Genomic DNA, 56,650 nt, shown 5'->3' on the forward strand with positions numbered 1-56,650 from the left:
ACATCGGGGTGAAGCGATGAGCTTCAATGCGATCCAGGGCGTGCGCCAAGGAGTAGATCGCATTGTCTTTGCGCGGCTTGGACGAATGCCCGCCACGGTTTCGGACTGTCAGCGTGTAACCCGCAAAGGTCTTTTCCGCCGTTTGCATGGAGAAGCTCGTAGCTCCCTTGCCGGCCTTCCGCTCGCCCCCACCGCCATCGGCGTTCAAGCCAAATTCTGGGTGGCCGAGGCGGCCAAGCCACTCGCCGGAACCTTTGTCCGCACCGACCCCGTTCGTTTCCTCGTCCCCCGTGAAGAACACCACGATGTCACGCTTCGGCGTCCAACCAGCCGCCTTCAGCTCGAACAGCGCCTGGGTGATGCCGGCGATGCCGTTCTTCATGTCGATTGTGCCGCGACCATATAGATATCCGTCCCGCTCTGTGAGGGCGAAAGGATCCGTAGTGCTGTCCTCACGCTTAGCCTCGACCACGTCCATGTGGCCAAGCAGCAGAATAGGCTTTTTCGTCGCTTTGCCCGGTGCACGCCAGCGGACGAGCAAGGCTGCCGTCGTGTCATTGCCCGTAGTCGCACTGCCGGTGTCGTAAGGGATCACCTGCACGTCGGCCGCTTGGAATCCTTTGGCGATGTACTGGTCCGCAAGATATCGGGCCATGGCGGGCACCTGGCCCCGCCCGATCACGGTCGGCGTGTTCACCAAGCGTTCGAACATCGCCCGTGTTTCCGCCTGTCTGGTGGCACTCATAGTCGGTGCGGGCGCAGCGGTGCTGACAGACGATGCACAGGCAAGTGAAGCGGCAACGATCAGGCGACGCATAAGGGGAACTCCGCTCGTGGCCCAACAAACGCTAGGGCAAGCTCATAAGCAGTCAATCGGCACGAACTTGCGGACCGCTAGGGTGCTGCCGAATGACGCCATGTGGGTGCTGGCGAATGGCTCTGGAACGTCCGGGATGGGCGCTGAGCCGACGCCATCCTCAGCATGAACGAGCGTCCGCTTCGCGTAATTGCTCGCCCGAAAACTGCCGGTCCGCTTTCCACCAAGAACGAACATTCATGACACAAGTCACGGGATGTTATGGCTCTGGTGCCCAGCTAGCGAGCCGCTGGGGCGACGCTATCCCAAGTGAGTCATAAGCGAGAACTCAAGCACCACGAACCCAGCTGGCTTAAGCGGCGCAAAGCCGATGTGGACTTGACGACGCCACGGTTGATGTCAGCGGTAGTCGTAGTGGAGGCATCACACATCACGATATAAGCGTGCAAGCGGAACCGCTAGTTCGAAGCAGGCAGGCGGAGCTCTGGACCGGCTGCTGCCGTGTCGTCAGGCGATGGTCACCGTAACTCTCTTTCTTTTACGTGTGGAGCTAACTTCCGATTAGTGCTTCAGGGTTATGCAACCCTCTCGAGAGGTCCAGTTCATGGCGTTTGGAAAGAAGATCGGGGGCGGCCGTCGCGCCGGCTCTAGAGCAACAATCCTCCTAGCCGCTTCCATCGTCGGCAAGGGTTTTGGGCGCCGGGTGGCAGTTATGGACCTAAGTGCCACTGGCGCGAAGCTTCGAGACGCACAGCCTCCGCCAGCCGGCACGGAGCTATGGTTGCGCATAGCCGGCATTGAACGGCTCTCAACCGTTCAATGGTCGAGAGGCGGGTTTCTAGGCGTCCTGTTCGACAAGCCGCTCATTCCACGAGAATTGCACGAGCTGCACCGCCAGAACTCCATCTCGATCGCGACGAAGCTCAAGCCTGAAGAGCGCCTTGCCGTTAATGACTGGAACATCGGGCTGGCACGTTAGCTGGTGAAAAGCCGTGCGAGCTGAAGGCGTCCCCTGGCTTCGTATCGTTCGCCGAAGCACATAAAAGCGGTAACGGTTTGTTACGGGTCCGTCGTTAGCTCGCAGTGAGTACCAGCTTGTTGGGTGATCCGAGTTTATGCTTCTGGCGACATCAACTCCTTCGTCGCTAATCGAGCCGAACCGACGCAAATTGAAGCGCCTGGATCTGCAGTGCCGAGCCAGGATCGTGATCGGGACCCGGCACCATGCCGGATATCTCAGTGACATATCGCCGGGCGGTGCAAAGCTTAGAACCATCACACCCATCGCGAGGCCGGGAACCGTCCTGCTGCGTCTACCGGACCTTCCAGTTCTTCGCTGCTCATTGCGCTGGCATGATGGATACAACGCCGGCGTGGCCTTCGAGCGGTCGCTTGAGGAGGGTGAGTTCCACGCTTGGCTAAGAACCCGCAGCGGCTTTGAATCACACGGCGGCCAGATGCCTCTGTGTGAAATCGTCAGGGCTGAGCCAGGCCGAGCGTGGCAGAAATTAGCATGAGTTCTGAGGATCTAGAGCAACGGTCGGCGCGCGTGGAGTTGCATTTCCTCGCAGCGATCATGGATGAGCTGATGCAAGCGCTGCTGGTTGGCGGCATCATGAGCCGCGCTCAGGTGCAATCTGTGGAGAATGCCGTGAGTGCGCGCATCGGCACCGAGCCGAGGGTCTGGTGAGAGACTGACCTCGGAGCGGCTGTAGCCGAAAGTTACGCTCCTTACGTGATCGATCAAAAGGCTAGTCCAGCTGTATCGTGAGGCCTGTTATCCCGAAGCACCGCCTGATCTGCCTCAAACCGAAAACTAGGCTTGATGATCCAGTGTTTCACTTCGAGGCCCCAAGTGACAACTCTGCGATCCAGATTGCTGCGCGCCAGGTCGAGGGTTGCGCTGCTGAGCTGTGGAGAGGCTATCAAGTGGTGGGAAGCTGGCGGGTAGCTTCTACTCCGCTAGGAAGTGCCTCAGACACCTGAATGAGACAACCCTGCTCGTCTCAGGCGAGCCGGTCGCCCCCCTTGATTACAGAACCACTGCCAGGCGAGTTCGACTCCGAGTTCACAACGTTCGGCGGAGATGGACTGCTCACTGCGCCTTTGGCTGAGTTGGAAGTTGCGGCCGATCTGGCACGGCATTCATCCAACAGCTTCTTGCAACTTTCGAGGTGCGCTTCGAAGGCTCTGGTTCCTAGCTCCGTAACCTAGCCAAGCTTGCGAAGCTCTTCAACTTGCCGCAGGCGAGCCATGGCTCAACGGGGTTGGGCAAGCATGCTTGTGGGGAGGTTAGGCACGATCCCTTACCCGCTGTTTACCCCGGTCAACGACTGCTCAAACGGGGGCGAGCAGGAGTATTTGCGATGCCGAGTTTTGGTAAGAGAGTGGACGTGCCCGGCGGCCGGCGCAGCAGCCGGCGCGATCACGTGGTACTCGCAGCCGCGGCCATGTCCTTGGACAAGTCTAGGTCGGTGGTGGTTGAGGACGTCTCCTCAACCGGGGCCAGGCTTCTGGGGCGAGACTTGCCGGGTGCCGGGAAAGACCTGCTGTTGAAGGTGGCCGCTGAGGCATTCATGGCTTGGGTGGTTTGGTCCACCGGGGAAGAGTGCGGAATTGAGTTCGAGGACCCACTCGATTCAGCCGCGGTTAGCCGCTTGAAGGCTGATGCTTCCATCGAGCACTTTCTGGTGCTCGTGGAATAAGCGGCGCAGGACCGGGAACCTCAGCAAAGGGCAGGCCGATCACAGCAACGCGCCCGCTGGCCGTCCAGATCTCCACCCGGAGGTGCCGAGGCTTACCAGAGGCTTTCTCGATGGCTTCCAGGCCACCTCGGACGCGCACCTCATCCGTATGCTCGAGAACACCCTGGTCGACATACAGAACGCGGAAGGTTTGCATCGCGCAATCAACGCACCGCTATTGTCCCCTCAGCTCAATCACTGATCGCTGCTCCGCTTTCGCGCGAGGTCTTCAAATGCTGCAGCGACATTGATGAGCAGGCGCTGTTCCGGACGACCAGAATATCGACGCGCCAAGGTCCGGCACTTGCGCGCCTCACTGGCAAAGGTGTCCTCCCGCATCTTGCCTCCCGCCAATCGAATCGAACCAAGTCGCGCGCGACGAGCGCTGACTGATTGATCGTTGGCTCGTCATGACGAAACGAAGCGCGACAATCTTTCCCGTGAATCTGAAAAACTGTGAGAACGACCGATTGGACGAGATGAGTGTCGCTCTGGGTCAGTCGGTCCGGTGCTCGGCTTGCCCCAAGCCAACGGCAGCCTCCCCCTGCGCCTCGGTTGAAGGCGCAAGCCTCTTCAGCACTTTCGCACGCACCTCTTGCGGCGTAACCGCCAAGTCGATGGCGCCGGCGGCAGTCACCATCCGCCTTTGCGCCTCTTGTCCCGCACGATCCTTCGGCCGCATCGTGTAGATGATGACGGGGACCATCATCCGTCTATCTTGCATCGCTTCGATCATCCTCAATCCGGCGAGGCGATCATCGCCGCGCCCAAGGTCGCTGATCAGGAGCGCGTAGCGGTTCATGGCGACTAGTTTGAGTGCGTCTTCTGTCGACCCCGCAAGATGCACCGCAATCCGGTGCTGCTTGAAGGCCGCGATCTCCAGTCGATTGTTGGAAGGGTGATCGTCGACCCACAAGATCGTCGCGACAGCATTAGGCGCATCATGCGTGAGCGGCGGCGCTGTGCGAATTGGCACAGCCCGCTGTGCGGGAGCGAAAGCCCCGGTGATGCCCACAGCGGACAGGATCACAAGCAGGGCCGCGACGACAACAGCGCTCGTAGAACACCGTGATCGGATCGACTTCGCAACTGATCTAGCAGGTCCGACTGGCTCCTCGTTTTCGAGGGCAGGCGCCTGGTCGCGAGCGGCCTCACGAAGGATATAGCCGACGCCGTAGGCGGCGACGATCTCGAGCCCGGATCCGCTTATGGTCCTGCGTAGCTTGCTGATCGCCTTAGCGAGTGAGTTTTCGTGGACCAGCTGATGCGGCCAGGCGGCACGCAGCAATTCCTCCTTGCTGACGCATTCGCCGAGACGCTTCGCGAGAGCCGCGAAGACGCTCCACGATCGACGATCGAGCACCGTTCTCTGCCCACTCACACTCATTGAGCGGACATGCGGATCGAATTCGAGATCCAGAAGTCGCAGCGAGGTGCCTTCCATATCGCCGATCATCTCTTTCGATCTTCACCCAGCGCAAGAACAAGGCAACTGATGCACGGTATAGGTGGCTGCTCCAAGGTGCCTGCAATATCTGACCGCGCCGTAGGCCAGCAGAGAAACATAATCGCAGTGGCACGCAAACAGTCATCTGGGCCCGATCAGCTGGTTGTGTCCGAACGTCTGCTCGTGGTGGCAAGCGGACGGGCAGCTTCAGGTGAGCAAATCCGATAAGCTGCAGTTCGTTCAGGCGGGCCAAGACGTCGGCTTAGCGCCCTTCTTGGACGCTCAAGGCGGCCTAGCGATCGCCCGTTAGCAGACGTCGTTCACCTTCCGAGCTAAATGTGTCCGGTTCCGACCCATATCGGACATTAGTGTTGCAGCAGCTCAGTGCCCTCGTTGCCCCTGCGGCTCTGCGGCGAACTGGGTATTGGTAAAGTGATGGTTAGGTGCGATGCTCTGAACTCCAAGTTTGCGAGTCGTCTCAAGAGGGAGGAGAGCAGCTGTGAGCATCCAAACTTACGGCACGATCATGCTCGTGCTCGTTGCAGCGGCGGGCGTCGCCAGCGCACAAACGGCGAGGGACATCCGCGGCGTGTCACCCTACGAAAACTCCTTGACGGATCAGCCACCACCTCGGCTTGTCGTCGATCCGCCCTTCCAAGAAGGACTGAAGGTCGGCGTTTTCCAAGCGCAGTACCGTGTCGAGAACCTTCGCATTGTCCCGGTATTTGGGCCCGACGGTTTGAAGGTTAGTCCCAGGATCGGTCACCTTCATGTGATCGTGGACGACGGACCGCAGTGGTGGGCCGACGCGAGCGACAGCAATACCGTTGATGTAGCCAATCTCGCGCCTGGCCCACACCGCGTCACTATCCAGCTGGTCAACGCAAACCACGTCGTCTTTCCCGGGCAGGTGGTAACCCTCAACTTCACGGTTCCCGCCACAGCCAAGGTAGCCCCAGTGATCCGTTAGTCCGCGTCGTCAGCCCACCAAAGGGAGATGTCGATATGCGTACGTTCCTCGTGACTCTTGGCATTCTCACGATCGGCGTGAATCCTACTCAAGCGCAGAGACCCGCCGACACAGGGATTCGCGCGTTCAGAGTGCACGTGCCGGAACGCGACATCGCAGACCTCAAGCGACGCCTTCAGCAAACCCGCTGGCCGGACAAGGAAACGGTCAACGATGCGTCGCAAGGAGCGCAGCTCGCAAACATGCGAGAGCTCGTTGGTTACTGGGGCGGCTCGTACGACTGGCGCAAGGCCGAAGCGAAGCTCAATTCGCTGCCGCAATATACGACGGACATCGACGGCGTCCGCATCCACTTCATTCAAGTACGGTCCCGCGAAAAGAACGCACTTCCATTGCTTGTCATGCACGGCTGGCCAGGTTCCGTGTTCGAGCAACTCAAGCTAGTGGGACCCCTGACGGACCCAGTGGCCCATGGTGGCAGGGCTGAAGACGCGTTTGATGTCGTAATCCCGTCCATGCCCGGGTTCGGCTTCTCCTCACGGCCAACCACTACGGGGTGGGATCCCGACCGGATTGCTCGGAGCTATGCCGAATTGATGAAGCGGCTCGGCTACAGCCGCTGGGTGGCGCAAGGCGGAGACCTGGGAGCACTGGTCGCCAACTCGCTTGGACGCCAAGCACCGCAAGGCCTGCTTGCGATCCACAGCAGCCTGCCAGCAACTCTTCCGCCCGAACTCGGACCGGCCCTCGCGAGCGGCATGGCGCCGGCCGGCCTGTCCGACAAGGAACGCGTTGCGTTTCAGGCAGTGGACGCGTTCAACAAGAACGCTCGGGCATATGCGTTCATGATGACGACCAGGCCACAGGCAGTCGGGTATGGCCTGACCGATTCTCCGGCGGGGCTTGCCGGCTGGATGCTGGTTCATACCGGCTTCGACAAATGGCAATACGGCCGGGATCCAAGGCAATCGCCGACCCGGGACGACGTGCTGGACAACTTCTCCCTTTATTGGCTGACAAACACCGCAGTGTCGGCCGCACGCGAGTATTGGGAGAACGGGTCGCGCAGCGTGCTTTCCGCCGCCGCCCAGAAAACGGCGGACATCAAGGTGCCGGTTGCGATCACGGCCTTTCCCGATGAAATTTACGTAGCTCCGGAGAGTTGGGCGCGGCGCGCCTATCCGACCCTCCTCTACTTCCACGAGGCGGCGAAAGGCGGGCACTTTGCAGCTTGGGAACAGCCACAGGTGTTCAGCGCGGAGCTGCGCGCGGCCTTCGCACCCATTCGTTCGAGACCGTGAACGCAACTATCGCGGCAATTTGCCTCGCACCGGTAGGAGCCAAGCGGCCCGTGGAGGCAAGTGCAAAGCGCAGAACGTCCATACCGCCGGAGCTTAGGCCCACGAATCGGCGTCAAGAGTCCTTTTCAGACGCGGTCTTTGCAATCGTTGTCACCATCATGATCTTGGAAATTCGCATTCCGGATGCGCTCGCTTTTGATAGCGATGGTCAAGCGCTGATGGGGCTCGCAGCCGTCGTTGCGACCTATGCGCTCAGCTTTGTCGTGATCGCGATTTTCTGGAGTAATCATCACTATCTCGTCTTCACACTTCTACGCGCTGACCGCGCAACAATCTGGCTCAACAACAATGCGTTGTTCTGGATAACCTTGATCCCGATCGTCGCACATTTCTTTGGACTTCACCCGACGGCGCCGAGGGCGGTCGCCGCCTACGCGTTCGTCGTCATGACATGTACGCTGTCGTTCGGTCTGCTGCGCGGAGCGAAGATCAGCCGAAACCAATTACACCGTTCGCTGCACCGCCGGGTTTTCAGGAGAATTTGGCCGGCCGTTATCGCTTACGGTGCCGCGATACCCTTGGCCTTCGCCGACGTACATATCGCTTGGGCATGCCTGCTTGTTCTGCCTGGGCTCTTCTTCCTGCCCGTCACGCAAAGCGCGCCGGTCGAAAACAGTGGACGATGAGGACACCTACTTCTCGGGCAAGCGTGAGCTCGCCCGTGCGGCGGCCGCCTCGAACGCTGGGGATCAGCTGGGTGTGACAGCAAGCAGACGCCCGGCCCGCAGCTAAGCTTAGGTCCGCTTTCCACCCATTCCGCAAGTAAGCTCGCCGGCTGCTTTGCGCCCATCTCGGCTGCTCAGGCCGGAAACGGCGGAACTCGTTAGCGGACCTTCGTTCGCCTCGGCTGACGTCTGCTCATGGTGGGAAGCGGAATGGCAGCTTTCGGGTCCGCACCCACAGAATGCAGAGGTGTGCCCGCGAAGGGCCTAGATGACGGCTTAGCGCCAATCGCCATCCTGGCAGCATCTTGAATGACAGGTATTCATCTGCTCGACCGCCTGCATGATCAGCCTGCTGTTTGTATTGGGTGCCCAAGCTTCCTCCCCTGCTGCTCCAGAGCTCTCTCCCGACGCGCTGAAGGCAGAGATCGCGGCTGTCGACGCGGAGTATTTTCGCCTCCTTTGGAAAGATTGTGAGGCGCCCGAAAAATTGAGGGCACTAATCTCGCCCGATCAGGAGTTCTACCATGACCAGCATGGCCTAACGATCGGGCCGGCTGCCGACTTAAGCTTCGTTGCTCGCCGGTGCGACAACCTTGCTAGAACCGGCGCCAGCACACGGAGAGTAATCGTTCCTGGCACCTTCCGCGTTGATCCCGTGCCAGGCTTCGGAGCCGTCGCTACGGGTAGGCACCGTTTCTACCGCACCGACCCGGGCAAGCCCGAACGCTTTCTGGGCTCAGCGACTTTCTCGGTCGTATGGAAGCGAACTGGTGCCAGTTGGCAAAGCTATCGAGTGCTCAGTTTGGATCATCGGAAAGCTAGCAAGCCGTGAGCGGATCGGCTGCGCGGAGCTGCTTCGAGCTCAGTGCTCTTCCCCGGGGCCGGATTCGGCGATCGTCAGAAAGCAGGCTCTGTCGCACAATTAGAGCCTCCACCCGGTCACTTCTGTGCGGGCGATCCAGCTAACATGTTTTCGTGTTCTAGGATGATGCGAAGGTTATTGTTCTCTACCCTTAGCACTGCCGTATAGGCCATTTGAGCCGTCCGGCTGCCAGCGGTCCAGCTGAAGCCACCAACGACAAGGCAAGTGTCCGGGCTGATCTGTTCATAGCTGAGATCCTGCCACGCGAACTTGTCGGGCTTTTGCCACTCTGGACTCGCGTAACGCTTACCAATTGCATCGAAGCTATCGCGACTTTTCGGTGTGAAGCCCAGTGAATAGGCTCCCAGCGCGCTGTAGCGTGCGGCGACGGCGCCTCGATCGCCTCGGGAAAGATCCGACGCATAGGCCCTCATGAACTCCGTCGCATCGCTGCCGCAGTCCACAAGCTTTGACGTAGCTTGGTTTGCGGCAAGGCCTGCTGCAATCAAAACAATGAGCATGAGGGTTATCTCTCGAGGTTTCGCGGAAGAAAGTGCCAGTAAGACCAGCTTTGGGCAACGGGTGAGCGCTTTGTTCCGCCTTCTTTCGGCCACTTGCCGACGCTCAAGCTGGCTTCAAACCGATGTCTGCGGGTGGTGGGAAGCAGAACGGCGGCTTTCGAGTTGGAAATGCTTGAAAGCAGGCGATGCCGGGGGCAAGGCTCGAGCGACTTGCCGCACCAGCACTCAAGGGGGCTGCAAGCCTGAAACCCGAAGCTGACGGTCTTTCCGACCGCCTTTCCTCGGGGTTCCGCACGATGATGTCGACAACCTTGTGGCACTTGAGCGTCTGCCCTCGATGATCCAAGCTCGGATCACCGCTCGCCCGTCGCAGCAACAGAGGGGCGTTCCTGACAGCGTGCAACCCACGCGCGGATCGCGGGAGTGGTGGCCATCTGATCGCCGAACCAGGCGAAGGGTCCTGCGCAGAGCAGATCGGCGGCACTGTAGCTATCGCCGAGCAGATAGGGCTGCTTGCTCAGAACCGCGTCAAGGTGGTCCCGCGCCGTATCGTAATCGCGCAGTGAAGCTGTAACGGCGGGATGGCTCAGCCCTGCCCAGGACAAGATCGCCACGGGCTCGAGAACGCCCTGATACCAGATCAGCCACGAGATGTAGCGGCCTCGCTGCTCGTGACCGACCGGTCGCCCGAGGCCGGCCTCGGGAAAGCGATCGGTCAGGTAGAGAACGATCGCAGCTCGCTCTCGCACACTGTCCTCTCCGTCTATGAGATAGGGCACCTTTTTTTCAGGATGCGCATTTCGAGGGTCAGGACCTCCCGAGCCGTCCTGACGAGGGATCGTGACTTCGATCGTGTCGATCTGATCCGTGATGCCCAGCTCGATTGCCAACTGCTTGATGCTCGTGGAGCGGCTGTTCGGTGCATGGTAGAAGCGCAACATGGTGGTTCTCCTGACGTGGTCGGACTTGGAATAAGCCAGTCATCCTGACAGAAGTGGTCAGCATGGCACGGGCTGACCGACTGATGCGTCTAATGGACCTGATCCGGCGATTGCCGGCGCCGGTCACGGCTGGGCGCCTCGCGGACGAAATGGAGATCTCGCCCCGCCAGTTGTACCGCGATGTTGCGACGCTGCGCGCCGGCGGCGCCATCATCGAAGGCGAGCCCGGCTTCGGCTATACGCTTACTGAGGACATTGCCTTGCCTCCGCAGAGCTTCTCTCGACTTGAGATCGAAGCATTGCTGCTCGCAGCTCAGGCGCTCCAGCGCTTAGGCGATGAAGAACTGGTGCTCGCCGCGCGCTCGGCAGTGCAACGTATCGTAGCCACTCTTCCGGAACGGCAGGCCAAGCAGGCACTGCACGCGATCATGCGCAGTTCTGCGGCGTCGCCGACGCGTCGTGCACCCCAGATCGAACTGGCCCTCGTGCGAGAGGCATGCTGGAACGAAGAGGCATTAATGATCGGATATCTCGATCAAGATGGCATCGCGACCGAACGAGCCATCTGGCCGCTTGCCCTATTCTACGGGGAGGATGCGCTGATGCTCCTCGCTCAGTGCCAGCTGCGTCAGGACTTCCGCATCTTCCATGTCAACCGTATCAGTGCGATCCGACTTACAGGCAACAGCTTCCGGCCTCGACGGGTCGCCCTACTGCGCGAATTTACCATGCTACGCGGGAGACCAGCTGCTCATTAACTACCCGCAGCAGTATGCTGACATGACCAGTGCTGAGGAATCAGACACCTGGCGACGTGACGAGGTTGCAGGTGGCGAACCGCAAGTGGTGCTTGGCTCCCCAGGCAGGCAGAGAGTCGGGAACTCGACACTGATTCCTCGAGTTTTGGGGATGATGGACAAGGAAGACCTGCTGAGCAAAGTTCGCGGCCGAGTTGGGCAGTGCCGACGCTTAGCGCGCCACGTTGCCGACGAGCACACTAAGCGCGTGCTCCTGCAAATGGCGAACGAGGCCGAAGAGGATCTTCGGCGCCGCGAGGCGAAAGAATGCGAGCAGCAGGACCAACGCTGCGAGGGCTAGAGCCGACCGAACAAAACGGTGAGTTGCGCATTCACAAAGGTCTACCGGTTGCCCGGCCAGCAAGCAGCTTCTTGAGAGTCTCCACACATGAAATGATCGCGCTCATGAGTCTGCACACTCGGGACTATGTGGACATCTCGGACAACGATGTAGGTTTCACCTGCCCGTAGGTGGTGGATAGCGGGCCGGCTGCTTGAGGGCGAGACGAGGGAGAAAGCAGCCGTTCGTTCAGCAATCCGCGATGTCCGCTTTCGAGCTACTGCGGAGTTCAGAGCTGGCGCTGCGATCAGAGGCGCACGGCCTAGCTCAATCGAGGCTACGCTGCAGCGCGTTGAAGCAGTCCGAGTCCACTGCCGTTCCGACCGCATCGCGCATAATGGCGAGCGCCCCGTCGATCGGGAGTGCGGCTCGGTAGGGCCGGTCGGACACTAGAGCGTCGAAGAAGTCGCAGGCGGTGATGATGCGGGTCTCGCGGCCGATCGCCTCGGCGCCGATCGCCAGGGGATAGCCGGTTCCGTCCAGCCGCTCATGGTGCGCAGCTGCCACGTCTGCGAGGTCGGCGAGCGCACCGATGTGGCTGAGGATGGTGCGGGTATGTGCCGCATGGCTGCGCATCTCGACCCACTCGCGCTCGCTCAGCGAGGCCGGCTTTTCCAGAATTGCGCTCGATACACCGAGCTTGCCGACGTCGTGGAGGACAGCCGCTCGCCGCAGCCAGCGCCGCTCATCCACGCTGAGCCCGATTTCCATCCCCATCCGCTCGCTCAGTCGGCCGACCCGCTGCGAGTGACCTGCCGTAAATGGGCTTTTCGCATCGATCACTTGGCCGAAGGCGTCCGCCACAGCATCGAGGTAGTCTTCGTCGAGCTGCTGCGCCCGCTCTGCGGGCGCCAGGCTCACCACTCTGCGCTCCAGGGCCGGCGAGGACAACGTGCTCCAAAAAATCGGCCCGGTGCTGGCATGCTCGAGGGCCCGCACCAGCGACGGATCAAACCAGACGCCGCTTCGCCGCTTCGCCTCGTCCAGGGCCGCCGCCGGTCCGGCGTGGCTGTTGAACACCTCCACGACCTGTGCGAGCAGGGTGATGCGCGATAGAATTGGAATGGCCTCGCCGCGCAGTCGGCCGGGACGGCCCGACCCATCCCAGTGCTCGTCAAGATGGTAGATGCCGTGGCAAACTGCATCTGGAAAGCGAAGCGTCCGGGCAATGTCCGATCCGCGCGTGCAACGGGCAACAATCATCTCCTGCGCGATCGCGTCGCCATTACGTAGGATGTTACCGATCGCGGCGGCACGCTGGCGCCATGGACGGCCCTGCGCCGTGTTTCGGAAGACGAAGTGGAGGGTCGATGCGAGGCTGGTGCCCACCGTCTTGTAGCCCTGCTTGAAGGCGCGGTCGTCGGCCTCATAAAGCTCGCAGATGCGGGCCGCATTGCTACTGCAGCCGAGATCCTTGAGCAGCAGCGTGTAGTAGAGGTCGCCCAACTCAGCCCGGGAGAGGCCGAGCGCCTGCCCGACCTGCATCCCTATCCAGCAGGCCCGCACGCAATGACCCGCGGGCTGTCCTTCGGTCAGGTCAAGCGCATAGCTGAACGCCGCGAGTACTTCCGCGCGATTGGTAGTCCTGGCGGCCAACGGTTCATGGAACATGCCCGGCGCTTACGGCAAACGCGTTAGCGCGACCTTTCGCGATCGGGTTAACGGGCGACGCCTGTCCAGTGGAGGCAAAGCGTTGAAGTCTGTTCGTATGCCGAAGAGGGTTGGCTGAACGCCCGCCCTCACGCTAGCGAAGAGGAAGCATTTGCTCCGCTCCAAGGGGCGGCAGGTGGTGGGAAGTGGAACAGCGGCTTTCGGGGACGCATTTGCAGAAAGCAGACGTTCGCCCGCGCGAAGCCCGGGGCGAGGGCTCAGCGCCCGTTCCTAACATTAGAGCCGACGGTTCGGCATCGACCGACGTGCGTGTCGGGGGAGCGGCAGTTCATGCGGAGCCGACGTCGGGCTCGCGCAATCGCCCCGACCAACTACTTGCAGATAGCAAGGCCTGTTATATCGCGAAGCCACGTAGAGGTGAGGCGGAGACGAAGTCTGCCCAACCTCTAGATATAAGGGAGGGAATGCGACGGAGCCGTTACCACAAACGTTACCCCAGTCGGCTGAAGCACAGGATTAGAACGGTCGTATCATGACAGTGGACGGCACCATCGGCTCTAGGTCGCTTCGCTTGAACTCCTGCCGCCATTGACCCCCAGACCCATAGTCCTGCCATTCCTCAATCTGCTCGACCTTCCACTCACTGCTGCGCTTCACGAAGCTCAGACGGTACTTGGTGCCGTCTCGTCTGCGCTCTGTGTCATAGCTGTCTGGGACCATTCCTGCCCTCAGCGGGGTAGTGTTGCGAGCTATCACCTGAATGCTTGTCCGCTCGCTGCCAACCGGCGCTACTCCGACCACCTCATAGGCAATCGTATTGCGCTCTCGCATGCACCGGTTGAAGTCGAAGCCGTCGTATCTGTGCACGATGCGCCTGGGCAAGTCATCGAAGAATGCGTCCCGGCCTGCATCTGTCGCGGCATCCAGAGCGCGCCGGACAGGAGCCTGAATTCTCTCCTGAACGAGACTTTCAAGACAGGTCATCTCCTCCCGATCGTTCAAATACTGAAAGTAGGATCGCACCGCTCTGACGGGAGTCGACCGATCGTCAGACTGAGAGTGAAGCTCCGCCAGTCGTCGCTGCACCTGCTCTGTCGTTGGCTCCGCCAGCTGGGCGGCGGCCCCGCTCGCCGCTACTAGGGACGCGACAGCTACCAGGGTGTTCAATGTCAAAAAAAGGATCTCCGTTTGGCCTTGCGATTTGCACCAGCGGTGGACAATGGCGGTTCCAGTCTCGTGTGCCAATAGCGCCATTAGCGCCATTAACTTTCAAGCCTGACGAGCCGCAGCCGGTTGCCTGGAACGACGCAGTTCAGATAGTTCGCTTAGCTATAATGTCAGACGGTCCACCAAAGCTAAGGCTCGCCACGAACAAGACTGAGGCAGAGCTTGCCAAGGAACGGGCATTAGGAGAGCTGCGCTGGCCCACCCGCGAGATGGCGGCAAACCTTTTCAGAGTTACGCGAGGGGCCGGGGGACCTCACGAGCTACCTCGGCAAATCATCGATCTCTCATCGGCGATCCTTGATGCGGCCAAGCACTCCAACGCTTGGGACATCTGGTCAGTGATGGAGGAGGTGCTCGGCGAGGCGCTGACCGACCCAAACCAGTCCGACATCGAGAGCAGCTTTCATACGATCGTCAGAGGCTCACTTCAAACCGCTGCGTCAAATCTCCTGAAGCAAAACAACGCGCAAGAAGCGGCTGGAACCTGCGAGATCCTAGAAGGCATCGACGAACGCGAGCGGGCAGCGGAACGGTTTCGAGAAGAGCGGCGTAAGGAGTTTGCAGAAGAGCAAGCCCGCATCGCCGTTGAGCGGGCCGCAAGTAGAGCCGAGAAACGAGCAGCTGCCAAAACCGCACATGATGCCAAGAGGTAACTCGCGGCTGCGGCGCATGGCTCGCTGCTTGCGTGAGTTCTTTATTTAGGTGCTTCTGAGATGACGCCTGCGATGCAGCTAGTAATCGATGAAGAGCAAGCGAACGCCAACACCCGCATGACGGCGATCCGAGCCGCCGTCCTGATGACCCGTTCAATGGAGCTTTGGCGACGTGAGCGATTAGATCCACAAAGTGTGCTCATCATCCTGTCGGTGATATCGATCACTTCCGAGAAGTTGATACGGGCCAAGCTGGAGCCGAAGTACCACGCGCTGGACGTCTACCTTCCGCTTGAGGAGCTTCAAGGCTGCAACATAGCGTCCATTGCCGCAGCTTCGGGCCTGAACCGCGAAACTGTTCGGCGGCGTGTGCAGGGCCTGATTGATGGTGGCTCGCTGATCCGAACCGAGGCCGGCGAGATCGCGCTGCCGCCCGACAGGGTTCAGGAGCCCTCTGCGATTGAACTCATTCAGAGGCAGCTCGGAGCCATCGTGCGCTTTGCGAATGATGCTCTTCGGGATGGAATTCTCGTTGCTAAAGACTGAGCGGCAGACGAGCTTCAAGGCATAGAGCCGAGGCGCATGCTCTACGCACATTCTGTGCGCATGCGAGGAACGCCACTGTCACATCGCTGCTAGCCTCGCTTCAGGCTAGCGCCCCTCCCAGCTGGGCGAAGCTCAGACGGCTCGTAAGAGATCTCCGCCGGGTGCGGCTGCTTCAGACCCACTCGGGGCGGCCGCACCTTACAGGTCCAGTCGCGGGGGCGCTCACTATGTTTCAGCCTTTTTCACCTAACCGGTCTTCAGCAGGACTTGGCTCGTGACCAAGAAGAGCCTTCCACCTTGTTCGGTTGCTGGATGCCACATCGCCGCAAGCTTGATCATCAGAGGTTCACTGCTCTGCGCGGAGCACGCTTCCGTGATAATCGCCAAGCGCCGGGCTGCTGAAGCAGAACAATCGAAGCCGCTTTCTGGCAATCCGGATACCCCAATGCCACCGTCTTAGACCGCGCGGTGCAACACACATGCGACAGAACGCCGGGAGAGCCGTAACTCCTGCCGGTCGTAGCGGAATCATGATCCGCGTGTCGGGGGTTCAAGTCCCTCCTCCGCTACCATCCTATTTCCCGAGTCCTCAAGCACTTAGCTCCGACCGTTGCTAGTTGAAGACTGCGGATCTCGATAGCAACCTGCTTGCGGTTCCGCAGTTTTCCGACGCTTTCGTTTGGCTCCCGGCGGCTCCATGCAACACAGATGCAACAAGCCGGTTTAGGCGCGTGGCCAAATTGAGCCGGTATGGGACAGGCCGGGTTGGGCCGAAGCCTGCTGCCTGCATGAGCGTTTCTGTGGTCTCGTCCACCTTAGGGCGAGAGCGACGTGGGAGACTGGCGATGGATGTCACGTTCCCGGAGTATCAGTAAGTGTTGCGTGAGCCCGGTCGAGGATATTCGGCCGGGCCTCTTACCGGCAGTCGCAAGCTACTCCCCTGGAACAAGATCGATCGTTTCTCTCTGTTGAGTGCTAGATTCTTCCAGACCACTGGGTCCTCGCCAGACTGCCCACAGGAGTACGATTCCAAGCACGACGGCTGGAGCGATCCATGTAGCGAGAGCGATAAGGAGCCAGAACACAGTTGCACTGCTAGCCAGCCAATCTTTATACGCGATTGAATTTCTACAGAATGCAGGCTTGCCTCTGCGACCTTGCTCGCCGGCGAAACCATCGCTTGCGTTCATCAAAGTGCAGCAAAATGACGGTATGCCTGCTTGGAGATCAAGCGGAATGCCCGATGGCCTACCAGTGTCACTTCGATAACGTGGATGTGCGCACCGATCCGCAAGCTTACCAGGCGGCGGTTGCTAGCCACGCGGCCAACGGATGGCGGCTAGTGCAGGTGCATGTGGAGATGCCGGCAGCAATCCCTGCCTCAGTCGTGCTGATCCTTGAACACAAGCAACTCTGATGAAAACGGCCTCGATGATTGAGCGTCGCGTGCTGTGGGAAGGTGTAATCTTCCTAGCTCTTAACGTCGCGCTGGCTCTCCTGCTGGCGATTGTTCGGTAGCTCTGAACGGGCCGCCATCTTGGGATTCGGGTGCGCTGGTCTGAGTTCGCTCACGCTCGGCCACTAGCCGCAACAGGTCCGCTTCCCCTTCCTCTGCCATTTGCAATAGCGCGCGGGTGGTACGTTCATCGTTCACATACGTGGCGAGCCTGCGGCAGCGCTCAATCCGTTCACGCATATGATCTAGTGGATCATCATTCACCAACGCAGGCTCCGAGTGCGAAACGTCGTGTTGCCGACGCCCCGTGAAGCGAGCCTTGCCCGGTGTCAAATGCCCTGCCGTGTTCACGTGCGCGAACCGGCGGGTCCCTTTTGCTACATGGCCCAAAGCAGGTATGAAGCCAGCCTTAGCTGCGTACGAGGCCTGTTATCCCAAAGTATCGCCTGATCTGCGTAAACCCTGGAACGCGCGTAAACGACCCAGTTGAGCACTTCGAGGCCATTAACGAGACGGTGGCCGCGAGCATCGCGGAGAGGCGGCGACAGGGCCGTCAGGCGGAGCTATGGCGCGGGTACACAGTTTTGCAGCGCTGGCCGGCCTCGCCTCATGCCGCCAACGCGATAACTGCTGCCAGCACCTAAGCGCGCTATAGGGTGGCCGATAGGCTCAGGGAGTGGCGGGCAGGCTATGCCGATGGAGAGCGGCTAAGCTGAGAGGCTTGCCACTGGCGCTCGATCTGCTCGGCGTCTGCTTCCAACTTAGCGGCCGTTTGCAAGAGCGTGGCTTGAGCGTCAATAGCTGGGCTCTGCACACAGAGTCGAAGGTCGGAAGCGAGCTGACGAAGAGCGATCGGAACGGCTGGCATGGCTAAGCTCTACAACACGACGGGCGTCGTGCTCCGCTCTACGGCTAAGTGCTTAACACATGCTCAAGGCAGCCAAAGTCGAGCGCCTACGCTGATCTTTGCGCCGCTTGCGTCACCGCCCAGAATGATAGGCAAGCGGACCTAAAATGACATTCAAAACCGTAAGACGGAATATGCGTGCGTTCCGTACCGCCGCTCTGTTCCTCTCGAACCCAGGGGGTGATGGGAACGAACCTAGAAAGGAGTGAAGGTGGCAGAACCTGAGAGTGCCCATGAAGGCTGGCCTTTGACGTCGAGGCAGATGGAATGCCTTGAGCGCTTCTGGCAGCGTAAGAACGCAAAGGAGATCGCCCTCGAACTCGGCATTTCACACGAGACAGTAGAGATTCACCTCAAGAGGTGTCGGCAACGCCTTAACACTGCGACCTCCATTGATGCCGCCCGCATGGTGTTCGGCGACCACGAGCAGGTGACGGTAAGGCCTTACTATGATCCTACCGGGGTTTCGGCCTATGATGATCCGCTTCAGTTGGGCCCCGACCCAACAGCGCCAAAATCGTTCTGGAGGGCGGCTAGCGAGCAGGACCCAATCAATCGGTTCGGTGCAGTGGCGACTTTGGCGATAGTCCTGACAGTGGCTTTCGCTTCAATCGGCGCTGTGGCGTTGCTGATTACAGCAAGCCAGGGGATCGTTCAGCTTGGGAGAGCGATGGGTTTCTAGCGTCCGTGAAAGCGTGCATGTGCACAAGGCACTCCAGATGGTCGCAGCCGCAGGTTATTGCTACCTACTTGATCGCCTCCAGAATGGACCTTCCAGTTACCCTGTCACAAGGAACGGCGCCCTAAGCAGGTGGAGCGCTGGGAAACCCCAAGACCAACAGCGCGAACGTGACAGAGGGGCTCGTCGAGTGCGTAACTGCTCGGCGGGCCTCATTGTTACTTGCGCGGTCGGCTTAGCGCTCCCAGCTTATTCCTGCTCGGCCCCTCCGCCGAGTAGGAGGGCGCCGATCCACGTGAAAGGCAGGAGCGCGTGGTGCTCGACGATGTGGTCCTGTATTGCTTCGCCACCCGCGCGGATTAGCGCGCTCATCGGCTCCTTGAACATGCGGGCCATTTCGTCGTTGCAGCGCTTGCAGCATGGGATGGTGTAGTTGCCATAGATCGTGCGCTGGCCGTTCGGCAGCGTCACGGTCTTCTGGTGCAGCCCAAAGGCTCGAAGCGCCCAATTCGGGACGATGTGCTCGTCGTTGAACGCCACCTCGCGGCGCGAGCGGCCGCAGATGAAGCATGACGTCCCCTCGCAGATCGTGGCTACGAAGTCCGGCCAAGAGAAAAGGAGGACCTCGCCCGCGCCATTGCGGATCCTCTGGTTCGTCAGCACGTAATCGAAGGGAACGTCAGCCATCGTCCAGCCTTAGGTCCGGACGCCGCGACGCGAAATACTGGCTTCGACAAGGCGCTGTACGGAGTCTTGGCCAGCACCGACCTAGATGAACGAACGTCCGCTCGCGGGCAGTCTGATTTCGAACCTGAATGTCTGAGAGTGGGTCTTTCCAGACGCGACAGTTGCCTGAACGAACGTCTTCTTCGCTGCCCTAACCACCCGAAGGCAGCCGGTCGGCTCACGGCCACCTGCCGACGTTCAGGCTGACATGACGCCGGCCGTCTTCTTCTGGTGGAAAGCGGAACGGCCGCTTTCAGGTGAGCAACGCCAAATAGCTGCCGCCGGATCAGCCATGGTGTGAGGCTTCTTCAATCGCCAGGAGGCGGAACTCGCCGATCGATTTCCTCCGTTCTGTAGCCAAGCGACGGCGCGACACGCCGGATCACGGGCTCCCAGCCGCTGCGTAGTGCCACGTAGGCTCGTGGGTCGCCCAAGACCTCCGCGCCTTCTTGGCGCAGCCTCTCGGTTGCAAGAGTAAAGCTTTCCTCTGCCCTGTCCGCCACCGTCTTTGGACCCTCGTTCGCAGTGGGGAAGTTCCGGTCGAGAGTCTCGATCAGCATCTGGGCGCATTCGCGAACGGCGACGACCGCTGCCGAGCGCTGAAGGCTGCGATATCGCTCCGAACCGAGAGCTGTGTCGATGAGGGTCGTGAGGTCGAGCAGGACGAAGCTGAACCGGGACACCGAATAGCGCGGATCCACGAACCGGAAGTAGAAAAGCAGGGGATAGAAATGATGCGCTTCCTTCACCTGCGAAAGGGAGCGCACCAGGTTGTCCAGCGAACTCGTGGCGTCATTGAAGTCACCGTCCGGACCGAGCCGGGCCAGCATCTCGGCCGCGTTCCCGGTGCGGGCAGTCATTACGTCGATGGCGAGGGCCAGCGCGTTGCGCTCGCGAAGGGCCGAATAGACCTGAACGAGGTAGCTCAGCACCAGCGAGAGCACCGACGCGCCGACCAGCGAGTTGAACAGGTAGAGGAGGCGCGTGCCCGTGGTCTGGGGCGAGTAGTCGCCCCCGCCGACGATCGACAGGCTGTTGCCGGCGACCAGCATGGCGGTGACGAAGTCCGTTGGGGTGTCGCCGCTAGACGGTTTGATGCTGGTGCCGAGTTCGGGCTGGATCAACAGGGCAGCGCCGATCGTCAGGCCGAGCGACCAGAAGGCGATCAGCGACACGACGATCAGGGGCCCACCGAAGCTCAGAACCTTGCTCTGCCTCCGCCCGAACGGTCGCGCGACGGCCCGGACGAGCGCCCAGACTGCACGGTTCCAATAGGGAGCCAGCAGACCGGTGCCAGCCCGGGCATAAAGTACGGTCAGGAAGATATCGGCGAGGAAGAGTAGGAGGAGCCCTGCCCCGGCGAACTGCTGAAGGGTCATGACTGTACCTGTCCCGGACTGGCGGCGCGCTTGGCGACGGGCGGCTTAGCCCGCCACCTCCAGGATCAGGTCGGCGGAAGCCGGTGACGTTTCACCGGTGGTGGGAGAAGCCGACGCCGCGGCGGGAGTGGCACGGAAATCCTGCGGTGTCCGTCCGGCTGCCTTGCCACGTGAATAGCCGACACCCTTCGGAAAGCCGCTGCGGTCGCTGTAGTCGCGCACCGGCTCGCCCTTGCGGTCGTGAAGCGAGCGGATCGACTTACCGGCCAGCGCGTCGAGGATCGTAATGCCCGCCACGAGGGCAAGTGCGGTCCCGACGTTTCCCTTCTTGGGATTATCGTCACGGTAAGCGCCGGCCAGAGATGCAAGATCGAGCAGGTCGCCGCCGACCCGGCTATACGCTCCATAATCATTGTTGACCGACAGGCACAGGATTCCCGACGCAATCTCGCGGGCACCGTAGGAGCGGACGAGACCTTCCTTGCCCTGCACCCCGAGCCAACGGGTCAAGACCTGCGGCGCGAGGAGCTCGGTGAGGCCGAGGCCCAGGCTGAACCAGCCGAGACCCCGGCCCAAGCTGTCGACCGGTTTAAGCGAGCTTGGTCCGGTCTCGATGACCTTGGGATCGCCCGGCGAACGCGTGACGTCGGCCAGATGGGAAAGCATGAAAGACATAATGACACCTCGCAAAAGAGGATTGAGGGAAAGGAGATTGGCGCGCTAGGCACCGGGCTGCAGCATGACCTTGATGCAGCTGTCCTGCTTGTCGCGGAACGTCCGATACATCTCGGGGCCGGCCGACAGCGGCTCCTTGTGCGTGATGACGAAGGACGGATCGATCTGCCCGTCTTCGATCCGGCGGAGAAGGTCGTCGGTCCAGCGGTTGACGTGCGCCTGGGCCATGCGGAAGGTCAGGCCCTTGTTCATGGCGATGCCTATCGGGAACTTGTCGACCATCCCGCTGTAGACGCCGATGATCGAGATCACGCCCGCGGGTCGGCAATTGTAGATCATCTCGCGCAGCACGTGGCCGCGATCCTGCTCCAGCAAGCTCATCTGCTTGAACCGGTCTAGGATCGTGTCGGGCTGCCCCGTGCAGATGTGGTTCTCAAAGCCGACCGCATCGATGCACTTGTGCGGACCCTCGCCGCCGGTCAGCTCGGTCAGCCGTTCGGTGACGCTTTCCTGCTCAAAGTTGATGATGGTGGCGCCGGCCGCTTCCGCCATCGACAGCCGCTCGGGCAGGAAATCGATAGCAATGACCTGCTCAGCGCCGAGCAGCATGGCGCTGCGGATCGTCATCTGCCCGACCGGGCCACAACCCCAGATTGCCACTGTGTCGCCGGGCTGAATGTCAGCCTGCATCGCGGCATGCCAACCGGTGGGAAGGATGTCGCTGAGGAACAGCAACTTCTCGTCGGGAATGCCCGTGGGCACCTTGATGTGGGTCGCGTCGGCGAACGGCACGCGCAGATATTCGGCCTGGCCACCAGGATAGCCGCCGGTCAGGTGCGTGTAGCCGAACAGGCCGGCCGTGGAGTGGCCGAACACCTTTTCGGACAGGCCCTTCTTGCGGTTGCTGCGCTGGCAGACGGAAAAGTTGCCACGTTTGCACTGATCGCACTCGCCGCAGATGATCGTGAAGGGAATAACTACTCGGTCAGCGACCTTCAGCTTGCCCCGGGACTTCGCCTCGGGACCTAGATCGACAACCTCGCCCATGGTCTCGTGGCCCATGATGTCGCCGGGCAGCATCGCCGGGATGAAGTTGTGATAAAGGTGAAGGTCGCTGCCGCAGATGGCGCAGCTCGTCACCTTGATGATCGCATCGCGGCTGTCTTCGATCTCGGGATCGGTGACCGTGTCGTAGCGTATGTCTTCCTTGCCGTGCCAGACCAGCGCCTTCATGGAAACTCTCCTCGGTGATGGGCTGCTGCTAACGCGCCACGAGCCGCACCCGGCATGCGGGCCATCCCTAGGGAACATTCCGAGGTTCGCAGACATTGCCGCTACGTCGGCAGCCAGACTCGGGGAAGGTCGGTGCGATGTCGAAGAACCATCACTCCTCCGGCGGGCCCAAGGGCCCGGCGCAGCAAGGCCTGCATGAACTTCGACTGGTAACCGAACGGTTCGAGGTCACGCAGGCGGAGCTTGCCAGTCAGACCCGCTTTCTAGAGGCGACGCTCTCGTCCATCCCGGACTTCGTCTACGCCTTCGATCCCCAGCATCGTTTCATATATGCCAATCGGGCTATGTTGGGATTGTTCGGCCTCTCCGCCGAGGAGATGCGCGGCCGGACATTCGCCGACCTCGATTATCCCACCGATCTGGCTGAGCTACTCAACAGCCATATCGCGCGTGTGCTTGCCGAAGGTGCCACGGTCACCGGCGAGGTCTTCTATGAAAGCCCGACCGGCTACTCCGCTTACTTCGACTATGTCTGGGGACCGGTGTTCGCGGCCGACGGATCCGTCGAGCTTGTCGTCGGTGTGTCACGCGACACCAGCGAGCGGCACGCCTTCGAAGAAGCCCTGAGCACGAACGAGGCACGACTGCGGGCGGCGACCGAGCTGGTTGGCCTTGGCATCTACTCCTGGGATCCAGTCACCGGTGCACTCGACTGGGACGATCAGCTGCGGGCCATGTGGGGCCTGCCGCCCGACGCCGGCGTCGACATGGCCGTTTACGAAGCGGGGATCCACCCCGACGATCTTGCCAGAGTTCGCGATGCCATCGAAGCCTGCGTCAGTCCGGCCGGCGATGGGCGCTACAATGTCGAGTATCGCGTGATCGGTCGCGACGATGGGATCACCCGGTACATCGCCACTGCAGGGCGGACGACCTTTCAGGATGGCAAGCCTGCAAGCTTCATCGGTGCCGCCATCGACGTTACCGCCCAGCGCCGTGCGGAAGCAGCTGTACGCGCCAGCGAGGCGCAGTTCCGCGGGTTTGCCGAGAATAGCAGCAACCTAATTTGGATTGCGGACAAGGTCGCGCGAAAGATCGTCTATCGCAGCGCTGCTTTTGAACAGATCGTCGGCGCTCCCGCAGACAGCGCTCCGACCGGCCTCGCCGACTGGCTGGAACTCGTCCACCCGGACGATCGCGACCAAGTGGAGCGGGCACTGACCAGCGTCGGAAAAGGCGAAGTCGCCCAATATGAGTATCGCATCAGCCGTTTAAGCGACGGCGCGGTGCGCTCGCTGCGGGATACCAGTTTCCCCATCCGTGACGACAAGGGCGAAGTCACGCAGATCGCCGGCATCGCCGAGGATCTGACGCGGGAAGATGCGAACCAGATCTACATCTTGAGCACACATGAAACGGTCTTCGGCAACCTCAAGATCGTGCTGCTGATCGGGGCCGTGCTGTTAGCTTTGGCGCACCAGACCCGCTTCTCAAGGGCGCTGTTCGCTAATCGGCCGGCGCGGCTGGTTGGCCTTTGGAGCTTTTCTATCTACCTGCTGCACGAACCCGTGATGCAGGGGATCGGCCTTGCCTTGGCTGGCTTGCGCCTGCCGCCGTTCGTCGTGGGCCTGGCTGGGGTGACGGGCACGTTGCTGGCCAGCGCCGTCAGCTTCTCCCTGATCGAGCGGCCAGGCCAGCAGGTGATCCGGCGGTTGGCGCCGAGCGGACGGCGACTGCGCGGCAGCGGTGCCATCGAACCGGTGACGGTCAGCGTGCCGGATGGGATGTTCGGCAGGCAGTCGCAGCAGGTGGCCGAGGAGCCGAGCGTGGCCCGGGGCTGAGCCTTACCCGACTTCCGCTGCCCCGGAGTGCTCGCCCTGGGCTGGCTCAGGACGGATGAATACTCGGAACAGCTCGGGATGCTCTGCGGAGATGCGTTGGGCAAGGCTGGCGATGAGCTGTTCGACGTCGGGCACGCGCAGGCTGTCCTCAATGTCGATCGCGATATTGGCGATCACCTGGTCGGGGGCGAGCTGCGACGTGGTCACGTCGGTCACCTGCGTCACTCGTGGCTCGGCATTTGCGATCTGGCGGATGGAACTGGTCAGCTCGGGTGCGGCACCTTCACCGATCAGGAGCGCCTTGCTTTCTCGCGCAAGCAGTACGGCGACGACCGCTAGCAATATGCCGATCAGGATGGAGCCGAAGCCATCGATCCACGGCCGCTGCAGCAGGATGGAGAGGCCGGTCGCGGCGGCCGCAATGACGATGCCAAGTAGCGCGGCGCTATCCTCGAACAGGACCAGGAAGGTGGCCGGGTCCTTGCTGGACTTGAACGCCAACCAGAAGCGCTTGCCGCGGCGAGCCTGGTTGAAGCTTTTCCAGCCGAACCACCAGCTGATCCCTTCGAACACGAACGACAGGCCGAGTACCACGAAGCTGACCCAGGCCTTTGTGATCGGCTCCGGGTTCATGATGTGGATGACGCCCTCGTAAGCGGACACGCCCGCCCCAAGCGCGAAGATCAGCAAGGCGACCACGAACGACCAGAAGTAGAGCTCGCGGCCGTGGCCGAACGGGTGGCGAGGGTCGGGCGGCAGGGTGGAGCGGTGCTGGCCGTAGAGCAGCAGCACCTCGTTGCCGGTGTCGACCACCGAATGGATCGCCTCGCTAAGCATGGCCGAACTGCCGCTGACCGCCGCGGCGACGCCCTTCGTGGCAGCGATGCACAAGTTGCCGATCAGCGCGGCGATGATCGCCGTACGGGAACTGTGTTCGGCCATGCCTAGCTGAACGCCTTGTCCGCTTCGGGCCGGAGCTCAGAGGCGGCTTCGACCACGATCTCCAAGTCGACTGGCTGGTCGTAGGGATCATCGTCGAGCCCGGTCGCGTGCTCCAGTTTATCCTGCCAGCGGTGGAGCTCGGCGACGTATGGCGCGAAAGGCTTGCGAAGCAGGGCGCCGGACTCGAGCGGCTCGACGTCCGCGATGCCCATGTGCAGCCATTCGCCCTTGTGCCAGTCGGTCATGTCGACGGCCGGGAACAGGCAGATGCCGTGCAGGTCGACGCCGCGATTGATGGCGGCCAGGCACTCGGAGACCATGTCGTTGAGCCAGTCGGGCCGGCCGCCGTGCAGGCCGGAAGTCTCGGCGACGATGCAGGGCCGCTTGTACTTGGCCCAGGCCTCCTCGAGCAGGTCGGCGACGGGACGGATCCGTGGATCGCCGGGTTTTAGCGGCTGGTTGGGCTTGCCGCCGCCGCCGAACTCCATCTGCCCGAAGCTGTAATTGTTGAAGCCCAGAATATCGATCAGCTCCAGGCTGCCGCCATATTCGGGATGCTTGAGGCCGGAGATGATGTCCCAGGCGATGTAGGCGTCCTCATAGGCTTCCTGGCGGGCGGCCTCCGCGAGGTCGGGACGGTCCTTGGGCGGGACCACCCAGATTAGCGGGTCGATGTGGACGAAGCGCGCCTGGGGAAACTCGGCGCGAATGGCCTTGCAGGCGGCGATGTCGGCCCGGGCCAGCATCGTGGTGAAGCGGCGGCGTTCGTCCGCGCTCTTGCCGAACGGCGCGCACCAGCCCCATTCGCCACCCATGTAGCCCCAATAGGTCGGCTCGTTGACCGGGGTGAAGCAGAGCGGTTCGTGATGGGCACGCGCCGCGACGTAGCGTGCGGCGGCGCGGGCATAGTCGCGGAAGCGGGTGACGAACCCCTCGGAATAAGGATCGAGGCCGTCAGGATAGCCGTAGTGGCACAAATCCCATATCGGCAGGATCCCGTGCCGGCGCTGGGCCCGGAGGAACCCGTCGATGCACGAGAAATCGTATTCGCCATTCCCCTTGTCGACGAGCGGCCAGGGGATGCCTTCGCGCACAGTTGCAATGCCGAGCGGCTTCAGCATCGCATAATCCTCGTCGGCATGGGCGTAATGGCCCAGCTCCCGGTTCATGTCGCGGCGGCCGACGTCCTTCCAGTCGAAGGTGGAGCACTCGAACCCCGACAGGAAGAAGGTCGGGAAGATACCTTGGCGGCGCTGATCGGGCATGGCTTTCGTAACGGACGGGTAGGGGCGAAGGTCCGTCACCCGAGTTGAGCGGGCCGGGCGCGCGTGCTTCAAGGCTTACGTGACGTGCGTGTGGTCCTTTGCCATCGATCGGGGTGGCACCTTCACCGACATCGTGGCCCGCGGCTCGGACGGGCGGGTGCGAGTACTCAAGCTGCTGTCCGAGAACCCGCGCCAATACCCGGACGCAGCGCTGGCCGGCATCGGGCAGGTGATCGCCGACGAGGGTGGACAGGTCGGTGCGGTGCGGATGGGGACGACGGTCGCGACCAACGCTCTGCTGGAGCGCAAGGGCGAGCGGACGGCCTTGGTGACGACCCGCGGCTTCGCCGATGCGTTGCGGATCGGATATCAGGCGCGACCGGAGATCTTCGCTCGGCATATCGTGCTGCCATCCATGCTGTACGAGGCGGTGGCCGAGGTGGACGAGCGGGTCGGAACGGACGGCGCCGTGCTGGTGACGCTGGATGAAGCGGGCGCACGCGAGCGGCTGGCGGAGCTTAGGGCGGCGGGGTTCGATAGCGTTGCGGTGCTACTGATGCATGGCTGGGCGTACCCCGCGCATGAGCAGGAATTGGCGAGGATCGCACGGGAACTTGGCTTTACGCAGGTGTCGGCGAGCCATGAGGTCGCGCCTCTGATCAAGCTCGTCAGCCGCGGGGACACCACTGTCGCGGATGCTTACCTGTCGCCGGTGCTGCGGCGCTATGTCGAACGGGTCGGGGTCGGGCTGGAGCCGGGCACCGAACTGCACTTCATGCAGTCGAACGGCGGGCTGGCGGAGGCGCGCGCGTTCCGGGGCAAGGACGCGATCCTGTCGGGGCCCGCCGGGGGCGTGATCGGGATGGTGGCGGCCAGCGCGGCGCACGGGGCCGAGCGGCTGATCGGGTTCGACATGGGTGGGACCTCGACCGACGTGTCGCACTATGCCGGGCAGCTGGAGTTGGCGGAAGAGAGCCTGGTCGCCGGAGTGCGAATTCGCGCGCCCATGATGCAGATCCACACGGTGGCAGCCGGCGGCGGGTCGGTGTGCCGGTTCGACGGCATGCGGTTCCGGGTCGGGCCAGAGAGCGCCGGGGCGCAGCCGGGACCTGCCTGCTACCGTAACGGCGGGCCGCTGACGGTGACCGACTGCAACCTGCTGCTGGGGCGTATCGTGCCCGAGCTGTTTCCGGCGGTGTTCGGACCGGGTGGGGACGAGCCGCTGGACGTAGCGGCGGCGCGGATGAGGGCGGAGGAGGTCGCAGCCGGGAGCGGGTTGACGGCGGAACAGGTAGCCGAGGGGTTCCTGGCGATCGCAGTGGACAACATGGCCGCTGCTATCCGCAAGATCTCGACCGGGCGAGGCTATGACGTCAGCCGCTACACGCTGGCCTGCTTCGGCGGGGCGGGCGGGCAGCATGCCTGTGCGGTGGCCGACCGGCTGGGCATGGAGCGTATCCTGATCCACCCGCTAGCCGGCGTGCTGTCGGCCTATGGCATCGGCCTGGCCGAGGTGAAGGCCATCCGCGAGGCGAGCTGGCGGAGACCGCTGGAGGAGGAGTTCGGGGCCGGGCTGGCGGCGCTGGAGGCGGACGTCGCAGCGGTGCTGGCGGCGCAGGGCGTTGAGCCGGCGCGATTGCGGCTCGCACGGCGGGCGCGGTTGCGGTTGCCGGGCAGTGACACGTCGCTGGAGCTGGAGGTCGCTCCGCGCGGCGAGATGGCGGAACACTTCCACGAGCTGCACCGCCAGCGATTCGGCTATGCCGACGAGGGCGCCGGTATCGTAGTCGAGGCGCTGATCGTGGAGGGTGCCGGCGGGGCGGAGCCGCAGGAGCCGTTCGCCGCGCAGCCCGGGTCCGGGGGGCGCGCCGCCGCGCACGGTGGGTGGGACTGCTACCTGCGCGATGAGCTCGGGGCCGGCCAGCAGGTGAAAGGGCCGGCGCTGATCCTGGACGCGTCATCCACCACGGTGGTGGAGGCGGGCTGGCGCGCCGACCGATCCGAGGACGGAACCTTGGTGCTTACCCGCTCGGTGCCGCTGGAGCGCCGCGCGGCGGCCGGCACGGCGGTCGATCCGGTTCGACTTGAGATCTTCAATAACCTGTTCCGCGCCATCGCCGAGGAGATGGGCGTGGCGTTGCAGGCGACCGCCACCTCCATCAACATCAAGGAACGGCTGGATTTTTCGTGCGCGCTGTTCGACGCTGGTGGGCAGCTGATCGCGAACGCGCCGCACATCCCGGTGCACTTGGGTTCGATGGGAGAGAGCATCCGGACAGTGATCGACACGCGTGGGCACGGCCGCGACGGGCGAGGTATCCGGCGCGGCGACGCGTATGTGCTCAACGATCCCTATCGCGGCGGCACGCACCTGCCAGACATCACGGTGATCGTGCCGGTGTTCCTTGGCCTGGGCGATGAGCCGGCCGCATTCGTGGCCGCACGAGGTCACCATGCCGACGTGGGCGGGATCGCGCCGGGGTCCATGCCGCCCGAAAGCCGCAGCATCCACGACGAAGGCGTGCTGATCGACAACCGGCTGCTGGTCGACGAGGGTCGGTTCCTGGAAGCGGAGATGCGGGCGCTGCTTGAGGCCGGCGAGTGGCCGGCACGGCGGCCGGACCGCAACATCGCCGACCTGAAGGCGCAGTTGGCGGCGTGCAGCCGGGGCGGGCGGCTGCTGGAGGCGGCCGCGGCGGAGCATGGGGTAGACGTGCTGGCGGCCTACATGGGGCATGTGCTGGCCAATGCGGAGGAGTCGGTGCGGCGGCTGCTCGACCGGCTGGAGGACGGTGCCTTCGACTATGAGATGGACAGCGGGGCGCGGGTGCGGGTGGCGATCCGGATCGACCGGGCGCGGCGAGCGGCGACGTTCGACTTCACCGGCACCAGCCCGCAGCAGCCCGACAACTTCAACGCGCCGCGGGCGATCACCCGGGCGGCGGCGCTGTACGTCGTACGAACCCTGATGGACGACGACATCCCGATGAACGACGGCTGCCTGCGGCCGATCGAGCTGGTCGTGCCGGCGGGCTCGATGCTCAGCCCGGCCTACCCGGCCGCGGTGGTGGCGGGGAATGTCGAGACCAGCCAGGTCGTGACCGACGCGCTGTTCGCCGCCACCGGGCGGTTGGCGCCGAGCCAGGGGACCATGAACAACTTCACATTCGGCAACGACCGGCACCAATATTACGAGACGGTCGCCGGCGGGTCGGGGGCGGGAGCGGACGGTGACGGCACGGCGGCGGTGCAGACGCACATGACCAACAGCCGGCTGACCGATCCCGAGATCCTGGAAGCGCGGCTGCCGGTGCGGCTGGAGCGGTTCGCCATCCGGCGCGGGTCGGGTGGCGCAGGGCTGCACGGAGGTGGGGACGGCGTGGAGCGCGCGATCCGCTTCCTTGAGCCGATGCGTGCCAACATTCTCGCCAACCGCCGACGGGTGCCGCCGCGCGGGCTGGCCGGCGGCGGCGATGCGCAGCCGGGGCGCAACTGGGTCGAGCGGGCGGATGGAACAGTGGAGGCGCTGGGCGCGACCGGCTCGGCCGAGATGCGGCCGGGCGACCTGTTCGTGGTTCAGACTCCGGGCGGCGGCGGATGGGGATTGAAGGAATGAGTTACTGGCCGCTGCTTGGAATCTTGGGGGTGGTCGCCGGGTTCGCCCTGCGGTTGAACCCGATGCTGGTGGTCACGGCCGCGGCGCTCGCGACGGGCCTGCTGGCGGGCATGGACCTGCACCTGGTGATCGCGACGTTCGGCAAGGCGTTCAACGACAACCGGATCATCGCGGTGGTGTGGATCGTGCTCCCGGTAATCGGCTGCCTGGAACGGTTCGGGCTGCAGCAGCGCGCGGCGGCGGTGATCCGCGGCCTGCGCAGCGCGACCGTAGGCCGGCTGCTGCTCCTTTACCTGCTCTACCGCCAGCTGACCGCCGCCATTGGTCTGCACTCAACCGCCGGGCACCCCCAGACCGTGCGGCCGCTCGTTGCGCCGATGGCGCTCGCGGCCGCGGAGAAGCAGGTCGGCGAGCTGGACGAGGTAACGACGGAGCGGGTCAAGGCCTATGCCGCGGCAACCGACAACGTCGGTGTCTTCTTCGGCGAGGACATCTTCTTCGCCATCGGCTCCATCGTGCTGATCCAGCAGACGTTGCTGACCTACGGCTACAATCTGGCGCCGCTGCAGCTGGCGCTGTGGGCGATGCCGAGCGCGGTGCTGGCCTTCCTGGTGCACGGGTCGCGGCTGCTGCTGCTCGACCGGCGGCTGGGGAGGGCGCGGGCATGATCACGCTGCCGTGGTTGTACGTGCTCGCCGGGCTGATGTTCGCCGGCTTTGCGTTGCTGAGCCTGGGCGACCGGTCCAACGGCAAGCGCTTCGGCAACGCGGCGTTCTGGGGATTGATGGCGCTGAGCCTCTTGGCGGGCAACCAGATCGGCGACTTCGGCAACGGCTTGCTGGTGCTCGCCCTCGCGGGACTGGCCGGCTTCGGGCTGCTCGGCCGCGGGCAGCCGCCGACGACCAGCGACGACGAGCGGGAGGGCTGGTCGATCCGGCTCGGCAACCAGCTGTTCCTGCCGGCGCTGATCATCCCGGCAACAGCGCTCATGGGCACGCTGCTCTACAACTACACGCCGTTGGGCCAGCTCGGGCTATTCGAGGCCAAGCGCGAGACGTACGTGCTGCTGGGTCTGGGGGTGCTGCTGGCGCTGCTGGTCATCTTCGCTTGGCTGCGGCCGCCCGCGCTGGCGCCGCTGCAGGAAGGGCGGCGGTTGATCGACGCGATGGGCTGGGCGGCGGTGCTGCCGCAGATGCTGGCGGCGCTCGGCGTGCTGTTCGCGGCGGCGGGCGTAGGCGACATCATAGGCGGAGTAACCCGGTCGGTGATCCCGGATGGGAGCCTGTTCCTGACCGTGGTCGTGTTCGGGCTCGGAATGGCGCTGTTCACCATGATCATGGGTAACGCCTTCGCGGCCTTTCCCGTGATGGCGGCGGCGATCGGCGTGCCCTTGCTGATCGGGCGCTACGGCGGCGACCCGGCGGTGGTCGGGGCCGTGGGCATGCTGGCCGGCTTCTGCGGGACGCTGCTGACCCCCATGGCGGCCAACTTCAACCTGGTGCCGGCGGCGCTGCTGGAGCTCAAGGACCAACATGGGGTGATCAAGGCGCAGGTCGCGACGGCGCTGCCACTGCTGGCGCTCAATATCCTGCTGATCTACCTGCTGGCCTTCCGATGAGCAGCCTCGACTCCGCTACCGCCGCACGCTTCGCCCGCATCGCGCTGGGGCACGTGCGCCAGGAATACCCGCACAAGCTCGACCATGTCTTGCTGAATGACTCGGACGCGCGCCCTCCGCGCTCGCTGCACCCCATCTTCTTCGGCAGCTTCGACTGGCACAGCTGCGTGCACGGCTGGTGGACGCTGCTGACGGTGCGACGGCTTTTTCCGGAGCTCGCGAAGGCGGCGGGAATCACTGCGTTGGCGGACGACAGCTTCACCGCGGGCAAGGTTGCGGCTGAACTCGCCTATCTCGACCGGCCACTATCCGGCGGGTTCGAGCGGCCATATGGCTGGGCCTGGCTGCTCGCATTGCACCAAGAGGCGAGCCGGCACGAGGATCGGCCGTGGGCAGAAGCGCTTGAGCCTCTGGCCCGCGCCTTTGCCGAACGGCTGCGCTTGTATCTCACGGTGCTCACCTACCCGATCCGTACCGGCACGCACTTCAACACCGCCTTCGCGCTGGTGCTGGCGCAGGACTGGGCGGAGCGGTTCGACCCGTCGCTGGCCGGCGCCATCACAGAGCGGGCCTGGACCTGGTTCGGCGGGGACCGCGACTGCCAGGCGTGGGAGCCGAGCGGGGACGATTTCCTGTCCGCCGCCCTGTGCGAGGCCTTGTGCATCTTGCGCACCAACCCGGACCGGTTCGGCGATTGGTTCGCCGCGTTCCTGCCGCGACTGGCCGGGGGCGAGCCGCGCACCCTGTTCGAGCCCGCGCACGTCAGCGATCGCTCCGACGGCAAGATCGCGCATCTCGATGGGCTCAACCTCAGTCGGGCCTGGTGCTGGCGTCACCTCGGGGCCGCGGTGGGAGGCGAGGCCGGGACACGGTTGCTGCAAACCGCCGATGCTCACCAGCTTGCCGCCATGCCGCACATCAACGGTGATTATGCGGGCGAACACTGGCTCGCGACCTTCGCGCTATTGGCCAGTCTGGCGACCATATAGAACGACCGGGCACTTGCCGCGTTCTTCGGTAATGCCACGATTTTACCTCCACCTGGAAAACCGCGTCGGGCTCACTCGCGATCACGACGGGCAGGAGTTTCCGGACCTTGCAGCGGCGCGAACTGCTGCGGCAGCCAACATCCGCGATATATTGGCCGAAGAGGTCAAGCACGGCCGCCTCGACATGCGTGGCCTAATCCGCATCGCCGATGCACAAGATCCGCAGCTGTCAGTCGTTCCCTTCGCGGAAGCGTTGGCCGTAACGCTTGAAGGAGAGTCCGGGTGATCGACAAGCACCTGCTCAAGCTGCGCGCCCGCGACGTGATCAGCGCGGAGGAAGAGGCCTTCATCCGCGGCGGCGTCAGTGGCTCGGCCAAGGTCCCGCGCGACACGGTAGTCGTGCGCGCGTTCGATCCCATTCATACCTCCAATATCCTGGTCTCGGGGATCGCCTGCCGCCTCAAGGATTTGGGCAACGGACGGCGCCAGATTACCGAACTTCACGTGCCCGGCGATTTCACCGATGTGCACGGATTCTCGCTCAAGTATCTGGACCACGACATTCTGGCGCTAACGGATTGCCAGTTTGCTCTCGTCCCGCACGCGCACCTGCAGGAGATGACCGAGCGTCATGCTCACCTCACGCGAGTCTATTGGTTCGGCACCAATCTCGATGCCGCCATCCACCGCGAGTGGGCGCTGTCGCTTGGCCGGCGCGACGCGACCGCCCGCATGGCGCACCTGTTCTGCGAATTATACGTGAGGCTGGAGCTCGTCGGACTGGTCCGCCAGGGCGCTTACGACCTGCCCCTCACCCAGGTCGAGCTGTCCGACTGCCTGGGAATCACGCCGGTTCATACCAATCGCACCCTGCAGCAGCTGCGGTCCGAGGGGGTTGTGGAGTTCCGCAGCGGGCAGGTCATCGTCCATGATCTCGCGGCCCTCGAGGCCGTTGCCGGTTTCGACCCGCGTTATCTGTACCTGCAGCGGATGCAGCGTTAACGCCGCGATCCGGGTTCCGATTCGATCACCGTGGCTGCACCGCCGGTTGTCTGGGCATCGACGCCAGCGCGGGTGACGAGCACGGTGGTGCCCGGCGCCATGACCGACTTCATCGCGGCCGCGAACGGCGCCGGAAGGCCCATGCGCTCCACCCCCTGCGTGCTGGTGATTTCGCCCGAACGGGTGCTGATCACTTCCCCGCCGTCCTGTCGGACGGCGGATACGCCGACCTGCAGCCACTCGGTTCGGCCGGGACTGCGGACCATGGTGAGCACCTGCGGGGTGAGCGCCTGGTCGCGGATGATGGCGCGGGCACGGCCAATCTCTACCCCATTCCGAAGCACGACCACCTGCTGGTCGCCGGTAGAAACGATGATCGAGACCGGGCCGGTGGGGCTGAGCGCCGGGTTCCAGCTGTAGTCCTGCGCGGAGCCGAGCGGCAGGCGGCGCGCGGCAGGGCCGCCGATGTCGCCAGGGGCAAGCACGCCGGCCGCGCGACGGCGGACCGGGTCGGCGTGGTTGCCGGCGATCACCACCGTTCCGCCCAGGTCCGTGATGCCGAACAGCAGCCGACTGAACTCCAAAGGAAGGCGGACGCAACCGTGGCTCGCGGGAAAGCCGGGCAGGTTGCCAGCGTGCAGCGCGACTCCCTTCCCGGTCAGCCGCTGCATATTCGGCATTGGCGCATCGTCGTAAGTACGGCTGCGGTGGTCGCGGTGCTTTTCGAGGATTGTGAACACGCCGGTGGGGGTCTCATGCCCGGTCTTGCCCGATGACACCGTGCTGACGGCGATACGGACGCCGTTGCGGTAGACCGTGGCACGCTGCGCATCGAGATCGACGTAAACCAGCACCGGACCGGTGCGCGCCAGATTGGGCGCCCAGACCCACTCGCCGGGTTTCAGCCGCTGAGCTTCGCGCGCAAGGGCCACCGGCGAGGAGACCTTTGCGCCGGAACCTGCGGCAGCCGGCGCAGCAAGCCCGAACAGCGCGCCGGCGATTAAGCAGCGAACCAAATGACGAACCATGGCGGGCACATCCCTCTTTCCCCTGAGAACCGGCGTTTCCCGTCTATTCAAACGTGCGTCCACCGCAGAGTACCGCCGAAGGTCGGTGGTCGCAAAGCGGAACCGCAGCGCCTGCGGCGCGCTTGTGGATCATGGCAACCCGTTTCAAATCCCCACTGGCTTCCGGCCACCATTCCCAATTCCATACCGACAGCTTCCAGCGCGGGCTCGCCCGCTGGAACCACGATCGGCTCGCCCCCGGTTTCCCCGACGACGCGGCGCGCGCGCTCGACCGTGACGTACGCATGCAGCGGCTCGAGCTCGCCTTCCTGGACGAACTGCGCACCGAAGTCCGCGATGAGGCGGCGGCGGTGCCGACCGACCCGCAGGGCTTCATCGCCTGGTTCGAGGGGCTGGAGCGGACTGGCCCCGGACAGCATGATCCGCTGTTCGACTGGCTGGAGCACGAGTCAAGCCTTGACGACCTCAAGTGGTACCTGACGCAGGAAGCGGCGGGCGAGGCCGGCTTCGATGACCTCGTCGCCATGACGCAGGTGCGCGTGCCAGATCGCGCCAAGCTGGAACTGGCGCGTAACTACTGGGACGAAATGGGTCGCGGCAACGCCAAGGGCATGCACGGGCCGATGCTGCACTATGTGGTGGGCGCGCTCGGGCTGGAGCCCCATATTGAAACCACCGTTTGGGAGAGCCTGGCGCTGGCCAACGCCATGACCGCAATGGCCGCCAACCGCAGCTATGCCTGGCACTCGATTGGCGCGCTGGGCGTGATCGAGCTGACGGCTCCGGCCCGTTCGGGAGCGACGGCGCGCGGCATGCGGCGGCTGGGGCTGGACGCCAAGACCCGCCGGTACTTCGACCTCCATGCGGTGCTGGACGTCAAGCACAGCGAGGAGTGGAACAAGGAAGCCATTGTTCCGCTGGTCAGCGACGAGCGTGAGGGCACCCGGCGCGCCATCGCGATGGCGGAAGGCGCGCTCATCCGGCTGCGGTGCGGGGAGCGGTGCTTCGAACGCTACCGTGCGACACTATGGAAGTGAGGCCGACTACGACTGTCCCAAGGTGAAGCGAACAGTTACGCTGCTGGAACAAGCATCATGACATGCCGTTAGATCAGCTCGTTTCTGCGCAGGTGACACTTGGCCGTTCATCTTAGCCCGCTTCTTGCTCACTACCTGGTCTATATCTGCGCCGCCCTGCTCGCGCTGAGCGGAGTGAGCTTCGCGCGCGCCAGCACCGTGCCGGTGAAGACGGTGGTTGCAGCGCCGTTGTCTGCGCCCGATCCGGTGGCGGCACGGACCGGTGTCCGAAAGATCCAGCCGGAGCCGCATGCTATCGTTCTGGCGGGCGACCGGGACTTCGCCTTTCCGATGACGGTCGCCCTGCACTCCGCATTGTATCACTTCGACCCAAGCAAGGCCGTCGACGTCTACCTGCTGTCGCAGGGGATCACTCCGGCCGACCAGGAGCGGAGTTTGCGAGCGGTCCAAGGCGTGCACCCGCGCGCCACCATCAAGTGGATCGATGTGGACGACGCGGACCTGTCCGACCTGCCAACTGGCCTGTGGCACAGCCGCGGCATGTACCTGCGACTGCTCATCCCGTCGCTGCTGACGGATCGCTACCGGCGCGTGCTGTACATGGACGGCGATATCGTGGTGAAGCGCGACTTGTCGGCGCTCTGGCGGCTCGACACCGGCAATCATGCCGTCATGGCAGTGCCGAACTTCAGCGAGCCGACGCTGGGAACGGCCATGCCGCACCTGATGGCGGCGATCGATGCGCCGCCCGACCGTGGCTACTTCAACTCCGGCGTCCTGTTCATGGACCTGCCGCGCTGGCGCGAACGCCGGATCGTGGAGCGCACGCTGGAGTTCATCCGCCGTCACAGGGAGCAGCTGGCATTCGGCGACCAGGACAGCCTCAACGCGGTGTTCGCCGGCGACTGGGGACAGCTCGATCCAGCCTACAACGTACAGCTGCTGACGCTGAACCGCTTCGGTGCGAAGGAGGGCAGCGACCCGCATGGCCTGCGCGAGCAGCTGCTGCGCGAAGCGGCCATGCTGCATTACACGGGACCGCAGAAGCCCTGGAACTTGCGCTACGCCGGGGCGGCCAGCGACGACTTCTTGGAAGCAGCGGGGCGCAGCGGTTGGCTGCGGTCGCCGCCTGCGCTGTGGAAGGCTGAGTATACCGCCGCGCATTTCGCCGTCCGCCAGGCGGCAATGGTCAAAGGAGCGCTTCGCTCACGCGCGTAGACCCGCTAGGGCGCTCGGCATGACCGACACCTTGGCCGAGCTTCTCCGCACCCTCGACGCGGAGGGATATCAATTCACCTGCGTGACCCCCCGTACGCATCATCGAATTCTCCGCCGCCGGTCCGGCGCGCTGGCGGAGGACTTGCGCGATGTATTCGGATGGAACCTGCCGTTTGCGCGCGACCTGCTGCCGGGGCCGGTGCTCGACCTGCTGCGGGAGGCCGACGCGCTCGATACCGTGGAGGAGGGGTATAAGAGCCGTCTGCGAGTCGCTGAGTTGGATGGCCGGTTGTTCCTGCATTCGGCCTATCCGACGGACGACGAGGACAGCGTGTTCTTCGGGCCGGACACCTACCGCTTCATGCGATTCCTGTCGTGTGAGCTGGCCGAGCACCAGCCGATCGGGAGCCTTGTCGACCTGGGCGCGGGCAGCGGAGCAGGCGGTATCACGGCGGCCGCCATGCTGGAGCCAAGTGAACTCGTCCTGCTGGACATTAACTCGCGGGCGCTGGACCTCGCGGCAGCTAACGCGACGGCGGCCGGGATCGAGGCGGAGCTGGTCAACGGGACGCTTGACACGCTGGAGCGGCCGGTCGACCTGATCATCGCCAACCCGCCGTTCATCGCCGATCCCGCGGGTCGTACTTATCGGGACGGCGGCGCCGACCTTGGCGCGGGCGTATCGTTGGACTGGGCGCGGCAGGGCATGGCCAAGCTGGCCGAGGGCGGGGCCATGCTGCTGTACACGGGCAGTCCGATCGTTGCGGGCGAGGACCGCCTGCTGTCGGCGCTGGCCGAAGCCGCGGACGAGGTCGGGTGCAGCCTGAGCTACCAAGAGCTCGACCCGGACATCTTCGGGGAAGAACTGGACGGAGAGCCTTATGCAGGCGCCGGCGTGGAGCGGATCGCGGCGGTTGGAGCTACCCTGCGGCGCGCCTGAACCGTTCTAGAAATGTTGCGGGCTTCCTACACCTGTATGTACGTCAAGCGGGGCTCACCGGCTGTGTGCCAGTGAGCCCCGCTTTATTGTAGCTGGTCAGATCAGGAAGTCGGCAGCCACCAAGTTGACGTGCCCGGTCAGGGTGATGACCAGATCCGCGCCCGCCTTGCCGTCCGTGTCGGCATAAATGAGCGTGTTGGTGCCGACCTGCTGCCACCCGAACTGGCCCGCGCCGACCGCTCCGCCGCCGCTCACCGCGCCGAGGTAAGCGTTGGCACCGTAGTTGAACGCATCGAAGTCGATCTTGTCGCCCTGAGCCTGGCTGAAGTCGGTGATGGTGTCGCCCGTGTCCTTGTTGCTCAGATAGCGGAAGATGTCGGCGCCGCCGCCACCGCTCAGCAGGTCGGCGCCGAATCCGCCCACGATCACGTCCGCACCGGTCTGCCCGTAGATCGTGTCGCTGCCCGAACCACCAAAGAGCAGGTCCCCGCCGTCGTTGTTCGGCTCAAGGCTGGCAGGCGGTTCGAAGCCATAGATGACGTCGTTGCCAGAACCGCCGTAGATGGTGTCGGCGCCTTGTCCGCCGTACAGCTTGTCGTCGCCGGCCTGACCCCACAGGGCGTTGTCGGCGCCGACTTGGCCCCAGATCTCATCGTTGCCGGCATAACCGTAGACCTGGTCATTGCCGTTGCCCGCCATGATCATGTCTGCCGCATTGCTGCCGATGATCGTGGAGTTACCGGGATCGTCAGTGACGATGACGGGGCCGGGAGCGACCGGACCCGGGCCGGCAGTATCGAAATCATTGGGGTCGCCCGCGCCAGTGAAGACTGCCGGAGTGGTCCAGACCACGTCCGTATGACCAATCACGGTCACGCTGACGAAGGTGGTCGTGCCGTCCGACGAAGTGACGGTGAATTTCTCCACCGGCGACTGGCCGTCGTTAAGAGCATTGGTCGCGGGCAGGCTGTTGTTGAGCGTGTAGATCCAAGCGCCCGCCGCATTGATGGAAAAGCTCCCGTAGGTGCCGCTCACATTGCTCTGGGCGACAAAGGAGGCGGGTCCGTTCGGATCGCTGACGGTCAGGGCACCAGTAGCCGTGATAACCGGCGAGTCTTCCGTGACCGATCCGGTTGCGGTGCCGCCGAACACACTGGGATCGGCCACTGCCGCGAGGCTGAACCCGGCCTTGGTGTCAACGCTCGCGGTGCCGTCGCTAACCTTGTAGCTCACCACGATCGGGCCGTTGTAGTTGGCATCGGGGGTGAACGTGTAGGTGCTGGTCGCCGGATTGTAGGCGAGGGTGCCATGGTCAACGGTAACGTTGGTGACCGCAAGCGTGTCCTTGTCGACGTCCGTCCAGCCGGCCAGGAGATCGGCGACGGTGAACGACTTGGCGGTGTCTTCGGTCCCGTCCGCCAGCGTGATGGCCGAACCGGTCGGCGCATCGTTCACGGCGGCGAGGTTGAAGCCGGCGGTGGTGCTGACGTCGGCAGTGCCGTCGGAGACCTGGTAGGAAACGGTCACCGGGCCATTGTAGTTGGCGTCCGGATGGAAGGTGTAGGTGCCCGCGTCAAACGACAGGGTGCCATGGTCGACCGTCACGTTCTTGACGCTCAGCGCGTCCTTGTCGACGTCCGTCCAGCCGGCCAGGAGATCGGCGACGGTGAAGGACTTGGCGGTGTCCTCGGTCCCGTCCGCCAGCGTGATCGCCGAACCGGTCGGCGCATCGTTCACTCCGGTGATGATGATGGTCAGGTTGGCAGTGGCGACGCCGCCCTTGCCGTCCGCTACCTGGTAGGTGGTCGCGACCACGTCCTTGGTCTCGCCAGCTTTCAGAGCATCATAGCTGTCAGCGTCGAAGCTGTAGGTGCCGTTGGTGTTGAGGGTCAGCCCGACCGGTGCGTTGCCGACGATTGAGTAGGTCAGGGTGTTGCCGTCCTGATCGCTGTCGTTCCCGGCGACCGTGCCGGTGACGGTTGCGTCTTCAAGGACGGAGTTCACATCATTGCCCGCGACCGGACCATGGTTGGTGCCCAGGATGTCCTTGTCGCCGATGTTGCCGGTGACGCGGATGGCCACATCAGCGATCTTGTCGCCGTCGAGGTCGGCGTAGACGATCTTGTCGCCGGCGAGCGGGCCAGCGCCGACCCACACGCCCCAAGCGCTCGGGCCATTGCCGCTCCACTGCAGCATGGAGGGCGCGTTCGCGCCGGTAAGGTGGCCGTTGAAGCCGGACAGGTCGAGCTTGTCGCCCTCGACCGAGTTGAAGTCCTTGATCCAGTCGCCGCTCAGGGCAGACCAAGCACCATTGACTGCGGCAGAGTCACCATTGGCGTCGCCGTGGTGCCAGTTGTACACGAACTTGTCGCCGCCACGGTCACCGTAGAGTGTGTCGGCGCCCTCGTCGCCGGCGATGATGTCGGCACCATTGCCGCCGCCGCCGTTGAGGATATCGGCGCCGTTAGACGATGTGTCCGTGTTGTTCTTGCTGTCACCCCAGATGACTTCGTCGTAGCTGGAGCCGTTCACCGTGTCGGCACCGTTGCCGGCAGTGATATCGTAGCGGTCGATCTGGCTCAGGGTCAGGCCGGAGCTTGCAAACAGGGTCTGAGCATCGATCGTGTCGATGCCGTTACCGCCTTCAAGGCTGACGATAATGGCTAGTAACCCCCTAATTCTGGTTACTTTCCACTGTGTCGCTTTGGCACATCAACTTACGTTAACTACTTGCCACTGCGTCGCCGACCCAAGCACCGCGTGGTTGATCCAAACGAAAGAGGGCTCCCCCGAGCCGGAGAAGCCCTCTCTGTTCTAACTGAAGATCAGGCAGCCGCTGCGACTGCCTTGATCCATTTACTCGCCGTCGTTGTCGTTCCGGCCACCGGTCAGGAAGGCAGGCGCGAACTCGGGCGCGGGGCCGTCGTCGCGATTGCCGTCGCGGTCACGGCGCGGGCCGCGGTCGCCACGTCCTTCGCCGCGCGGACCACGGTCGCCGCCGTCCCGACGGGGACCACGGTCGCGGTCGCCGCCGCCACGGCGACGGTCGCCGCGATCGCCTCGGTCGCCACGCGGACCACGGTCGCCGCCCTCACGCGGTTCGCGCGGGGGACGAGTGTCCTCCAACTCGGCGCCGGTTTCCTGGTCCACGACCCGCATGGACAGGCGGACCTTGCCGCGGCTGTCTACCTCGAGCAGCTTGACCTTGACCTCCTGGCCTTCCGACAGGACGTCGCGGACGTTCTCGACCCGCTCGTTCTTGATCTCCGACACGTGCACCAGCCCGTCCTTGCCGGGCATGAAGGTCACGAACGCGCCGAAGTCGACGATGCTGGCGACCTTGCCGGTGTAGATGGTGCCGGGCTCCGGCTCCGCGACGATGCCGCGGATCCATTGGCGGGCGGCCTCGATCTGGTTGACGTCGGACGAGCTGATCTTGATCACGCCCTCGTCGTCGATGTCGACCTTGGCGCCGGTGGTGGCGACGATCTCGCGGATCACCTTGCCGCCGGTGCCGATGATCTCCCGGATCTTGTCCTTCGGAACCGACATGGTCTCGATGCGGGGCGCGTGAGCGGAGAGCTCACCACGCGTGCTGTCGAGCGCCTTGGCCATCTCACCCAGGATGTGCGCGCGGCCTTCCTTGGCCTGGCCCAGGGCGACCTTCATGATCTCCTCGGTGATGCCGGCGACCTTGATGTCCATCTGCAGGCTGGTGATGCCCTGGTCGGTGCCGGCCACCTTGAAGTCCATGTCGCCGAGGTGGTCCTCGTCGCCCAGGATGTCGCTGATCACCGCAAAATCCTGGCCTTCCAGGATCAGGCCCATGGCGATACCCGCCACCGGACGCTTCAGCGGAACGCCCGCGTCCATCATGGCGAGGCTGCCGCCGCACACCGTCGCCATCGACGAGGAGCCGTTGCTCTCCGTGATGTCGGACAGGACGCGGATGGTGTAGGGGAACTCCTCCACGCTCGGCAGCATCGGGTGCAGCGCGCGCCAGGCGAGCTTCCCGTGGCCGACTTCGCGGCGGCCCGGCGCACCGAAGCGGCCCACTTCACCGACCGAATAGGGCGGGAAGTTATAGTGCAGCATGAAGCGCTGGTAGGAGAGGCCCTCCAGGCCGTCGATCATCTGCTCGGCGTCCTTGGTGCCGAGCGTGGTGGTGACGATCGCCTGGGTCTCGCCGCGGGTGAACAGCGCCGAGCCGTGGGTGCGCGGCAGGAAGCCAACCATGCTCTCGATCGGACGCACGGTCTTGGTGTCGCGGCCGTCGATGCGGCGGCCTTCCTTGAGGATGGCGCCGCGGACGATGTCGGCCTCAAGCACCTTGACCTGCTTCTGCGCGATCAGCTGCTCCTGCGGGTCGGCGTCGGCAAAAGCTTCCTTGGCCTTGGCGCGGGCGGCGTTGAGCAGTTCGGAACGCTCGGACTTGCCGGTGACGCGGTAGGCAGCCTCGATGTCGGCGCCGATGGCATCCTTCAGGCGCGCCTTGATGGCGGACTTGTCGAGACCCTGCTCGAGCTCCCACGGGTCCTTGGCGGCCTTTTCCGCCAGGTCGATGATCGCGTCGCAGACCTTGCGGCTGGCCTCGTGAGCGAACACGACGGCGCCGAGCATCTCCTCCTCGGACAACTCCTGCGCTTCGGATTCGACCATCATCACCGCGTTCGGGGTGGCGGCGACGACCAGATCGAGCTTGCTCTCCTTGGTCTGCTCCGGCGACGGGTTCAGGACGTACTCGCCGTCGATGAAGCCGACGCGGGCGGCGCCGATCGGGCCCATGAAGGGCACGCCGGAGATGGTGAGGGCGGCCGACGCGGCGCACATGGCGACGATGTCTGGCTCGTTCTCGCCGTCGTAGGAGAGGACCTGCGCGATCACGAGGACTTCGTTGTAGAAGCCTTCCGGGAACAGCGGGCGGATCGGGCGATCGATCAGGCGGCTGGTCAGCGTTTCCTTTTCGGTCGCGCCGCGCTCACGCTTGAAGAAGCCGCCGGGGATGCGGCCCGCGGCGGAGAACTTTTCCTGGTAGTGGACGGTCAGCGGGAAGAAGTCCTGGCCCGGCTTGACGCTCTTGGCGGCGGTAACGGCGCACAGCACTACGGTTTCGCCCATGGTCGCGAGCACCGCGCCATCGGCCTGGCGGGCAATGCGCCCGGTCTCGAGCTTCAGCGTCTTGCCACCGATCTCGACTTCAGCAGTGTGGATATTGAACATTCTAGTCCCTTCACCCCGCCGCCAGATGCGAGCGGGGGCAGCAATTTGCGAGCTAGCCGGCTCGCGGTCGGTCGGGGCGTTCGTTGACGGACCCCATGTGGGTACCCGTGAAAGTACTACTTTCATGGGACCCATGAACGCCCCGCCGAATTGCGGGACTGTCCGGATAGACAAAGGGCGCCGCGATGGGCGCCCTTTGATGTTACTTGCGGAGGCCGAGCCGACCGATGAGGTCGGTGTAGCGCTGCGCATCCTCGCGCTTGAGGTAATCAAGCAGCGAACGCCGCTTGTTCACCATCATGAGGAGCCCGCGCCGGCTGTGATTATCCTTGGCGTGGGTCTTGAAGTGCTCGGTCAGCGTGTTGATGCGGTCCGTGAGGATCGCGATCTGGACCTCGGGCGAACCCGTGTCGTTGCTGTCCCGGCCATAATCCTTGATCAGCGTCTGCTTGCGCTCCGCAGTGATCGACATCGACTTACTCCTTCGTATCTGTCTACAGGTTGAACCCGCGCACGACCCGGAGGACGTCGTCCGAGGCCTCGACCAGCGCCACCGGACGGCCAGCGTCGGTGGCGAGGTTCAGCCCCGAACTGGCGGGGACCCCGCTCAACTGACGCCCCTGTCGGAGCAGCGCAGCCTGGTCGGGTGAGACGGGGAGGGCCGGGATGTCGTCCAGCCCCGCGACGAGCGGGAGTACCGCCCCGTCAAGCCGCCGCGCCTTAGCGATTTCGGCCAGGAAGTCCAGCGATATCGCCTGATCGAGGGTGAATGGACCGGCCTTGGTTCGGCGCAGCATGGCGACGTGGCCGACGGTCCCGAGGGCGTAAGCGATGTCGCGCGCCAGCGAGCGGATGTAGGTGCCCTTGGACACGGTGGCGGAGAGGGTGACCTCCTCAGTGCTCGCAGCGAGGATGGTGAGGTCGAAGATAGTCACCTGTCGGCTCTTCAACGCCACTTCCTGCCCAGCGCGGGCAAGGTCGTAGGCGCGCTTTCCGTCGACCTTGAGCGCGGAATAGGCCGGTGGGACCTGTTCGATCAGGCCGGTGAAGCGGGACAGGACGGCTTGAACTTCCGCGAGGCCGGGACGGAGGTCGCTTGTCGCGACCACCTCGCCTTCTGCATCGAGTGTGCTGGTTTCCGCGCCGAAGCGGATCGTGAAATCGTAAGCCTTGGTGGCGTCCAGCATGCGGCCGGCAAGCTTGGTCGCTTCGCTTAGTGCGATCGGCAGGACTCCACTGGCGAGCGGATCCAGCGTGCCGCCGTGGCCAACCTTGTGCTTCGGCAGGCCTGCTTCGCGGATCGCGCGCTTGACGGCGCTGACCACCGGCGTGGAGCCAAGGCCGACCGGCTTGTCGATTATCAGCCAGCCGTGGAGCAGGCCGCCGCTCATTCGCGGCTCAGCGGGCAGAATGGGGGCAGCGGCAAGAGCATCCGCCCGCTTTTTGCAGGGGCAGCCCGCCCATGCTAGCCGGCAACTTCCCTTTTCTGGCTGCCCGCACCCCACATGAAGCATTGGTTCAAGGACAGCAGCTTCCGCTCGGTGCTGAAGAACAGCAGCCTGCTGACAGCGTCGAAGGCGGTCGCCGGTGTGGCCGGGCTGGCCAGCCTCGCGTTCGCCGGGCGAGGTCTGGGTGTGGCTGGCCTCGGCGTGCTGATCCTTCTGAACAGCTACGCCAAGGCGGCCAGCGGATTTACCAAGTTCCAGTCGTGGCAACTGATCATTCGTTACGGCGGGCAGATCCTGTCGGACGGGCGCGCGGACGAGTTCAAGGCATCGACTGGTTTCGCCTTCGCGCTCGATCTCTTGAGCGGGGTGGTCGGCATGATCCTGGCGATCGCCCTGCTGCCGCTGGTCGGCCACTGGTTCGGGATCGAGGGCGACAACGTCAGCCTCGCGATGCTCTACTGCACGCTGCTGCCGACCATGGGCGCAGCGACGCCGATCGGGGTGCTGCGCTCGCTGGACCGGTTCGACCTGATCAGCTGGCAGGGAACGACTTACCCGATAGCCCGGGCGATCCTGGCAGGCGTTGCCTGGGCGGCGGGCCTGCCCTTCCCGGCTTTCGTGGCGATCTGGTATGTGACCGACCTCGGCGGCGACCTGTACCTGTGGTTCCTGGCGTGGCGCGAGTTGCGGCGCCGCGAGCTGCTGCCAGGTATCCGGCCCACGTTGCGGCCGACGATCCTGCCGGGCGCATGGCGCTTCGCCATTCATGTCAACCTGACGTCCAGCCTGTCTACCGCCTGGGGGCCGATGGCGCAGCTGGTCGTCGGCGGCTTGCTGAACCCGAGCGCGGCAGCGCTGTTCCGCATCGCCTCAAGCCTGGCCGACAGCGCGCAGAAGCCGGCCGACTTTCTGGGAAAGGCATTCTACCCGGAGATCGTGCGGCTGGACGTGGCCAGCAAGCATCCGTGGCGGCTGATGATCCGCAGCGCGGTGCTGGCGGGGCTGGCCGCGTCCGTATTGTTGCTGATCCTGGCGCTGGGCGGCCAGCCGCTCGTCACGCTCCTGTTCGGCAAGGCGTTCGCGGGCGCTTATCCGATCCTGCTGGTGCTGATGATTGTGCCGCTGATCGGCGCCATGAGCTTTCCGATGCCCTCCATGCTGTATGCGCTCGACCGGCCGGACGCGCCGCTCAAGTCGCGGATCGTCGGCACCGGCCTTTACTTCGTGCTGGTTGCGCCCTTGTGCTGGCGGTTCGGCGTGCTGGGCGCCGCGGCGGCGTTCGTTATCGCCTACGCGGCCATGACCCTTATGCTGGTGCTACAATTGCGCTCTGAGTACCGGCGGGTGCGGAGGCGGTCGGCGTGAGCCCGAAGCCGCGCGTCTGGGCCTTGCTGGGTGCGCACACGGGCGACAACAATCAGGTGCTGGCGCTGGCTCGCGCCCTTGGCGTGCCATTTGAGCGGGTGGAGTTGCGCTACAACCTGCTGCGCAAGCTCGGGCCGCGACTGCTGGGCACCAGCCTGGCGGCCGTAACGGCGGACAGCCGGCAATTGCTGCGGCCGCCGTGGCCCGACTTGGTGGTGGGCATCGGCCGCCGCAGCGTACCGGTAGCGCGGTGGCTCAAGCAACAAAGTGGCGGACACACGAAAATCGTGCGGCTCGGCGACCCGCGGCATGATCCGGCGTTGTTCGATCTGGTGCTGACGACGCCGCAGTACCGGGTGCCTGAAGCCCCGAACGTCGTCCAGCTGCCGCTGGCGCTAAGCCCTTATCAGGAGCTCGCGGTGGCCGAACCGGACGAAGCCGCTTGGCTGCAGGCCTGCGACCCACCACACCTGCTCCTCGCAATTGGCGGTGAGACACGCAACTGGAGGCTGTCGAAAGAGGTGGTGAGCAAGGCTGCTCGCCGGCTGATCGAGCGCGCGGGGCAGGGCTGCCTGACGATCGTCACCAGCGCCCGGACCAGCCCGGACCTGAGACACGCGCTGCGGAGCCTGTGCACGGAGCATCCGCGATGCCGGTTGGTCGCAGGCCCCCGGCCGCGCTTTGCCGTGCTGTTGGCTGATGCGGACGAATGCTTCGTCACAGCGGACAGCGTTTCGATGCTGTCGGAAGCAGTCCTTGCTGGCAAGCCGGTGGGCATGGTGCCGGTGGAACTGACCGCGGCCGGCCGCCGGCGGTTGGGCGAGCGGAGCGGGGAGGGCCATCGCGATCTCCGCCGCTTCTGGGAACGGCTGGAGCGGGACGGCCTAGTTGGCACCGTCGACGCGCCGCGAAGGGGGCGCGTAGAGAACCCGATCGAGACTGCGGTGCGCGCGGTGCGCGAACTGCTGGAGCGAAGCTAGGCCGAAGCCCCGCGGAGCCGTTCGAAGAAGTGGCGGCGGCACATGGCGACATACCGGTCGTTGCCGCCAATCTCAGTTTGCTCGCCGCTGACCACCGCCCGGCCTTGTTCGTCGACCCGAAGGTTCATCGTCGCCTTGCGGCCGCATTCGCATACGGCTTTTAGTTCGACGAGCGCGTCGGCGAGGGCCAGCAGGGCGGCGCTGCCGGGAAACAGCGCACCAACGAAGTCGGTACGCAGGCCATAGCAGAGGACTGGGAGGTTGCGCTCGTCCGCCAGTCGGCAGAGCTGGAGCACCTGGTTGAGCGTGAGGAACTGGGCCTCATCGACCAGCACGCAATGGAGTGGGCCTTTCGCCATCTCCTCGCCGAGGGCGGCGAACAGGTCGGTGTCGGGATGATAGGCGTGGGCCTCCGCGCCGATGTCCAAGCGCGAGGCGATGCGGCCGGTGCCGGCGCGATCATCATGCGCAGCGGTCCACAGCATCGTGTGCATGCCCCGTTCGCGGTAGTTGAAGTCGGCCTGGAGCAGGGTCGTCGACTTGCCCGCGTTCATCGCTGCGTAATAGAAGTATAACTTGGCCATGAGTGTCGGTTAGACCGGCCATTCATCCTTGAGAATGGCGAACAGCACCGTGTCGCGGACGTGGCCGGTCCAAGTGATGCGGTCGGCGCGGAGCAGGCCTTCGCGGACAGCGCCAAGCTTCTTCATAGCGGCCTGGCTTCGCCCGTTGCGGAGGTCGACGCGGAATTCGACACGTCGGATGCCGCAGTCGAAGGCGTGGGTAAGCATCATGTCCTTGATGCGCCGGTTAAATCCGGTGCCGCGCACGTGCGGGCGGTAGTAAGTGCCGCCGATCTCCAGCACCTGACGTGCTTCGTCGATGCCAAGGAAGCTCGACATGCCGGCGAGCTCGTCCCCGTCGAACAGGACAAAGGTGCGATTGAGCGGCCCGCTGGCAAGCTTGTCGATGCTGGCGTCGAAATGCTCGGGATCGAATGGCATCGAGTAGATGGACCAGATTGCCTTATCCTCGGCACAGGCGCTGCGGAGAGCGTCCCGCCAAGCTTCGGAGAATGGCTCGGCGCTGCACCGGTCCCCGCTAATCGGCCGCCCCAACCGAGCGAGGTCGATCATTCCTCCGTGAGGTCCTGAGCGACGTGATCGGAGCGCAGGATGCGGTCGATGTGGCTGCCTTCGTCAAAGCTCTCGTCGGCGAGGAACTTGAGCTTGGCGGCATATTTGGTGCGCACGCGATGGGCGACCTCGCGCTGGAGAAAGGCGGTATTCTGGCGGAGAGCCTTCAGAACCGCCGCCTCGTCCTGGCCAAGCAGCGGCTTCACGAAAACCGTGGCGTGACGCAGATCGGGGGACATGCGCACTTCGGTGACGCTGACGAGATGGCTTTGCAGCGTCTCGTCATGCACGTCGCCGCGCTGAAGAATCTCGCTCAACACATGGCGCACCTGCTCGCCGACGCGGAGCAGGCGGACGGAGCGACCTTCCTGAGTTTCCTGTTTTCTCATCTCGTTCCCGGGCCGTCAGTCCTGTCGCTGCGCGCAGGCCGTCCGCCGTTCGCTGTCTCTCGCGTAAGCTGCGCTTGCAAAGCTCCGCTTCTCCTACGCTCGGCAGCTCACAGGGTCCGGGCGCGCTCCTCGACCTCGAAAACTTCAAGGCTGTCGCCGGCCTTGATATCGTTGGTGTCGGCCAGCAGCACGCCGCACTCGAGACCGGCCACCACCTGCGCAACGTCGTCCTTGAAGCGACGCAGCGAACTGATGGTCGTCTTGGACACGATGACGTCCTCGCGGGTGAGGCGGGCATTGAGGCCCTTGCGGATGGTGCCTTCCAGCACCAGCAGGCCGGCTGCCTTGTCCCGCTTGCCGGCGGGGAAGACTTCCTGGACTCGGGCGCGACCAACCACCGTTTCGATGATCTCCGGTCCGAGCTGACCGCCCATTGCCGCCTTCACCCAATCGGTCAGGTGATAGATGACGTCGTAGTAGCGGAACTCCACCTTGTTGCGCTCCGCCGTCTGGCGCGCGTTGGCGTTCGGACGGACGTTGAAGCCGATGATCGGCGCGCCGCTGGCCTGGGCCAGGGTCACGTCGCTTTCGGTGATCGCACCGACGCCCGACTGAAGGATCCGGACCTTGATCTCGTCCGTCGACAGGCGGTTCAGCGCGTTGACGATCGCCTCCGTCGAGCCCTGCACGTCGGCCTTCACCACCAGCGGGAACTCGATGGTGGTCGAGGCCTTGTTGGCGAACATGTGCTCCAGGCTCATCGGCGCGGCGGTGGTCCGCTTTCGGTCGAGCACGGTCTGGCGGTATTCGGCGACTTCACGAGCTCGCGCCTCATTCTCCACCACCGTCAGTTTGTCGCCCGCGGAGGGAACAGCGCCGAGGCCGAGGACTTCGACCGGCATCGCTGGCCCTGCTTCCTTCACCTGACGGCCATGGTCGTCGATCATGGCGCGCACGCGGCCGGAGGCAGCGCCCACGACGAAAATGTCGCCGACACGCAGGGTGCCACGCTCGACCAGCACGGTGGCGAGCGGGCCGCGGCCCTTGTCGAGCTTGGCCTCGATCACCGTGCCTTCGGCGGCGCGGTCGGGGTTGGCCCGGAGCTCCAGGATCTCGGCCTGAAGCGCAATCGCCTCGAGCAGGCCGTCGAGATTGGTCTTCTGCAGCGCGGAAACCTCAACATCCTGGACGTCGCCGCCCAGTTCCTCAACCACGATCTCGTGCTGGAGCAGCTCTTCGCGGACGCGCTGGGCGCGGGCTTCAGGCTTGTCGATCTTGTTGATCGCCACGATCATCGGCACGCCGGCCGCCTTAGTGTGGTTGATGGCTTCCACTGTCTGCGGACGAAGGCCGTCGTCCGCCGCAACCACCAGCACCACGATGTCCGTGACGTTGGCGCCGCGAGCGCGCATCTCCGAGAAGGCCTCGTGGCCCGGCGTATCAAGGAAGGTCACCCGGTCGCCGCTCGGCAGCTTCACCTGATATGCGCCGATATGCTGGGTAATGCCCCCAGCCTCGCCCGACACAACGTTCTCGCCGCGGATTGCGTCCAGCAGGGAGGTCTTGCCGTGGTCGACGTGGCCCATGATGGTGACCACCGGCGGACGTGCCGTCAGCGTGGCGTCCGCATCGACGTCAGCCGCGGTGTCGATGTCGATGTCGCTTTCGCTGACACGCTTGATGTTGTGGCCGAACTCGGTGACCAGCAGCTCGGCGGTGTCCTGGTCGATCGCCTGGTTGACCGTGACCATCATGCCCATTTTGAACAGCGATTTCACGAGGTCAGCCGCCTTCTCGCTCATGCGGTTCGCGAGTTCGCCAACCGTGATGCTGTCCGGCACGACCACGTCGCGGACCTGCTTCTCGCGCGGGCCCGACGACATGTGGGACCGCTTTTCCTTCTCGCGGGCGCGACGGAGCGCGGCGAGGCTACGGGCGCGGCTGTCATCGCCGCCCGTTAGAGCACGGGTGACCGTGAGCTTGCCGGCATGGCGGCGATCGTCGCCGCGGCCGCGGGCCGGACGAGCAGGCTCGGGCCGGCGTACGGGAGCGGCTGGCTCGGGACGGCGGATGGGCGTGAACTGCTGGCCGGCCGGACGAACCGGCGCCGCAGCAGCGGGGGCAGCGGCGGCTGGCGCCGGCTCGGGCTGAGCGGCAGGCGCCACTTCCTCCGCGATGCGGCGCTTGGCCTCTTCCTCGGCCTGGCGAGCGGCTTCTTCTTCGGCCCGGCGGTTCTCCTCCGCACGGCGCTTCTCGTCCTCGGTTGCGTTCTGCTTGGCCTGCTCCTCGCGGCGACGCGCTTCCTCAAGCGACGCCATGCGGGCCTCTTCCGCTTCCCGCAGCAGGCGAGCCTGCATCTCCTTGCGGGCGGCGATATCGTCGGCCGGTGAGCGGCGCGGCGCGGGCGCCGCTGCGGGCTGCACCGGGCGAGCGGGAGCGGGCGCCGCGGCGGGAGCCTCGGCGACGGGCGCGGGTGCTTCGGGCGCGGCAGCAGGCGCCTCGCCCGGCTTGCCAAGGATGCGGCGCTTCTTGACCTCAACTACGACCGTGTTGGAGCGGCCATGGCTGAAGCTCTGCTTGACCTTGCCAGTCTCGACCGTGCGCTTGATGCCCAGCGGCGGCCGGGTGCCCAGCTTCGGCTTGTCGGTCTGGTCGCTCATAAGTTCCTTCGTCTACTCGTCAGCCGAACCGGCGCCGGCGGCAATGTCGCCGCGGCCTAGCCCAGCATGTCCTACAATGAAAGCGCGCCACCGGGTGAGCGCATGGCTCACGCGCCTGGCGGCCGCAGGGTCGGTCAGCGCGACATGTACCACATTCTCGCGCCCAAGCGCCATGCTCAAGATGGTGCGTTCCGCCGGGATTACGAGTCCCTGCGTGAAGCCCAGTTCCTCCGAACCGCCCACCCGCCAGGCTTGGTCCAGCTTGCGGTTACCATCCTCGCCCGCGTCTGCCGCATGGAGCAGCAGGTGCACCTTGCCAGCCCGTGCGGCCTGCTCGACCCGGTCCGCCCCATTGATGAGGGTTCCAGAGCGCGCCTCCATGCCGAGCCGGTCAAGCGCGCTGCGGGCGAGCTCTTGCTCGATGCGGTCGGGCAAGTCGGGTGCGATCTCCACCAAGCCGGTCCTGAAGGCGCGCGTTAGGGCGCCCTTCAGCTTGCCCTTGGCGAGCGCACCCTCGAACTCGGGCCGGGTGACACCGATCCAGGCACCCCGGCCCGGCGCTTTGGCGCGGACGTCGGGGTGGACCTGACCGTCGGGGCCGAGGACCAGTCGGATGAGCTCGTCCCGCGCCGCCGTGCGCCGCGAGAGAATGCAGGTCCGCTCAGGCGTAGGGGCTTCTAGGCCGTCATTGCTCCGTGCCCGCAACCGCGTCCTCCTCGGTTGCGGCGGCCGGAGCCTCCTCGTCCTCGAACCAGTGAGCGCGGGCAGCCATGATGATCTCGTTACCCTGCTCTTCATTCAGGCCGTATTCGGCCAGAATGCCGCCCTTGTCCTCAGTCCGTTGCGGCGCGTTCTCCGCGCGGCGGCGCGGTTCGGGCCGCTTCTTCTGGATCAGCTCGTCGGTGGCTAGGTCCGCAAGATCGTCGAGCGTGCGGATGTTCGCCTTGCCAAGCGTGACCAGCATCTGCTCGGTCAGGTGCGGCAACTCGGCCAGCGCGTCATCGACGCCGAGCGAGCGGCGCTGCTCGCGGGCAGCGGCTTCGCGGCGCTCCAGCGCCTCGGACGCACGGCTCTGCAACTCGCCGGCGATCTCGTCGTCGAGGCCTTCGATGGACGCAATCTCGTCGGACTCGACGTAGGCGACTTCCTCCAAGGCGGTGAAACCTTCGGCGACCAGCAGCTGAGCCAGCGTCTCGTCTACGTCCAGCTCGTTCTGGAACATCTCGGACCGTTCCACAAACTCGCGCTGGCGCTTCTCGCTGGCGTCGGCCTCGGTCAGGATGTCGATCTGTGAATTGGTCAGCTGCGAGGCCAGACGGACATTCTGACCACGGCGGCCGATCGCCAGGCTGAGCTGGTCGTCGGGCACCACCACCTCGATCCGGCTCTCCTCCTCGTCGATCACGACACGGCTGACCGTCGCCGGCTGAAGCGCATTGACGACGAAGGTCGCCGTATCCTCGCTCCAAGGGATGATGTCGATCTTCTCGCCCTGCATTTCCTGGACGACGGCCTGCACGCGGCTGCCCTTCATGCCGACGCAGGCGCCGACCGGGTCGATCGAGCCGTCATAGCTGATGACACCAATCTTGGCGCGGCTGCCCGGGTCGCGGGCGGCGGCCTTGATCTCGATGATGCCGTCGTAGATCTCCGGCACTTCCTGCGCGAACAGCTTCTTCATGAAGTCGGGATGGGCGCGGGACAGGAAGATCTGGGGGCCGCGGGTTTCGCGGGCGACGCGCAGGATCAGCGAGCGGACACGGTCGCCGACGCGGACCATCTCGCGCGGGATCTGCGCATCGCGGCGGATGACGCCCTCGGCGCGGCCGAGGTCCACGACCACGTGGCCGAACTCGACCCGCTTGACGACACCGGTGATGATCTCGCCGACGCGGTCCTTGAACTCGTCATACTGGCGATCGCGCTCGGCATCGCGGACCTTCTGAAAGATGACCTGCTTGGCCGCCTGCGCGGCGATGCGCCCGAACTCGATCGGAGGCAGGGGGTCGACGATGAAGTCGCCTACGGCTGCATCCCTCTGCAGCTTCTGTGCGCCCTTGAGGTCGACCTGCTTGAAATAGTCTTCGACCTCTTCGACGACTTCGACGACGCGCCACAGCCGCAATTCGCCGGTGACCCCGTCGAGCTTGGCGCGGATGTCGTTCTCGGCGCCGTAGCGAGCCCGTGCGGCACGCTGAATTGCGTCCTCCATCGCCTCGATGACGATGCCGCGGTCAATCAGCTTCTCGCGCGCGACGCTGTCAGCGATCGCGAGCAGCTCGGCCTTGTTGGCAGTGGGCGCGGCGGGCGCGGCAGTGGCCATTCTCTTAGTCCTCTTGCGTGAAACTTTGGTCCGCGCCCTCGGTAGGCGCTTCGATGATCTCGTCCGCCCCATGTGCGGACAAGGGCGCGGTCGCGTTGATGAGCTTGTCGGTCAGCAGCAGCTTGGCCGAATGGATGGCGACGAAGGGCAGGACATACTCCCGGCCGTCCTTGCCGGTCATGCGGACCTGCTCGCCATCCGTGCCGGCAAGTTCGCCGGAGAATTGCTTACGGCCGTCCTGCGGCTCGGCAAGGTTGATACGAGCTTCGTGGCCGGCCCAGTCGGCATAATCCTTGAGCCGGGTCAGCGGGCGGTCGATACCGGGCGAGCTGACTTCCAGCCGGTAGCCGCCCGGAATGGGGTCGCGGCCTTCGGCCTCAAGCTCGTCGAGCCGCTCGGACAGTCGCCGGGAGATCGTCTCGCAATCGCTGAGGTCGAGCTGGCGGGTGTCCGGCCGCTCGGCCATCACCTGCAGCGTTGGGTCAGATGTGCCGCCGATCATTGCCACGCGCACGAGTTCGTAGCCGAGGCTCTTGACCTCGGGCTCGATCAGGTCGTGCAGCAGCTTCAGGTCCATGCGGCTCCTCGGCGTTCAAGCCCCCTCGGACCGCTTCGGAAGTCCGAAGCAGCCTCGCCAGCATCAGCGATGTGAGGAGGAAGCAGCGATATAGGCCAGTGCGCCCGATCAAGCAACCGCGGATAAGGCCCGGTTCTCCGCCCGTATGCGGATGGCGAGGACCAGTGCGTTCAAGACGGTGAACAGTGCTGCCACGTGCCAGAGCCCGAAGACCAGCGGCAGGACCGCAATCTCGCCGATCACCACCAGGTAGTTGGGGTGGGACACGAAACGGAACGGGCCATTAGTGACGAGCGGTGCGCCGGGCAGTATGATGATCCGGGTAGTCCAGCGCGGCCCAAGGGTGCGCAGCACCCAGACGCGGCCGAGCTGAAGCAGCACGAAGACCAGGAGCAAGGGCCAGTGGATGGGCCGGCCAGGCGCGAGCCACCACAGGGCGGCGAGCCAGAGCGTGTGGACCGCGACGATCAGCGGGTAATGGCCGGGGGCATGTTCGCGCGCGCCAAGCGCCAGTAAGCGGGCGGTGTTCTGCCGGGCGAGGACCAGCTCGGCGAGGCGCTGCAGGGTCACAAAGGCTAGTATGGCGATCGACGGCCACATCAGGCGGCGCGGTCCAGCAACAGGCCGGCGCAGGTGAAGCCGGGGCCGAAGGCGGTCAGCAGGGTCCGGGGCGGAAGGCCCCGGGCAAGCAGCGCTTCCAGCACGAACAGGACAGTAGGTGCGCTCATGTTGCCGTGCTCGCGCAGCACCTGCCGTTCAAGGTCGAGGGTGCCCGGGGCAAGCTCCAGCGCGGTTTCGATTGCCTCGATCACCTTGGCGCCGCCGGGGTGCGAGCAGAGGCGGTCGATGTGGCCGCGCTCTACCTCGAATTTGGCAAGCATGGTCTCGATCGCTGCCGCCAGCTCCGCGGTAACGAACGGCGGAATTGCGCGGTCGAACACGACGGCCAGGCCAGGATCCTCGACCCGCCAACCCATGATGCCGAGCGTGTCCGGCCATTGCTGTTCGGCGCTGTCGCGGATGGTGGCGATGCCAGGCTCGCCGGCGCCACCGACGACGCAGGCCGCAGCGCCGTCGCCGAACAGGGCGGTCGCGACCAGCGCGGCGGGGTCATCGGTGTCAAGGCGGATGGAGATGGAGCAGGTCTCCACCGTAACGAACAACCAGCGACTGCCCGGGTCGGCGCTGGCGAGGCCTGCGGCCGTGGCGAGGCCTGACACGCCGCCTGCGCAGCCTAGTCCAAATAGCGGCACGCGGCGGACGTTGCTGCGCAGCCCCAGGCCGGGTCCGACCCGGGCGTCTAGGCTGGGAGTGGCGATGCCCGTGGTAGAAGCGGTGACCACGCCGTCGATGTCACCAGGCTGCAGGCCGGCGGCGTCGATTGCCTTGGCCGCGGCCTCGGCGAACAGCGCTTCGGCTGAGTCGAGATACAGTGCATTGCGCGACTGCCAGCCATGGTCCTCGCCGTACCAGCTGGCGGGCGCGACGATGTTGCGCTGGTCGATGCCGGCATTGTCGAACACCCCCTGCAGGCGGTCGAACAGCGCCTTGCGTCCGGAAAACAGGTCGCGGCTGAGCGCCTTGGCCTCGTCCTGGGCAATCCGGTGCGGCGGGGCGGCAGTAGCGAGGCTTAACAGGGGAACAGGGCGCAAGCTGGCGGCTTTCTTACTGAACCTGCGCTTGCGCGACAGAGAGGAGTGAGCGGGTGAGTTTCATTCGATTGCAAGCTGCAACTCTTGCCGTGCTGATTGGTGCCTGCTCGGTTGGCTCCTCAAGCGCGAGCGGCGAGAATGCGACGGTTGCGGAGCAGGAGCAGCCCGGACCTTCGGGCAGGCCGTTCCAGGTGACCCCGCTGGCGACCTTCCAGTCGCCATGGGCGCTGGCCTTCCTGCCGGACGGAAGTGCGCTGGTGACCGAGAAGCCAGGCCGCGTGAAGCTCTGGCGGTCCGGCGGCGGCACGTCGGCGGTGGCCGGCGTTCCAACGGTGGCCTCCGGCGGGCAGGGCGGTTTGCTCGACATCAAGTTGTCGCCCACCTTCCCTGACGACCGGCTGGTCTACCTGACTTACGCCGAGCCATCGGCGAAGGGCGGTAGCGGGCTGGCGTTGGCGCGCGCAGTGCTGGTGCAGGACCGCGCCGGAACCCGGCTCGACCGCTCCCAGGTGATCTGGCGCGATCCGGCCGGCGGCCGGGGCGGGCAGTTCGGGGCGATCATCGCCTTCGCGCCGGACGGCCGGTCGCTGTTCCTGACCTCGGGCGAGCGACAGCGGTTCACCCCGGCGCAGGATCTGAATCAGCCACTGGGCAAGATCTTACACCTGACGCTGGACGGCAAGCCCGCAGCCGGTAATCCACTGGGCAACCGTCAGGGCGAGCGGACCGTCACGGTGACTGACCCGCCCGAGGATACGCGTGCAGCCCGGGATATGCCGGGCCGCCGCGTCAGCTTGCCTGGACCGAACCTGACGCCGGCCGCAACATGGAGCAGCGGTCACCGCAA

53 protein-coding genes (2 of these 53 cut by a window edge) are annotated in these 56,650 nt (G+C 64.4%); 27 read left to right on the plus strand and 26 right to left on the minus strand.

The genetic code is table 11. The features are described from left to right. Positions 1-817 carry the 5' portion of a M20/M25/M40 family metallo-hydrolase gene (locus tag OMW55_RS11650; RefSeq protein ID WP_264883306.1) on the minus strand. 617 nt of this gene lie to the left of the window's left edge, so 817 of the gene's 1,434 nt are visible here — the first part of the coding sequence; the start codon lies at positions 815-817; its stop codon lies off the left edge, out of view. A gap of 604 nt (positions 818-1,421) precedes the next feature. Between OMW55_RS11650 and OMW55_RS11655 the strand changes: the two genes are divergently transcribed. The 4 genes from OMW55_RS11655 to OMW55_RS11665 all read left to right on the plus strand — a co-directional run bounded on the left by OMW55_RS11655 (position 1,422) and on the right by OMW55_RS11665 (position 3,522). Next, positions 1,422-1,796 (plus strand): hypothetical protein, encoded by a 375-nt coding sequence (locus OMW55_RS11655; RefSeq protein ID WP_264883308.1) that lies wholly within the window; start codon positions 1,422-1,424, stop codon positions 1,794-1,796. Positions 1,797-1,932: 136 nt separating this feature from the next. Further along, complete coding sequence (locus OMW55_RS13985) at positions 1,933-2,334, plus strand: PilZ domain-containing protein (RefSeq protein ID WP_407822139.1); 402 nt, start codon at positions 1,933-1,935, stop codon at positions 2,332-2,334. Continuing rightward, positions 2,331-2,507 carry a hypothetical protein gene (locus OMW55_RS11660; RefSeq protein ID WP_264883309.1) on the plus strand — a complete coding sequence of 59 codons (177 nt, stop codon included), beginning with the start codon at positions 2,331-2,333 and terminating at the stop codon, positions 2,505-2,507. The genes OMW55_RS13985 and OMW55_RS11660 overlap by 4 nt, the downstream gene beginning before the upstream one ends. Before the next feature lie 676 nt (positions 2,508-3,183). Next, the gene (locus OMW55_RS11665) at positions 3,184-3,522 is read left to right on the plus strand and encodes a PilZ domain-containing protein (protein ID WP_264883311.1); all 339 of its coding nucleotides are present in this window, start codon (positions 3,184-3,186) and stop codon (positions 3,520-3,522) included. Positions 3,523-4,057: 535 nt separating this feature from the next. On the opposite strand, the gene OMW55_RS11670 is transcribed toward OMW55_RS11665, so the two are convergent. Then, positions 4,058-5,017: a winged helix-turn-helix domain-containing protein gene (locus OMW55_RS11670; RefSeq protein ID WP_264883313.1), complete on the minus strand. Its 960-nt coding sequence runs from the start codon at positions 5,015-5,017 to the stop codon at positions 4,058-4,060. 490 nt (positions 5,018-5,507) lie between these two features. Between OMW55_RS11670 and OMW55_RS11675 the strand changes: the two genes are divergently transcribed. The 4 genes from OMW55_RS11675 to OMW55_RS13990 all read left to right on the plus strand — a co-directional run bounded on the left by OMW55_RS11675 (position 5,508) and on the right by OMW55_RS13990 (position 8,836). Beyond that, complete coding sequence (locus tag OMW55_RS11675) at positions 5,508-5,978, plus strand: DUF6130 family protein (RefSeq protein ID WP_264883315.1); 471 nt, start codon at positions 5,508-5,510, stop codon at positions 5,976-5,978. Positions 5,979-6,013: 35 nt separating this feature from the next. After that, a complete protein-coding gene (locus OMW55_RS11680; protein ID WP_264883316.1) occupies positions 6,014-7,279 on the plus strand; it encodes an epoxide hydrolase family protein in 1,266 nt (421 codons plus the stop codon). Between the two features lie 50 nt (positions 7,280-7,329). After that, on the plus strand, positions 7,330-7,965 hold the full coding sequence (locus OMW55_RS11685; RefSeq protein WP_264883317.1) for a TMEM175 family protein: 636 nt from the start codon (positions 7,330-7,332) through the stop codon (positions 7,963-7,965). Positions 7,966-8,344: 379 nt separating this feature from the next. Continuing rightward, positions 8,345-8,836, plus strand: coding sequence for a nuclear transport factor 2 family protein (locus tag OMW55_RS13990; RefSeq protein ID WP_407822140.1), 492 nt, complete (start codon positions 8,345-8,347; stop codon positions 8,834-8,836). Positions 8,837-8,943: 107 nt separating this feature from the next. Here the strand turns inward: OMW55_RS13990 and OMW55_RS11690 are convergent, their stop codons facing one another. Together OMW55_RS11690 and OMW55_RS11695 are read right to left on the minus strand one after the other, a co-directional pair. After that, positions 8,944-9,387: a hypothetical protein gene (locus OMW55_RS11690; RefSeq protein WP_264883318.1), complete on the minus strand. Its 444-nt coding sequence runs from the start codon at positions 9,385-9,387 to the stop codon at positions 8,944-8,946. A gap of 353 nt (positions 9,388-9,740) precedes the next feature. Further along, entirely contained in the window at positions 9,741-10,328 is a 588-nt protein-coding gene (locus tag OMW55_RS11695; protein WP_264883319.1) for a glutathione S-transferase family protein, read from the minus strand. A gap of 62 nt (positions 10,329-10,390) precedes the next feature. Between OMW55_RS11695 and OMW55_RS11700 the strand changes: the two genes are divergently transcribed. Both OMW55_RS11700 and OMW55_RS11705 read left to right on the plus strand, forming a co-directional pair. Further along, on the plus strand, positions 10,391-11,086 hold the full coding sequence (locus tag OMW55_RS11700) for a helix-turn-helix transcriptional regulator (protein ID WP_264883320.1): 696 nt from the start codon (positions 10,391-10,393) through the stop codon (positions 11,084-11,086). 22 nt (positions 11,087-11,108) lie between these two features. Then, positions 11,109-11,426, plus strand: a complete 318-nt coding sequence (locus tag OMW55_RS11705) for a hypothetical protein (RefSeq protein ID WP_264883322.1) — start codon at positions 11,109-11,111, stop codon at positions 11,424-11,426. 306 nt (positions 11,427-11,732) lie between these two features. Here the strand turns inward: OMW55_RS11705 and OMW55_RS11710 are convergent, their stop codons facing one another. Together OMW55_RS11710 and OMW55_RS11715 are read right to left on the minus strand one after the other, a co-directional pair. Next, positions 11,733-13,076 (minus strand): HD-GYP domain-containing protein, encoded by a 1,344-nt coding sequence (locus OMW55_RS11710; RefSeq protein WP_264883324.1) that lies wholly within the window; start codon positions 13,074-13,076, stop codon positions 11,733-11,735. 516 nt (positions 13,077-13,592) lie between these two features. Next, positions 13,593-13,907 (minus strand): hypothetical protein, encoded by a 315-nt coding sequence (locus OMW55_RS11715; RefSeq protein ID WP_264883326.1) that lies wholly within the window; start codon positions 13,905-13,907, stop codon positions 13,593-13,595. A gap of 503 nt (positions 13,908-14,410) precedes the next feature. Between OMW55_RS11715 and OMW55_RS11720 the strand changes: the two genes are divergently transcribed. The 4 genes from OMW55_RS11720 to OMW55_RS11735 all read left to right on the plus strand — a co-directional run bounded on the left by OMW55_RS11720 (position 14,411) and on the right by OMW55_RS11735 (position 18,547). After that, positions 14,411-14,956, plus strand: coding sequence for a hypothetical protein (locus tag OMW55_RS11720; RefSeq protein WP_264883328.1), 546 nt, complete (start codon positions 14,411-14,413; stop codon positions 14,954-14,956). A gap of 60 nt (positions 14,957-15,016) precedes the next feature. Further along, positions 15,017-15,502, plus strand: coding sequence for a hypothetical protein (locus OMW55_RS11725; RefSeq protein WP_264883330.1), 486 nt, complete (start codon positions 15,017-15,019; stop codon positions 15,500-15,502). Between the two features lie 1,204 nt (positions 15,503-16,706). Continuing rightward, the gene (locus OMW55_RS11730) at positions 16,707-16,919 is read left to right on the plus strand and encodes a hypothetical protein (RefSeq protein ID WP_264883332.1); all 213 of its coding nucleotides are present in this window, start codon (positions 16,707-16,709) and stop codon (positions 16,917-16,919) included. Between the two features lie 1,157 nt (positions 16,920-18,076). Then, on the plus strand, positions 18,077-18,547 hold the full coding sequence (locus OMW55_RS11735) for a helix-turn-helix domain-containing protein (protein WP_264883333.1): 471 nt from the start codon (positions 18,077-18,079) through the stop codon (positions 18,545-18,547). 246 nt (positions 18,548-18,793) lie between these two features. On the opposite strand, the gene OMW55_RS11740 is transcribed toward OMW55_RS11735, so the two are convergent. The 4 genes from OMW55_RS11740 to OMW55_RS11755 all read right to left on the minus strand — a co-directional run bounded on the left by OMW55_RS11740 (position 18,794) and on the right by OMW55_RS11755 (position 22,557). Further along, positions 18,794-19,231, minus strand: coding sequence for an HNH endonuclease (locus OMW55_RS11740; RefSeq protein WP_264883334.1), 438 nt, complete (start codon positions 19,229-19,231; stop codon positions 18,794-18,796). Between the two features lie 347 nt (positions 19,232-19,578). Beyond that, positions 19,579-20,649, minus strand: coding sequence for a potassium channel family protein (locus OMW55_RS11745; RefSeq protein WP_264883336.1), 1,071 nt, complete (start codon positions 20,647-20,649; stop codon positions 19,579-19,581). A 45-nt stretch (positions 20,650-20,694) separates the two neighbouring features. Further along, the gene (locus OMW55_RS11750; protein WP_264883338.1) at positions 20,695-21,315 is read right to left on the minus strand and encodes a hypothetical protein; all 621 of its coding nucleotides are present in this window, start codon (positions 21,313-21,315) and stop codon (positions 20,695-20,697) included. Positions 21,316-21,369: 54 nt separating this feature from the next. After that, positions 21,370-22,557: a zinc-dependent alcohol dehydrogenase gene (locus OMW55_RS11755; protein WP_264883340.1), complete on the minus strand. Its 1,188-nt coding sequence runs from the start codon at positions 22,555-22,557 to the stop codon at positions 21,370-21,372. 137 nt (positions 22,558-22,694) lie between these two features. Here OMW55_RS11755 and OMW55_RS11760 point away from each other — a divergent pair, with 137 nt between their 5' ends. Continuing rightward, positions 22,695-24,398, plus strand: coding sequence for a PAS domain S-box protein (locus tag OMW55_RS11760; protein ID WP_264883342.1), 1,704 nt, complete (start codon positions 22,695-22,697; stop codon positions 24,396-24,398). 3 nt (positions 24,399-24,401) lie between these two features. Here OMW55_RS11760 and OMW55_RS11765 read toward each other — a convergent pair whose 3' ends face one another. Together OMW55_RS11765 and OMW55_RS11770 are read right to left on the minus strand one after the other, a co-directional pair. Beyond that, positions 24,402-25,340 (minus strand): cation diffusion facilitator family transporter, encoded by a 939-nt coding sequence (locus tag OMW55_RS11765; protein WP_264883343.1) that lies wholly within the window; start codon positions 25,338-25,340, stop codon positions 24,402-24,404. Between the two features lie 2 nt (positions 25,341-25,342). Further along, positions 25,343-26,605, minus strand: a complete 1,263-nt coding sequence (locus OMW55_RS11770; RefSeq protein ID WP_264883345.1) for a family 1 glycosylhydrolase — start codon at positions 26,603-26,605, stop codon at positions 25,343-25,345. A gap of 79 nt (positions 26,606-26,684) precedes the next feature. Here OMW55_RS11770 and OMW55_RS11775 point away from each other — a divergent pair, with 79 nt between their 5' ends. The 6 genes from OMW55_RS11775 to OMW55_RS11800 are packed head-to-tail and all read left to right on the plus strand — an operon-like array spanning position 26,685 to position 33,830. Then, entirely contained in the window at positions 26,685-30,221 is a 3,537-nt protein-coding gene (locus OMW55_RS11775) for a hydantoinase B/oxoprolinase family protein (RefSeq protein ID WP_407822141.1), read from the plus strand. Beyond that, positions 30,218-30,889: a DUF969 domain-containing protein gene (locus OMW55_RS11780; RefSeq protein ID WP_264883349.1), complete on the plus strand. Its 672-nt coding sequence runs from the start codon at positions 30,218-30,220 to the stop codon at positions 30,887-30,889. The genes OMW55_RS11775 and OMW55_RS11780 overlap by 4 nt, the downstream gene beginning before the upstream one ends. Next, on the plus strand, positions 30,886-31,839 hold the full coding sequence (locus OMW55_RS11785; protein ID WP_264883350.1) for a DUF979 domain-containing protein: 954 nt from the start codon (positions 30,886-30,888) through the stop codon (positions 31,837-31,839). The genes OMW55_RS11780 and OMW55_RS11785 overlap by 4 nt, the downstream gene beginning before the upstream one ends. Beyond that, a complete protein-coding gene (locus OMW55_RS11790; RefSeq protein WP_264883351.1) occupies positions 31,836-32,828 on the plus strand; it encodes a DUF2891 domain-containing protein in 993 nt (330 codons plus the stop codon). The genes OMW55_RS11785 and OMW55_RS11790 overlap by 4 nt, the downstream gene beginning before the upstream one ends. 13 nt (positions 32,829-32,841) lie before the next feature. Then, complete coding sequence (locus OMW55_RS11795) at positions 32,842-33,114, plus strand: DUF6894 family protein (protein ID WP_264883353.1); 273 nt, start codon at positions 32,842-32,844, stop codon at positions 33,112-33,114. Further along, positions 33,111-33,830, plus strand: coding sequence for a Crp/Fnr family transcriptional regulator (locus tag OMW55_RS11800; protein WP_264883354.1), 720 nt, complete (start codon positions 33,111-33,113; stop codon positions 33,828-33,830). The genes OMW55_RS11795 and OMW55_RS11800 overlap by 4 nt, the downstream gene beginning before the upstream one ends. On the opposite strand, the gene OMW55_RS11805 is transcribed toward OMW55_RS11800, so the two are convergent. After that, positions 33,827-34,858 (minus strand): L,D-transpeptidase family protein, encoded by a 1,032-nt coding sequence (locus OMW55_RS11805; RefSeq protein WP_264883356.1) that lies wholly within the window; start codon positions 34,856-34,858, stop codon positions 33,827-33,829. The genes OMW55_RS11800 and OMW55_RS11805 overlap by 4 nt on opposite strands. Before the next feature lie 131 nt (positions 34,859-34,989). Here OMW55_RS11805 and OMW55_RS11810 point away from each other — a divergent pair, with 131 nt between their 5' ends. The 3 genes from OMW55_RS11810 (at position 34,990) to OMW55_RS11820 (ending at position 38,053) form a co-directional block, all read left to right on the plus strand. Continuing rightward, positions 34,990-35,895, plus strand: a complete 906-nt coding sequence (locus OMW55_RS11810; RefSeq protein WP_264883358.1) for an iron-containing redox enzyme family protein — start codon at positions 34,990-34,992, stop codon at positions 35,893-35,895. 99 nt (positions 35,896-35,994) lie between these two features. Further along, entirely contained in the window at positions 35,995-37,113 is a 1,119-nt protein-coding gene (locus tag OMW55_RS11815) for a glycosyltransferase family 8 protein (RefSeq protein WP_264883359.1), read from the plus strand. A gap of 19 nt (positions 37,114-37,132) precedes the next feature. Next, on the plus strand, positions 37,133-38,053 hold the full coding sequence (locus OMW55_RS11820; protein ID WP_264883360.1) for a methyltransferase: 921 nt from the start codon (positions 37,133-37,135) through the stop codon (positions 38,051-38,053). Positions 38,054-38,149: 96 nt separating this feature from the next. On the opposite strand, the gene OMW55_RS11825 is transcribed toward OMW55_RS11820, so the two are convergent. From OMW55_RS11825 to truB, 4 genes are all read right to left on the minus strand, one after another. Next, a complete protein-coding gene (locus tag OMW55_RS11825) occupies positions 38,150-40,585 on the minus strand; it encodes a cadherin-like domain-containing protein (protein ID WP_264883362.1) in 2,436 nt (811 codons plus the stop codon). A 324-nt stretch (positions 40,586-40,909) separates the two neighbouring features. Beyond that, positions 40,910-43,273, minus strand: a complete 2,364-nt coding sequence (gene pnp / locus OMW55_RS11830; protein ID WP_264883364.1) for a polyribonucleotide nucleotidyltransferase — start codon at positions 43,271-43,273, stop codon at positions 40,910-40,912. 202 nt (positions 43,274-43,475) lie between these two features. Then, positions 43,476-43,745: a 30S ribosomal protein S15 gene (rpsO, locus tag OMW55_RS11835; RefSeq protein ID WP_264883365.1), complete on the minus strand. Its 270-nt coding sequence runs from the start codon at positions 43,743-43,745 to the stop codon at positions 43,476-43,478. 22 nt (positions 43,746-43,767) lie between these two features. Then, complete coding sequence (gene truB, locus OMW55_RS11840) at positions 43,768-44,664, minus strand: tRNA pseudouridine(55) synthase TruB (protein ID WP_264883366.1); 897 nt, start codon at positions 44,662-44,664, stop codon at positions 43,768-43,770. Positions 44,665-44,778: 114 nt separating this feature from the next. Here truB and OMW55_RS11845 point away from each other — a divergent pair, with 114 nt between their 5' ends. Then, the gene (locus tag OMW55_RS11845; protein ID WP_264883367.1) at positions 44,779-46,086 is read left to right on the plus strand and encodes a lipopolysaccharide biosynthesis protein; all 1,308 of its coding nucleotides are present in this window, start codon (positions 44,779-44,781) and stop codon (positions 46,084-46,086) included. Further along, entirely contained in the window at positions 46,083-47,066 is a 984-nt protein-coding gene (locus OMW55_RS11850; protein WP_264883368.1) for a mitochondrial fission ELM1 family protein, read from the plus strand. Before OMW55_RS11845 ends, OMW55_RS11850 begins: the two co-directional genes overlap by 4 nt. Here the strand turns inward: OMW55_RS11850 and OMW55_RS11855 are convergent. The 9 genes from OMW55_RS11855 to OMW55_RS11895 form a co-directional block, all read right to left on the minus strand. Continuing rightward, the gene (locus tag OMW55_RS11855; protein WP_264883370.1) at positions 47,063-47,650 is read right to left on the minus strand and encodes a thymidine kinase; all 588 of its coding nucleotides are present in this window, start codon (positions 47,648-47,650) and stop codon (positions 47,063-47,065) included. The genes OMW55_RS11850 and OMW55_RS11855 overlap by 4 nt on opposite strands. A 9-nt stretch (positions 47,651-47,659) precedes the next feature. Continuing rightward, a complete protein-coding gene (locus tag OMW55_RS11860) occupies positions 47,660-48,202 on the minus strand; it encodes a GNAT family N-acetyltransferase (protein ID WP_264883372.1) in 543 nt (180 codons plus the stop codon). Continuing rightward, positions 48,199-48,591, minus strand: a complete 393-nt coding sequence (gene rbfA / locus OMW55_RS11865; protein WP_264883373.1) for a 30S ribosome-binding factor RbfA — start codon at positions 48,589-48,591, stop codon at positions 48,199-48,201. The genes OMW55_RS11860 and rbfA overlap by 4 nt, the downstream gene beginning before the upstream one ends. Positions 48,592-48,698: 107 nt before the next feature. Next, positions 48,699-51,251, minus strand: a complete 2,553-nt coding sequence (infB, locus tag OMW55_RS11870) for a translation initiation factor IF-2 (RefSeq protein ID WP_264883375.1) — start codon at positions 51,249-51,251, stop codon at positions 48,699-48,701. Between the two features lie 12 nt (positions 51,252-51,263). Next, positions 51,264-51,956 (minus strand): DUF448 domain-containing protein, encoded by a 693-nt coding sequence (locus OMW55_RS11875; RefSeq protein WP_264883377.1) that lies wholly within the window; start codon positions 51,954-51,956, stop codon positions 51,264-51,266. Then, positions 51,937-53,574 (minus strand): transcription termination factor NusA, encoded by a 1,638-nt coding sequence (gene nusA, locus OMW55_RS11880; protein WP_264883379.1) that lies wholly within the window; start codon positions 53,572-53,574, stop codon positions 51,937-51,939. Before nusA ends, OMW55_RS11875 begins: the two co-directional genes overlap by 20 nt. A gap of 4 nt (positions 53,575-53,578) precedes the next feature. After that, positions 53,579-54,151: a ribosome maturation protein RimP gene (gene rimP / locus OMW55_RS11885; RefSeq protein ID WP_264883381.1), complete on the minus strand. Its 573-nt coding sequence runs from the start codon at positions 54,149-54,151 to the stop codon at positions 53,579-53,581. A 108-nt stretch (positions 54,152-54,259) separates the two neighbouring features. Further along, the gene (locus tag OMW55_RS11890) at positions 54,260-54,751 is read right to left on the minus strand and encodes an isoprenylcysteine carboxyl methyltransferase family protein (RefSeq protein ID WP_264883383.1); all 492 of its coding nucleotides are present in this window, start codon (positions 54,749-54,751) and stop codon (positions 54,260-54,262) included. After that, positions 54,751-55,803 (minus strand): type III polyketide synthase, encoded by a 1,053-nt coding sequence (locus OMW55_RS11895; protein WP_264883384.1) that lies wholly within the window; start codon positions 55,801-55,803, stop codon positions 54,751-54,753. Before OMW55_RS11895 ends, OMW55_RS11890 begins: the two co-directional genes overlap by 1 nt. 53 nt (positions 55,804-55,856) lie before the next feature. Between OMW55_RS11895 and OMW55_RS11900 the strand changes: the two genes are divergently transcribed. Beyond that, positions 55,857-56,650, plus strand: the 5' portion of a protein-coding gene (locus OMW55_RS11900; RefSeq protein WP_407822142.1) for a PQQ-dependent sugar dehydrogenase. The gene runs 463 nt beyond the window's last position; the window shows 794 of its 1,257 coding nt (coding positions 1-794); it begins with the start codon at positions 55,857-55,859; its stop codon lies beyond the right edge, outside the window.

Source organism: Sphingomonas arvum, assembly GCF_026013565.1.
In the GTDB taxonomy this organism is placed as follows: domain Bacteria; phylum Pseudomonadota; class Alphaproteobacteria; order Sphingomonadales; family Sphingomonadaceae; genus Sphingomicrobium; species Sphingomicrobium arvum.

Bases quoted from the DNA above. Each gene is read 5' to 3' on its own strand.
- OMW55_RS11670 (WP_264883313.1), bottom strand. From the start codon at position 5,017: ATGATCGGCGATATGGAAGGCACCTCGCTGCGACTTCTGGATCTCGAA.
- OMW55_RS11860 (WP_264883372.1), bottom strand. From the start codon at position 48,202: ATGATCGACCTCGCTCGGTTGGGGCGGCCGATTAGCGGGGACCGGTGC.
- OMW55_RS11765 (WP_264883343.1), bottom strand. From the start codon at position 25,340: ATGGCCGAACACAGTTCCCGTACGGCGATCATCGCCGCGCTGATCGGC.
- truB (WP_264883366.1), bottom strand. From the start codon at position 44,664: ATGAGCGGCGGCCTGCTCCACGGCTGGCTGATAATCGACAAGCCGGTC.
- OMW55_RS11785 (WP_264883350.1), top strand. From the start codon at position 30,886: ATGATCACGCTGCCGTGGTTGTACGTGCTCGCCGGGCTGATGTTCGCC.
- OMW55_RS11740 (WP_264883334.1), bottom strand. From the start codon at position 19,231: ATGGCTGACGTTCCCTTCGATTACGTGCTGACGAACCAGAGGATCCGC.
- OMW55_RS11700 (WP_264883320.1), top strand. From the start codon at position 10,391: ATGGCACGGGCTGACCGACTGATGCGTCTAATGGACCTGATCCGGCGA.
- OMW55_RS11745 (WP_264883336.1), bottom strand. From the start codon at position 20,649: ATGACCCTTCAGCAGTTCGCCGGGGCAGGGCTCCTCCTACTCTTCCTC.
- OMW55_RS11690 (WP_264883318.1), bottom strand. From the start codon at position 9,387: ATGCTCATTGTTTTGATTGCAGCAGGCCTTGCCGCAAACCAAGCTACG.
- nusA (WP_264883379.1), bottom strand. From the start codon at position 53,574: ATGGCCACTGCCGCGCCCGCCGCGCCCACTGCCAACAAGGCCGAGCTG.
- OMW55_RS11705 (WP_264883322.1), top strand. From the start codon at position 11,109: ATGACCAGTGCTGAGGAATCAGACACCTGGCGACGTGACGAGGTTGCA.
- OMW55_RS11790 (WP_264883351.1), top strand. From the start codon at position 31,836: ATGAGCAGCCTCGACTCCGCTACCGCCGCACGCTTCGCCCGCATCGCG.
- OMW55_RS11665 (WP_264883311.1), top strand. From the start codon at position 3,184: ATGCCGAGTTTTGGTAAGAGAGTGGACGTGCCCGGCGGCCGGCGCAGC.
- OMW55_RS11725 (WP_264883330.1), top strand. From the start codon at position 15,017: ATGACGCCTGCGATGCAGCTAGTAATCGATGAAGAGCAAGCGAACGCC.
- OMW55_RS11845 (WP_264883367.1), top strand. From the start codon at position 44,779: ATGAAGCATTGGTTCAAGGACAGCAGCTTCCGCTCGGTGCTGAAGAAC.
- infB (WP_264883375.1), bottom strand. From the start codon at position 51,251: ATGAGCGACCAGACCGACAAGCCGAAGCTGGGCACCCGGCCGCCGCTG.
- OMW55_RS11710 (WP_264883324.1), bottom strand. From the start codon at position 13,076: ATGTTCCATGAACCGTTGGCCGCCAGGACTACCAATCGCGCGGAAGTA.
- OMW55_RS11695 (WP_264883319.1), bottom strand. From the start codon at position 10,328: ATGTTGCGCTTCTACCATGCACCGAACAGCCGCTCCACGAGCATCAAG.
- pnp (WP_264883364.1), bottom strand. From the start codon at position 43,273: ATGTTCAATATCCACACTGCTGAAGTCGAGATCGGTGGCAAGACGCTG.
- OMW55_RS11750 (WP_264883338.1), bottom strand. From the start codon at position 21,315: ATGCTTTCCCATCTGGCCGACGTCACGCGTTCGCCGGGCGATCCCAAG.
- OMW55_RS11720 (WP_264883328.1), top strand. From the start codon at position 14,411: ATGTCAGACGGTCCACCAAAGCTAAGGCTCGCCACGAACAAGACTGAG.
- OMW55_RS11805 (WP_264883356.1), bottom strand. From the start codon at position 34,858: ATGGTTCGTCATTTGGTTCGCTGCTTAATCGCCGGCGCGCTGTTCGGG.
- OMW55_RS11755 (WP_264883340.1), bottom strand. From the start codon at position 22,557: ATGAAGGCGCTGGTCTGGCACGGCAAGGAAGACATACGCTACGACACG.
- OMW55_RS13990 (WP_407822140.1), top strand. From the start codon at position 8,345: ATGATCAGCCTGCTGTTTGTATTGGGTGCCCAAGCTTCCTCCCCTGCT.
- rpsO (WP_264883365.1), bottom strand. From the start codon at position 43,745: ATGTCGATCACTGCGGAGCGCAAGCAGACGCTGATCAAGGATTATGGC.
- rbfA (WP_264883373.1), bottom strand. From the start codon at position 48,591: ATGAGAAAACAGGAAACTCAGGAAGGTCGCTCCGTCCGCCTGCTCCGC.
- OMW55_RS11810 (WP_264883358.1), top strand. From the start codon at position 34,990: ATGGCAACCCGTTTCAAATCCCCACTGGCTTCCGGCCACCATTCCCAA.
- OMW55_RS11655 (WP_264883308.1), top strand. From the start codon at position 1,422: ATGGCGTTTGGAAAGAAGATCGGGGGCGGCCGTCGCGCCGGCTCTAGA.
- OMW55_RS11855 (WP_264883370.1), bottom strand. From the start codon at position 47,650: ATGGCCAAGTTATACTTCTATTACGCAGCGATGAACGCGGGCAAGTCG.
- OMW55_RS11890 (WP_264883383.1), bottom strand. From the start codon at position 54,751: ATGTGGCCGTCGATCGCCATACTAGCCTTTGTGACCCTGCAGCGCCTC.
- OMW55_RS11715 (WP_264883326.1), bottom strand. From the start codon at position 13,907: ATGCGAGAGCGCAATACGATTGCCTATGAGGTGGTCGGAGTAGCGCCG.
- OMW55_RS11680 (WP_264883316.1), top strand. From the start codon at position 6,014: ATGCGTACGTTCCTCGTGACTCTTGGCATTCTCACGATCGGCGTGAAT.
- OMW55_RS11780 (WP_264883349.1), top strand. From the start codon at position 30,218: ATGAGTTACTGGCCGCTGCTTGGAATCTTGGGGGTGGTCGCCGGGTTC.
- OMW55_RS11820 (WP_264883360.1), top strand. From the start codon at position 37,133: ATGACCGACACCTTGGCCGAGCTTCTCCGCACCCTCGACGCGGAGGGA.
- OMW55_RS13985 (WP_407822139.1), top strand. From the start codon at position 1,933: ATGCTTCTGGCGACATCAACTCCTTCGTCGCTAATCGAGCCGAACCGA.
- OMW55_RS11760 (WP_264883342.1), top strand. From the start codon at position 22,695: ATGTCGAAGAACCATCACTCCTCCGGCGGGCCCAAGGGCCCGGCGCAG.
- OMW55_RS11770 (WP_264883345.1), bottom strand. From the start codon at position 26,605: ATGCCCGATCAGCGCCGCCAAGGTATCTTCCCGACCTTCTTCCTGTCG.
- OMW55_RS11730 (WP_264883332.1), top strand. From the start codon at position 16,707: ATGACGGTATGCCTGCTTGGAGATCAAGCGGAATGCCCGATGGCCTAC.
- rimP (WP_264883381.1), bottom strand. From the start codon at position 54,151: ATGGACCTGAAGCTGCTGCACGACCTGATCGAGCCCGAGGTCAAGAGC.
- OMW55_RS11660 (WP_264883309.1), top strand. From the start codon at position 2,331: ATGAGTTCTGAGGATCTAGAGCAACGGTCGGCGCGCGTGGAGTTGCAT.